Source organism: Pseudoxanthomonas sp. PXM04 (assembly GCF_014851695.1).
Classification (GTDB): domain Bacteria; phylum Pseudomonadota; class Gammaproteobacteria; order Xanthomonadales; family Xanthomonadaceae; genus Pseudoxanthomonas_A; species Pseudoxanthomonas_A beigongshangi.
On the sequence record NZ_JACVAG010000003.1, the window covers coordinates 1 to 57350 of the forward strand.

Below are 57350 nucleotides of genomic sequence, written 5' to 3' on the forward strand. Positions count from 1 at the left end.
ACCGATACCCCGGCGCCGGCCAATGCGCCCGCGCCGGTCGCGCCGTCCGGTCCCGCGCCGGTCGCCGGCGTCGACTACGAGCTGATTCCGAACGGCCAGCCCTACGCGCCGCTCAACGGCAAGATCGAAGTGGTGGAAGTGTTCGGCTATGTCTGCCCGGCCTGCGCCAGCTTCCAGACCCAGATCATGCCGTGGCGCAAGACGCTGCCGGCCGACGTCCGCCTGACCTACGTCCCGGTCGCCTTCGGTCCGGAATGGCTGCCGTACGCGCAGGCCTACTACGCCGCCGAGAGCAAGGGCCTGGTCGAACGCACCCATGACACGGTGTTCGCCAAGATCCACGCCGAGCGCAGCCTGCCGGGCGAGGGCAGGAAGCCGGACCCGGCCAAGGTCGCCGAGTTCTATGCCGGTTACGGCGTCAACGCCAAGGAATTCCTGGGCCTGATGAACAGCTTCGGCATCAATGCCAAGGTCAACCGCGCCAAGCAGTTCGCGATCCAGTCCGGCGTCAACAGCACGCCCAGCCTGGTCGTCAACGGCAAGTACAAGGTGAAGGGTCGCAGCTTCGAGGACATGCTGCGCATCACCGATCACTTGATCGCGCAGGAACGCGCCGCCAAGTAAGCCGCACCCCAGGTTCCCCCGCCCCCACCATGACGACGATGCCCGGCAAGCGCCGGTTGCGGGTGCTCAGCGCCAACATCCAGGCCGGCTCCAGCACCCGCCGCTACAGCGACTATGTGACCCGCAGCTGGTCACACGCGCTGCCTGCTGGCAACAAGCGGGGCAGCCTGGACGCCATCGCGCAGCTCGCCGGCGAACACGACATCGTCGGCCTGCAGGAGGCGGATCCGGGGAGCCTGCGTTCGGGATTCACCAACCAGACCCACTATCTGGCCGAGCGCGCGGGCTTCGACTACTGGACCCACCAGCCCAACCGCAACGTCGGGCGGGTGGCATCCAGCGCCAACGGCCTGTTGAGCCGGCTGGAACCGGTGGAGGTCAGCGACCATGCGCTGCCCGGCCGCATCAGCGGCCGCGGCGTGCTGGTGGCGCGGTTCGGCGATGGCGACGAAGGCCTCACCGTCGCCGTCGCGCACCTGTCGCTGGGCGCCAACTCGCGACGCGCGCAGTTGTCGTTCATCGCCGAACTGCTGTCGGATCATCCGCACGCCGTGCTGATGGGCGACTTCAACTGCATGCCCGACACACCGGAAATGGACGTGCTGTACCGGAACACCCGGCTGCGTCCGCCGCAGCACCGGATTCCGACCTTTCCCAGCTGGCGCCCGCAGCGCGCCATCGATCACATCCTGATCAGCGAAGCGCTGGTCGCCGACGGCGCGCGCGCGATGCCCGCCGCCAACTCGGATCATCTCGCCCTGGCGATGAGCATCGACGTGCCCGCCGAAGCCCTGCGCTGAGCAACGGATTCCCGGCCGCGGTCAGCCCGCGACCAGGATGCTGATCCCCATCACCACCATGAAGATCGCGAACACCCGCTTCAGCGCGGTGCCGCCGATGGCGTGCGCGAGCCGGGTGCCCCACGGCGCGGCCAGTACCGACGCCACCGCCACGCCGATTGCCGCCGGCAGGTAGACATAGCCCACCGCGTGTGCCGGCAGGGCGCCGGGAGGGGCATGCAATGCATAGCCCAGCGCGCTGCCAATCGCGATCGCCACGCCGCAGGCGCTCGACGTGCCCACCGCGCGGACCGGCGCGATACCGTGCCAGACCAGCACCGGCACGGTCATGCTGCCGCCACCGATACCGACCACCGCCGACACCGCGCCGATGCCGGTGCCGACCGCGGTCATCGGCCAACCGCGCGGCGGTGGCGCGGGCCCCGCCGCGCCGGCACCGTTGCGTGTTTTCCCGAACGCCATCTGCGCACCGGCGATCAGGCAGTAGATCGCCACCACCCAGCGCAGCACGTTGTCGTCCAGATACACCGCCAGCCCGCTGCCGAGCCAGCCACCCAGCAGCAGTCCCGGCACCATCCAGGCCACCGTCGGCCACATCACGCTGCCGCGCCGGTGATGCGCGTACGCGGAGGAGGTCGCGGTCAGCACGATGCTCGCCAGCGAACTGGCCAGCGCCGCGTGCATGGCCGCTTCCTTCGGGATGCCGAACAGCGGCAGCACCCATACCAGTGCGGCCACCAACACCAGCCCGCCGCCGATGCCGAGCAGGCCGGCCAGCACCCCGGCAACCACGCCCAGCAACGGGAAAATCCAGAAATGCTCCAAACGCAATCTCCTTCCATCAAGCACGCACGCGACCGTTCAGCCGGCTCCGGTATATTCCGGCCATGAACCGTCCCACCCCACTCATCGTACTCGCTGCGGCGCTCGCGCTCCTGCCCCTGGCCGCCGTCCACGCGCAGAACCTGGATGCGCAACGGCCACAATTGCGCGCGGCGCTGGAAGCCGCCGAGCGTGGGCAGTTCAACGCCGCGCAGTATGCAAGCCTGGCCTCGCACCCGATCTATGGCTGGGTCGAACTGGCCTCGCTGCGCCGCGACGTCGACAACCTGCCCACGTCGCAGGCGCAGGGTTTCCTCAAGCGCTACGAAGGCCAGGCGGTGGCGGAGAACTTCCGCGCCCTGTGGCTGGCGTCGCTGGCCCGCCGGCAGGACTGGCCGACGTTCCTCGGCGCATGGAAGCCCACCGAAAACACCACACTGCGCTGCGCCGAGCTGGATGCGCGCCAGGCCACCGGCCGCGCCGACGCGCAGTGGGTCAAGGACGCGCAGGCGTTGTGGCGCGGCGCGGCCAAATCGCTGCCGGACGGTTGCGATCCGGTGTTCGCGATCCTCGCCAACAAGGGCGGCCTGCCGCCCGCGCTGCGCTGGGAGCGCATCGACGCGGCCGCCGCCGAGAGCCAGACCGCGGTGATGCGCACCGCCGCGCGCGGCCTGCCGGGAGACGAAGCCGTGCTGGCCAACGACTACGCCGCCTTCATCGACGCCGTGCACGCGCGCGCCTTGAACTGGCCGAAGACCGATCGCAGCCGGCGCATGGCCAGCTATGGCCTGGCGCGGCTGGCCAGCCGCGACCCCGGCGCCGCCGAGACCCAACTGCCCCAATACGCCAGTGCGCTGGGCATGACTGAAGCCGATCGCGGCCGCGTGCTCTACCAGATCGCCCTGTGGACGGTGGCGTCCTACGAGCCGGATTCGGCGCGCCGCCTCAATGCCGTTCCCGAGTCGGCCTACGACGAACGCCTGCACGAATGGCGCGTACGCGAGGCGATGGCGCGTGGCGACTGGCGCGCCGCGCTGGTCGCGTTGCGCAAGATGCCGGCCAAGCAGCGCGAGGACTCGCGCTGGCGCTATTTCGAGGCACGCATGGCCGAGAAGACCGGTGACGCCGCCGCCGCGCAGCCCTTGCTGCGCGAGGCCGCGCGCACGCCGACCTTCCACGGCTTCCTCGCCGCGGACCGGCTCAAGCAGCCCTACGCGCTGTGCCCATGGATTCCCAACGATGGCAAGGCGGCCAAGGACGCAATCGCCCGCGATCCCGCCATCGTCCGCGCGATGGAACTGTGGAAGCTGGAGCGTTCCGGCTGGGCGGTCGCCGAATGGAACAGCGCGCTGTCGCGTTTCGACGACACCCAGCGCCGCATCGCGGTGGAAGTGGCGCAGGACAACGGCTGGTTCGATCGCGCCGTGTTCTCGCTGGGCAAGCGTCCGGACGAACAGCGCCTGTACCAGTTGCGCTTCCCGCTGCACCACGGCGAGACCATCCGTCGCGAATCCGCCCGCCATGCGCTGGACCCGGCCTGGGTGGCCGCCGAGATCCGCGCCGAGAGCGTGTTCAATCCGCGCGCCCGTTCCGGCGCCAACGCGATGGGCCTGATGCAGGTCGTGCCCGCCACGGGCGCGGCCACCGCCAAGCGCCTGGGCCTGCCCTGGGGCGGCGCCGCCAGCCTGTACGATTCGGACACCAACATCGCGCTGGGCACCGCCTACCTGCGCGAAATGGAAAACAAGTACGGCGTTCCCTATGTCGCCATCGCCGCCTACAACGCCGGTCCCACCCCGACCGCGCGCTGGCAGTCGCAGCGACCCGGCTACGATCCGGATATCTGGATCGAGACCATCAGCTACAAGGAAACCCGCGAATACGTCGCCCGTATCCTCGCCTTCAGCGTGATCTACGACTGGCGCCTCAACGGCAATGCCCTGCCGGTCAGCGACCGCATGCTCGGCAAGCTCGACGGCAAGCGCCGCGAGTTCGCCTGCCCGGATGCGCGCATGCCGAAGAGCTGATCCTCCCGCCACTATCCGGCATCATGCGCGCATGAAGACCTATCTCGTCGGCGGCGCGGTGCGTGATCGGTTGCTGGGCCTCGAGGCCGGCGACCGCGACCATGTGGTGGTCGGCGCCACGCCCGCGCAGATGCTGGCGCTGGGCTACAAGCAGGTGGGCCAGGATTTCCCGGTGTTCCTGCATCCGGACAGTGGCGAGGAATACGCGCTGGCGCGGACCGAGCGCAAGCGCGGACGCGGGTATCGGGGGTTCGAGGTCGATGCCGATCCCTCGGTCACCCTGGAAGAGGATCTGCAGCGGCGCGATTTCACCATCAACGCGATTGCCGAGGATGAGGACGGCCGCATCGTCGATCCCTGCGGTGGCGCGAAGGATCTGGACGCACGCCTGCTGCGGCATGTGGGCCCGGCCTTCGTCGAGGATCCCCTGCGGGTACTGCGCGCGGCCCGCTTCATGGCCCGGCTGGCGCCACTGGGCTTCACGATCGCGCCGGAAACGATGGCGCTGATGCGGGAGATGGCGGCCAGTGGCGAGCTCGACACACTGGTACCGGAACGGGTCTGGCAGGAACTGCGCCGCGCATTGGCCTGCGCGCGTCCCTCCGCCTTCCTGCGCACCCTGCACGAAGCCGGCGCGCTGGCCAGCGTGTTGCCCGAGGTGGACGCACTGTACGGCGTGCCGCAGCGCGCCGAATACCATCCCGAAATCGATACCGGTGTGCACCAGCAGATGGTCAGCGACATGGCCGCGAGACTGGCGCCGGGTGACGATCTGGTCGGCTTCGCCGCGCTCTGCCACGACCTGGGCAAGGCGCTCACGCCGGAGCAAGAGCTGCCGCGCCACGTCATGCACGAACAACGCGGGGTCGCGCCGGTGCTGGCATTGTGCGAACGGTTGAAGGTGCCGCTGGAACACCGCGACCTGGCAGTGATTGCCTGCCGCGAGCATCTCAACGTGCATCGCCTGGACGAACTGCGCGACGCCACCGTCTTCGAACTTCTGTCGCGCTGCGATGCGTTCCGCCGGCCCGAACGCATCGCGAGGCTGGCGCTGGTTTGCGAGGCCGACAAGCGCGGCCGGCTCGGCAACGAGGACACGGACTATCCACAGGGGCCGGCGCTGGTGCGCCTGCTCGCGGCCGCGATGGCGGTGAATGCCCGCGAGTTCGCCGCCGCGGGTCTCAGCGGACCCCGGATCGGCGAGGAACTGAGACGCGCCCGTATCCACGCGATTGCCGCCGCACGCCAGTCCATCGCGCCCGCCGGGACCTGATCCCCCCGGGGGCTGCGACGCAGCGTTCCATGAGATGCTTGCAATTAAATAGCGCGCTATGTAAATTGCACGGCCATGAGCAAGCCGACCGCCGCCGCCAAAGCGTCTCCCGCCAATCCGTTGGCGCTGGACAACCAGCTGTGCTTCGCGCTCTATTCGGCGCAGTTGGCGCTCAACAAGGTGTACCGGCAGTTGCTGGGCAAGTTGGGCCTGACCTACCCGCAATACCTGGTGATGCTGGTCCTGTGGGAAGGCGACGCGCTGACCGTCTCGCAGATCGGCGAGCACCTGTTCCTGGATTCGGCGACCCTGACTCCCCTGCTCAAGCGGCTGGAGGCTGGTGGCCTGATCGTCCGGGAGCGCGCACGCGAGGACGAGCGCCAGGTCATCATCAGCCTCACCGCGCAGGGCCGCACGTTGAAACAGAAGGCTCGAAGTATTCCGGAGGCGCTGCTATGCGCATCCGGCTGCAATCCCCGCGAAGTCACGGGGCTGAAGTCCCAGTTGGAAGCCCTGCGTGACAATCTGGGAGCAAATGCATGAGTCGCTTTTTCTTTCCCATTTAAATAGTACGCTATTAAATAGCAAACAAATTACCGGTCGTGGCGCCCGGCTCCGCCGCCACTTTCCTCCACGGAGACTCCCATGTCGATCGAGAAAGTCCTCTATACCGCCCACGCCACCGCCACCGGCGGCCGCGACGGCCGCGCCGTGTCCTCGGACAACGTGCTGGACGTGAAGCTCACCACGCCGCGCGAACTCGGTGGCGCGGGTGGTGACGGCACCAATCCGGAACAGCTGTTCGCCGCCGGCTACTCAGCCTGCTTCCTCGGCGCGCTGAAGTTCGTCGCCGGTCAGGCCAAGGCCAAGCTGCCGGCCGAGACCCGCATCGACGGCAGCGTCGGCATCGGCCAGATCCCCGGCGGCTTCGGCATCGAGGCCGAACTGCGCATCCACCTGCCGGGCTTGCCGCGCGAAGAGGCCGAGGCGCTGGTGCAGCAGGCGCACCAGGTGTGCCCGTACTCCAACGCCACCCGCGGCAACATCGACGTACGTCTGGTGGTCGTCGACTGATTTGCCTTGAGGCGCGTCCGCCGGTGTTGGCCGGCGGACGTCAGCCGCGATTGGGCGTGAGCTTCAGCAGGCGCGCATCCGCTCCGTCTTCCAGCAACCAGATCGCGCCGTCGGGCCCCTGTTCGACTTCGCGGATGCGACGTCCCATCGGATAGCGCTTCACTTCGCGCGGAGTGTCACCGAACTCCACCTGGATCAACGCCTGCGACGCGAGACCGCCGATGAAACCACGCCCACGGAAGTACGGAAACAGATCCGCCTGGTAGATGATGAACCCGGCCGGCGCGATCACCGGCGTCCATGAAATCTCCGGCGCGTTGAATTCGGGTCGGGTCGGATGATCCGGAATCGGGCTGCCATCGTAATTGTCGCCGTTGGAAACGATCGGCCAGCCATAGTTGGAGCCGCGCTCGATCAGGTTCAGTTCGTCGCCGCCAGCCGGTCCCATTTCGTGCGCCCACAGCCTGCCCGACGGATCGAACGCCAATCCCAGTACGTTGCGGTGTCCAAGTGACCAGACCTGCGCCGCTACCCCGCCCTGGTTGGAGAAGGGATTGTCGGGCGGCACGCTGCCATCGTCATTGAGCCGGATGATCTTGCCGAGATTGCTCTGCATGTCCTGCGCGGGCGAAGCCTTCTGGCGCTCGCCGGAACTGATCCACAGTTTGCCCCGCGCATCGAACAGCATGCGGTGGCTGTAGTGGGCGTCGCCGGTGACCTTGGGTACCTGCCGCCAGATCACCTGCAATCCTTCCAGCCGTCCGGTGTTGGCGCCGGCATCGATCACCAGCCGCGCCCGCGCCACCGCCGCGCCGCGCGTGCTGTTGGTGCCGGGCTCGGCAAAGCTCACGTAGATCATCCCGTTGTCGGCGAACCGCGGGTGCGGGATCACATCGCCAAAGCCACCCTGGCCGCCATAGGCCACGGTGGGCACCCCGCTGATCTCGCCACTTTGCCCGGTGGCGGGATTCAACAGGCGCAGGCGGCCGGGCTTCTCGGTCACCAGCAGGCGCCCATCCGGCAGGAAGGTCATCGCCCACGGCTGGTCGAAGCGCGCGACCTCGGTGCTGACGAAGGGCGGATCGGGAATCCGCAATGCGGGCTGCGTCCCGCCGGTCACCTGCGGTGCCGGCGCGGCCTGGGCGGCGGCCGCGATCGGCGGGGACGGCACATGGCCCGCGAGCACGAGTGGTGTCGACGCGGGTTCGTTCCGGTCATCGTCGGGCGCGGTCACCGCGACCGCATTGCCATCGCAGGCGATCAACGACAGGGTCAGGCAGGTGACGCTCCAGGCGGACAGGTTCATGGCCGGATTCCGGTCGGGGATGCCCCCTTTTACTCCGGTCAGGCGAAGGAAGTCGTGATCCGATGCGCGTCCCGCGTCGTGGCCTCAGACCTTCAGGTACCAGCGCCGGTGATCCATCAGCCGGACGATCGCCCACCAGACCAGGACGAACGCCACGGCGAAGGCCAGCGAAGGCAGGTACGGGCCGAACCGGGGTGTCATCCAGTCGGCGAAACCGTGCCGGTAGATCGCCTGCATCCAGCCCAGCGCGGAGAACGCATAGACCATGATCGCGGAGCCGGCATAGGCGGCGATCGCATTGACGCCGAAACTGCGTCCCCAGGGGCGCAGGCCCTTCCGATCGATCAGCACGTGCGCGACCCAGAGCGCCAGCAGCGCCCAGCCCGCCGTCCACACCACGTAGGAGGACGTCCACAGGTTCTTGTTCAACGGCAGCCACAGCGACCACAGTCCGCCGATCGCCAGCGCCAGCGCGGCCGCCGGCAGCAGCCGCCCGACCCGCTGGTGCCGCAGCCAGTCGCCGGCGCGCACGCCCAGCAGGGTCGTGGCGATGGCTGGCAACGTGCTGAGCAGTCCTTCGGGATCGTGGCCTCGCCCGGTAGCCGGATCGAACTGGTACAACAGGTGTCCGAACAACGCGGTGTCGACACGGCTGGCCAGATTGTCCAGCGGCGCGTAGGAGCCGCCGATCACCAGCAAGGCCCAGTACCCCAGCAACAGGACGACCGCCATCAGCCACTGGCTGCGCGGACGCAGGTACAGCGCCATCGCGCCGGCGGCGATGAAGCACAGGCCGATCCGCTGCAACACGCCCCAGGGCCGGAACCACGGCTTGTCGAGCCACCAGAACGCCAGTAGGTGCAGCAGCAGGCCGATGGCGATGATCTTGGTGCCGCGCCAGAGCACCGCGCGCAGCAAGGCACCGCGATCGCCGCCGGCTTCCAGCCGCGGCGAGACACCCAGCGAAATCGACACGCCGACGATGAACAGGAAGAACGGGAAGATCAGATCGGTCGGCGTGCAGCCATGCCACTCGGCGTGCATCAGCGGCGCATACACATGCCCCCAGTCGCCCGGATCATTGACCAGCAGCATCGCCGCGACGGTGAGGCCACGCAATGCATCCACCGAAGAGAAGCGCTGCGGCGCCTTCGTGCTCATCTCCACTGCGCTCCGTCGGCGACCGCGATATCAGCCCGCGTGCGCGGCGTGCTGGCCGTCAATCCAGGTCGCCGCCACCTGCAACCGATCGTCCAGCGCGACCAGGTTCGCGCGGAAGCCGGTGGCGATACGGCCGTGGGTGGCGGACAGTCCGAGGAACTCGGCCGGATAGGTCGAGGCCATGCGCGCGGCTTCGGCCAACGGCAGTCCCAGCAGGTTCACCGCGTTGCGCACCGCCATCGCCATGTCCAGCGCGGAACCGGCAAGCGAACCGGCCGCGTTGCGGACCACGCCGTCCACGGCGGTGATGGTCTCGCCATACAGTTCGTAGCTGGGATCGTCGGAACCCACCGGCGGCATCGCGTCGGTCACCAGGAACACCTTGCCGCGCGGCTTGGCCGCCAGCGCGACCCGCAGGCTGCCCGGATGCACGTGGTGGCCGTCGGCGATGATGCCGACCCAGCTGTCGGGATCCTCCAGCGCGGCGCCGACCGCGCCGGGCTCGCGTCCCTGCAGCGGCGACATCGCGTTGTACAGATGGGTGAAACCGCGGATGCCCGCGGCCAGGCCGGCGCGGATTTCCTCGTAGCTGCCGGCGGTATGGCCGGCGGCGACGACCGCGCCGCGCGCCACCAGCGCATGGATGGTTTCGGTCGGCAGGCGTTCGGGCGCGAGCGTGATCAGGGTGACGCCATTGTCCAGCGACGAGGCGAGCTCGATCTCCGCCGCGTCCGGCACGCGGAACTTGCCCGCATCGTGGGTGCCCTTGCGCGCCGGGGCCAGGTACGGCCCTTCCAGGTGGATGCCGAGCACCCCGGGCACACCCTCGGCGATCGCCTGGCGGGTCGCGGCGACGGCTTCGCGCATCACTTCGAGATCATCGCTGATCAGGGTCGGCAGGAAACCGGTGGTACCGAACCGGCGGTGCGCTTCGCCAATGCGGCGGATCGCCTCCACCGTCGGCGTATTGTTGAACAGCACGCCACCGCCGCCGTTGACCTGGGCATCGATGAAGCCCGGCACCAGCCATGCACCGCGCAGATCGTGGCGCGGCAAATCGGCGGGCAAATCCGCTTCCGGCAGTATCGAAACGATATCGCCGCCGTCGATGACCACCGCCACGCCCTCGGCGAAGCCCTGCGCGGTCAGCACGCGGCCCTGGACAAGCGCGGTGCTCATACGGTTTCGGTGACCTTGTTCAGATGCGGCGGCACGTCGGGGTTGTAGCCGCGACGCAGCGCCAGCGCGTTGATTGCACGGTAGTAGCTCTGGATGGTCAGCAGCGGAGAGCAGGCCGGATGCGGTGCGCGCACCAGCGGCAGCGACTCGCCGGGACCGGCGGTCGGATCGGCTTCCTCCGAAGCCACCCACACCTGCGCGCCGCGGCCGCGGAACTCGCGCGCCAGCGCCAGGGTTCCGGCGCCGGTTTCATCCGGCTGGGCGAAGCACAGCACCGGGAAGCCCGGACCGACCAGTGCCATCGGACCGTGCTTCACTTCGGCCGAGCTGTAGGCTTCGGCGTGCAGGCCGCAGGTTTCCTTGAACTTGAGCGCGGCTTCCTGCGCGGCGGCCAGGCCCAGGCCACGGCCAAGCACGAACAGGTTGTGCGCATCCACCAGGCCGTCGGTGACCGGCGACCAGTCCGCCGCCCACGCCTGCCGCAGCGCGTCCGGCAGCAGCGGCAGCGCATCGCGCAGGGTCGCCTCGTCCTTCCAGTACGCGCCCAGTTGCAGGATCGCCGCCAGCGAACTCAGGTAGCTCTTGGTCGCCGCGACGCTGCGCTCCGGACCCGCGTGCAGCGGGATCACCGTGTCGGCCAGTCCCGCCAAAGGCGAATCCTCGACGTTGACGATTGCCACCACCCGCGCACCGGCCTCGGCGGCGGCGCGCGCGTTGTGCAGCAGATCCGGACTCTTGCCCGACTGCGAGATGACGATGTACAGCGCGTCCCTGAGCTTCTGCTTCGCTTCGTACACCGAGCCCACCGAGGGCGAGGCCGACGCGGTGACGAAACCCAGCTGGGTTTCGAACAGGTACTTGGCGTAGGTCGCGGCGTGATCGGAACTGCCGCGTGCGCAGGTCACCACGAACGGCGGCGGATTGGCGCGCAGATCCGCGGCCAGCGCGCGGATCGTGGCCTCGTTGCGCTGGTACTGCGCGGCGACCACGTCGGCGGTCTGCTGCGCCTCCTGGAACATCAGCGTATCGGCGGGAGCGGGAAGTGGGGAAACGTCGGTCATGTCGTGGGGTCGGGGCGTTCGGCGCGCAGGCGGACCGGCGCGGTGGATCCGCGCACCACCAGTTGCGGCACGAAGCCCTGGTTGTGCACGGGAGTGGGGTTGTCGTCGTAGGCGTCCTGCCGCAGCGTGGCGATCAACAGGCGCGCGGCCTGCTTGGCGATGTCCTCGGTGGCCTGCTTGGCGGTGGTCAGCGGCGGCCAGGACTGGCGCGAGAACGGACTATCCTCGAAACCGGCGATGGACAGGTCGTAGGGCACGTTCATGCCCGCCGACTTGGCCGCCGCCAGCACGCCGGCGGCGATTTCGTCGTTGGAGCCGAAGATCGCCGTCGGCGGTTCGCGCAAGGCCAGCAGCCGGCGCGCACCGCGGAATCCGTCATCGAAGGTGTAGTCGCCGGGCACCACCAGGTGCTTGTCCAGCGGGATGCCGTAATCCTTCAACGCCTTCTCGTAGCCGTTGTAGCGCTCGATCGAGGAACGGTGCGCAAGCCCGCCCCAGAGGAAACCGATGCGCTGGTGGCCCAACTGGATCAGGTGCTCGGTGATCTCGTAGGCGGCGTCGTGATCGTCCACGTACACGCAGGGCTGTCCGTCCTGCGGATCCTCGGTGGCGGCGATGATCCGCACCATCTTGACGCCGCGCGCGGCCAGCGCGTTCACCAGTTCCATCCGTTCGGACATCGGCGCGGTCAGCACCAGTCCGGCCAGGCGCGAGCGCTGCACGAACTCGGCCAGTTCCTCGGCCAGCAGCGGTGAAGTCGAGTCGCAGGGATGAATCTGCAGGCCGAAACCGGTTTCCCGGCACGCCGCCAACACGCCGTTCTGCACGCCGATGATGTGGTACGGGTTGGGGTTGTCGTAGACCAGCCCGATCACGAACGGCGTGCCGCTGCGCAGGTTGCGCGCGGATTGATCCGGTTCGTAGTCCAGTTCGGCGATGGCGTGCAGGACGCGCGCGCGCGTGCCCTGCATCACCGACGGCTCGTTGTTGATGACCCGCGAGACCGTCTTCAGCGAAACCTTGGCCCGCTCGGCGACATCCTTGATGGTGGGCCTGCGCATGCCGTTCTCAGCCATGGGAAATCTCCACGCGGTCCATGGCCGCTCAACCCGCCTTCACGCGGCCGACATTATGGCCGCGCAGGGCGAAGAACAGGATGTACAGGTAGCAGGGCACCGCCAGCGCGGTGAACACCAGCTGGAAATCGTGGCTCTGCTTGAACACCGCGAACAGCTGCGGAATCACCGCGCCGCCGGCGATGCCCATGATCAGCAGCGCCGATCCGGTTTCGGTGAAGCGGCCCAGGCCCTGGATCGCCAGCGGGAAGATCGCCGGCCACATCATCGCGTTGGCGAAGCCGAGCGCGGCAACGAAGCCGACCGACACATAGCCATGGGTCAGGAACGCGCCGATCGCGAACACGATGCCCAGCACGGCCGACACGCTGAGGTAGCGCTCCTGCGAGATGAAGCGCGGGATGGCGACCAGGCCGAACAGGTAGCCCAGTAGCATCGCGAACAGGGTGTAAAGCGTGAATATCTTGGTCTCGTCCAGCGGCAAGCCGAAACCTTCTCCATAGGTACCGATGGCATCGCCGGCAAGCACTTCCACACCGACATAAACGAACAGGCAGATCACGCCCAGCAGCAGGTGTGGAAACTGGAACACACTGCGGCGAGTCGTCTCTTCACCACCAGCTCCGTTGGCATTAGCTTCGGCGGTGTTCACTTCCGGCAACGGCGAGAACAGGATGCCGACCGCCAACAATACCAGCAGGCCGGCCATCACCATGTAGGGGCCGTAGACGCGGGCGGCGAACTCGTTGAGCAGGAGTTCCTTCGCCTCCGGGGCGGCAGCTTCGACCTGCGCGGCGAGGTCGCCCATGCCGTGCATCACGAAAGCCGCCAGCGCGATGGGCGCGAGCATGCCGGCGACCTTGTTGCAGATGCCCATCACCGCGATGCGCTGCGCCGCGCCCTCGATCGGGCCAAGGATGCTGATGTAGGGATTGGCCGCGGTCTGCAGGATCGCCAGGCCGGCGCCGATGGTGAACACGCCACCGAGCGCGCCGGGATACCAGCGATGGGTGGTGAACTGGCCGAACACCAGCGCACCGATCGCCATCACGAACAGCCCCAGCGCCATGCCCTTCTTCATGCCGGTCTTGCGCAGGATCACCGAGGACGGCAACGCCAGGCAGAAATAGGAAATGTAGAACGCGCTGGGAATCAGGAAGGCGTAGGTCTCGCTGACATTGAACGCCAGCTTGGCGAAGGTGATCAGCGGCCCGTTGAGCCAGGTGACAAAACCGAAGATGAAAAACAGCAGGCCGATGATGGCAATGGACACGTATTGTCGCGAGCCTTGTACCGCAGTCATGTCTGGCGAACTCCCCTCTCTCTGATTGTGATGGCCGATCCGCGACCGGCGTCCACGCCCTGCCGCTGCGTGGCTCCCTCTGGAAACAACGTTGTCACAGAATCGTCCGCGAAGCCACCCGCGACCGGTTTCTCCTTGCACGCGTACAGCACGCTGGGGTTTCCGGATTTGTGGCACCGCAACAACGGGCACGGCCCGAAGGACGCCTCAAACCCTTAAATCTGAATGTATTTCTTCAGTTTTGAAACTGAACAGGAGAGTCTGCATCGGATCACACGCAAATTTGATCCGAGCACCACCCGCCCTGCCTGTATTTGATGACAGAGTGTTGACAACGTTGTCAAACCCCTCCCACACTCCGGCGCCATCGGGGCTGTTCGTTTTCGCCCTTTCGCGGACATGTGGGGAGACGTGTGGTCGCAATCGCCAATCCATTGCCGGTGGATCCCATGAGCCGGGCAGGCGACGCCTTCATTGCCGCGGATGTCGGCGGCACCCACGTCCGTGTCGGACTGGTACGCGGCGGCAACGATCCGGCCGTGCCCATCAGCGTGCTGGAATACCGCAAATACGCCTGCGCCGACTACCCGGGGCTGGCCGACATCCTGCAGGACTTCCTGGCCGGCCTGGGTGGCCTGCCTGTGAATCGTGGCGTGATCGCCAGCGCCGGCTACGCGCTGGAAGACGGTACCGTCATCACCAACAACCTGCCCTGGCGCCTGTCGCTGGCCGAACTCCGCGCGCGCCTGGGTTTCGATGACTTCCAACTGGTCAACGATTTCGAAGCGGTCGCGCACGCCGCCGCGCAGGTCGACGCCAGCCAGGTGCTGCAGCTCGCCGGCCCGGTCGGCGCGCCGCCGCGCGGCCCCATCCTGATCCTGGGTCCGGGCACCGGTCTGGGCGCGGCGGTGTGGATTCCGTCGGGCAAGCGCTCGGTGGTGCTGGCGACCGAAGCCGGCCAGGCCGCGCTCACCGCCGGCAACGCGCTGGAAATGGCGGTGCTGACGGAAATGCTGAAGACGCGTCCGCACGTGCCGATCGAACAGGCGTTGTCCGGCCCCGGACTGATGAACCTCTATACCGCCCTGTGCGCCGTGCGCGGTGGCGTGACGCCCGCCCATTCGCGTCCCGGCGATATCACCGCCGCCGCCCTCGCGGGCGAAGACGCGCAGGCCCGCGAGACACTCGACGTGTTCTGCGGCCTGCTCGGCAGCGTGGTCGGCGACATGGCGCTGCTGTACGGCGTGCAGGGCGGTGTCTACCTGGCCGGCGGCATCCTGCCGAACATCCGCGAATTCCTTCTCCAGAGCAGCTTCGTACCGCGTTTCCTCAACAAGGGAACGATGCGCGAGGCGCTCGAACGCATTCCCGTGAAGCTGGTCGAGCACGGGCAACTGGGCGTCATCGGCGCCGCCAGCTGGTACCTCGATCAAACCGAAAACAACTGAAGAAAAAAGAAAAGAAACGAAGGCGTCGGCACAGGCGCCCGCAAAAAGAAACGGGTCGGAGCGGTCAGCCGATTCCCTGGCAGCAAAGGCAGCAATACGGCTCCGGATCACGCCCCGGCCGACAACCAAAAATCATGATGGGAGAGACACCATGAATCACCGTAAATCGCTACTCGCCGTCGCCGTCGCGACGGGCCTCGCGGTCTCCATGCACGCCCAGGCGCAGGATGCTGCCACCCAGCAACAGGCCCAGCCGGCCGCGCAGCAGCAGGCCACCGATCTGGACACCGTGGTCGTCACCGGTATCCGCGGCTCGATGGAGAAGTCGCTGGATACCAAGCGCGAAGCCAATTCCCGCGTGGAAGTGGTCACGGCCGAAGACGTCGGCAAGCTGCCGGCCCATAACGTGGCCGACACCCTGCAGCGCCTGCCGGGCGTGAACATCAGTTCGTCGTCTTCCGATGAAGGCGGCTTCGACGAAGCCGACCGCGTCAGCCTGCGCGGCACCAGCCCCAGCCTGACCCAGACCCTGATCAACGGCCACACGGTCGGCTCGGCCGACTGGTTCGTGCTCAGCCAGGGCAACAACGTCGGTCGCAGCGTCAGCTACACCCTGCTGCCCTCCGAACTGGTCAGCTCGGTGGAAGTGCACAAGTCCTCGCAGGCCAAGCTGCCCGACGGCGGCACCACCGGCTCGGTCAACATCATCACCCGCAAGCCGCTGCAGTTCGCCGACAAGATCACCGCCGAAGCCTCGCTGGGCGTGGTCAACGCGGAACAGGCTGATTCCACCGACCCGCAGATCTCGGGCCTGTTCAACTACAAGAACGACGCCGGCACCTTCGGCGTGATGGTCCAGGCATTCAGCCAGAAGCGCGAACTGCGCCGTGAAGCGCAGGAGGTTCCGGGCGGCTTCTTCCAGATCTCGGCCACCGATCCGGCCGGCATCAGCAATCCGGATCTGGTTGGCGTCTGGGCCCCCGGCCTGCTCGGCTCGACCCTGTTCGAACAGACCCGCGAGCGCAAGGGCGGCCTGATCGAACTGCAGTTCAAGCCCAACGACGACCTGACCCTGGGCCTGAGCGGCTTCCGTTCGGACATGGACGCCAACAACTACAACCGCAACTTCATGATGTGGGGTGGCAATTTCGCCCGCGCATGGGCTCCGGATCCCGGCTACGTGGTCAAGGACGGCGTGCTGACCAACGCCACCTACACCGGCCAGGCCGGGCAGAACTACGCGGTGTACGACATGATCTACCGCGAGGCGTCGGCCAAGAGCGAATACGTCACCTTCGACGTCGACTGGCAGATCAACGACAACCTGAGCTCCAAGTTCCAGGTCGGCACCACCAGCGGCGAAGGTTCCACCCCGCGCCAGTTCATCGCCGAACTGAACATGGCCAATGGTGGCGGCGCCAGCTGGACCAGTCATGGCGCCGGCTCGCCGGTGGACTGGAACGTGGGCGGCGATCTGAGTCCCGCCAGCGCCACCTGGGGCGGCACCTGGGGTAACCAAGAGGTCACGGCGAAGGACGACGAGGACTGGTTCACCGCCGACTTCACCCACTACTTCAACAGCGGCGTGCTGTCATCGCTCGACTTCGGTGCGCGTTACGCCGACCACACCCGCGAAGCGCTGTCGCCGGAAGGCGCCAGCCCCGGGGCTGGCATCTGGGACGCACTGCAGAATGGCGCCACCGCGCCGTATCCGGGCGGCTTCGCCAGCAGCATCGGCGGCAGCTTCCCGCGCGATCTGTGGTACTTCACGCCGGGCGCGCTGAAGGACGCGATCATCAACAACTCGACGTGGCTGTACAACAACGATGGTCCGACCGGTCGCCACAACTACGGCGCCGAGTGGAAGGTGGAGGAGAAGAACCTCGCCGCCTACATCCAGGCCAACTTCGTCGGCGACAACTGGAGCGGCAACATCGGTCTGCGCTACGTCAACGTCGACCAGGACATCAGCTCCTACCAGGCCGTCGCCAACGCGGCCAATGCCGATGTCTCCAGCCTGTTCGGCCAGTGGATCCGCAAGTTCACCAACAACAAGCACAGCCGTGTCCTGCCCAGCGCGAACATCAAGTTCGACATGGGCGAGAACCTGGTGTTCCGCTTCGCCGCCTCGCAGACGCAGACCCTGCCCGACTTCTCCGCGCTGGGCGCTTCGTCCTGGGGCTCGGATCTGAACCGCACCGGTGGTGGCGGCAATCCGAACCTGGATCCGGTGGTCTCCACCAACTTCGATGCCAACATCGAGTGGTACTTCATGCCGCGCGGCCTGCTGTCCGTCGGCGCCTATTCGATGAACATGAAGGACTACGTCGCCTTCGGTACGGAAAAGCAGATGCTGTTCAGCGAGTTGACCAACCAGCTCGAGGAATACCTGGTGTCCGTGCCGGTCAACTCCGACGGCAAGGTCACCGGCGTGGAATTGGCCTACGAGCAGCCGATCGGTGACAACTTCGGCGTGGTCGCCAACTACACCTACGCCAACGGCAGCACCTCGCACACCTGGGCCGACGGCAGCGACAATCTGCTGGGCACCTCGAAGAACACCTACAACGTGGGCGCCTACTTCGAGAACGACACCTTCGGTGCGCGCGTGAGCTACACCCGCCGCTCCTCGTTCCTGATCGGCCTGTCCGGCGCCAACCCGTACTACCAGGATGACTTCGGCACCCTGTCGGCGGCGCTGAGCTACAAGTTCAACGACCATCTTAGCTTCTCGCTGGATGCGCTGAACCTCAACGATCCGACCATCAAGTACTACCAGAGCGCGGCGATCCCGACCTCGTTCTACAGCAATGGTCGCCAGTACTACTTCAATGTCCGCCTGAAGTTCTGATCGCGGCAATCTGACAGAGCGCTCCCTCTGCAGGGCCTGGACTTGTCCAGGCCCTTTTTTTTGCTCGCCATTCCGGACTACAGGCGACGGAAAGCCGGCCGGGCCTCGATTGCCCGGGCACACACGGTTCGAGATCGCCTGCGGAACCACTGAAGACGCGACCTGCGATGTGCCTATCGCGCTCCCAATCCGCGGGCATGGCAGCATCCCGCGCCGATGAGTGACGACGACCGCGCGGACTGAAGACCACGGCACCGTGGTCCATCCAGCCGATGCGAATACACCCGTCGTGTTCGTCGCCGGATAGCCGCGCAGCCGCCGCGCGTTCGCGCTGGACGCGAAGCACCAGTCCGGCGCACGTCGAGCGTACTGGCGATTCGCGTGGACAAAGGCGCTTCCATCGGGCCGGCGGGAATGCGCTGTTGATGGACCCGACGACCTTGAAAGACGTACCCGACCTTCCCTGTCGCATGCCGGCACCTGGCGTGGTTTCAACAGCCGCACCTCGTGCCAAATCGCACCGGTCAACCTGCGGTACGGGGACATGCCGACCGATGCCATCGATTCACCGGCGGCACCGCGCCCGACGACGCCTTGTCTTCAACGAGCCACGTGGAAGGACGCGACTTCCGAGTGGCTCACAGAGGATTTCGTGCCAGATAATTTTTTACAAGCAACAGCACGAAAACGACAATTCCCGGATATCCATAGGGGCATTTCCGGACACTCCAGCGCCAGAACCAACAAAAACCCAGTCAAATCAACCATCTTATTGATGCGGCGCAGCACGTCTTTTATGAAAATTTTTTGCAATTTGCTTGACAACGTTGTCAGCACTCTCCCACACTCGGCTTCGAAGGGGGCCTGAGGGGGCTCCCGTCTGCGGGACATGTGGGGAGACGTGTGGCTGCCATCACCAATCCAGCGCCCAGGGTGGAATCGCGACTGCGGGAACAGTCCCTGTCCGCCGCCGCCATGACCTGCTCGCCCGTCCGCTCGGGCTCGATGCGCGCCGCCGATGCCTCCGTTCGACCGGTCATCGCCATCACCGACCTGGTCGCCGCCCGCGGAATACCGCAGGGCAACCCGCTCGAATGCATTCCCGCGAGGCTGGCCATGGATGGGCAACGGGACGTCGCCGACGCCCCCCGTTGGCAGCCCGGCCGGATCGCACCTCGGTAAGACAGCGGCGAGTTGCCCGCCGTGGGAGTCAGGCAACCGCACGACCCGCCAGCAAGGCGGGCCGACCACAAAAATCATGATGGGAGAGACAGCATGAGCAACCGCAAGACCGCACTATCCGCCGCAATCGTGATGTGCCTGAGCATCACCGCTCACGCCCAGGACGCCGCGCCAGCGCAGGCCGCCGCCGACACGGGCGAAGCCGTCGAACTGGACAAGGTCGTCGTCACCGGCATCCGCGCCAGCCTGCAGCAGTCGCTCGACACCAAGCGCAACGCCGACGCCATCGTCGACGTGATCACCGCCGAGGACGTCGGCAAGTTCCCCGCCACCAACGTGGCCGAGGCGATGACGATCATTCCCGGCGTGGCGATCGACCGCGCATTCGGCCAGGGCGAGAAAGTCAGCATCCTGGGCACCGATCCTTCGCTCAACCGCACGCTGCTCAACGGCCAGTCCATCGCCTCCGGCGACTGGAACATGTCCGAATTCCCGACCCGCACCTTCAACTATTCCCTGCTGGCGCCACAGCTGGTGGGCAAGGTGGAGGTGTTCAAGTCGCCGGAAGCGCGCATCGACGAGGGCTCGATCGGCGGCACCGTGATCATCAGCACCCGCAAGCCGCTGGACATGGCCAAGGACATCACCATCGCCGGCCAGATCAACTATGTTCGCAATGACCGCGTCGAGGACACCGACCCACAGGCTTCCGCCCTGTTCGGTTGGAAGAACGACGCCGGCACTTTCGGCTTCATCGTGTCCGCGCAGAAGGCCAAGGAACAAATCCGCCGCGACGGCATCGAGTCCTATGGCACTGTCACCGCCGCCCAGTTCCGCGACGGTTCCGGCGGCGCGCCGGGCTCGGTCGGTTCCGGCAACTGCACCGGCACCTGCGAACAGACGCTGACAAACAACATGACCGCGGTCGGCCCCAACTCGATGAGCGCGCATTTCTTCGAGCAGGAACGTGATCGCCGTACGTATTCGGCCTCGTTGCAGTTCAAGCCGGTCGAACAGCTGGATATCGAACTCAATGCGCTGAAGATCGACTCCAGCTACGATCACTCCACGCAGTCGATGTTCGCGATGCAAGGCAACACCTGGAACAGCCTGAGCAGGCTGACCGACGTCACCGTCCAGAACGGCCTGATGACGCGCGGCACCATGAACGACGGCCTGGTCATCTTCGACCTGCAGCATCGCGAAGCCTCCGTCGAGTCCGAAACCTATGATCTGAAGGCCACCTGGAACGACGAGCGCTGGTTCGCCTCGACCCAGTTGGGCTCGACCAAGGCCGATGGCGGCCCGCGCCAGGTGTTCGGCGAATTCCTTGCCCGCGCCGACTACACCTGGGACATCAGCAATGCGCCCAAGCATCCGGGCAGCCTGACCTTCCACGGCGCCAATCCGTTCCTGGATCCGGCGTCCTTCCAGATGGATGCGGGCTGGGGTGGCAACGTGGTGGAGAAGCCGACCCTGGACAAGGAGAAGTACGGCCAGGTCGATTTCGGCCTCAAGCTCGACTCGCCGGTCTATCTGCTCCGTTTCGGCTACAAGAAGCGTGATCACGAGACCAGCCAGATCCAGCGCGGCGTGATTCTTTCCGGCGTCACCACCGCCGCATCCCGGTTCAGCCCGCGCTGGCTGCCGGGCAACTACCTGGACGGCTTCAGCGGCTACGGCGATCTCGGCCGGCGCTTCACCATCGACGGTTCCCAGTTGGCCGACTATATCCTCGGCGGTGAATGGCTGCCGCCCGGCCAGAGCATGACGCCGATCTCCACCTTCAACTCGGCCGAGTTTGTCCGCAACACCTGGTCGATCAATGAAGACATCCAGGCTGCGTACGTCCAGGCCGATTTCAGCTTCGGCAAGCTGCGCGGCAACGTCGGCGTCCGCCATGTACGGACGGAATCGGAGAACGGCAGCTGGAAGTGCTCGGTCAACGTCGCCAACTGCGCGGTCAGCCAGTACGTGCCGCAGGTGCTGAAGAAGAAGTACAACAACACCCTGCCCAACGTGAATCTTGTCTACGACGTCAACGACGAGTTCGTGCTGCGCTTCTCCGCGGCGCAGGTGATGGCGCGTCCCAACTACGCGGACATGTCCAGCTACCTGTGGCTGGCGGACGCCACCCTCAAGGGCGGTGGCGGCAATCCGGACCTCAAGCCTTACCGCTCGACCAATCTGGACCTGTCAGCCGAATGGTACTTCTCGCCGAACTCCATCCTGGCCGGCTCGATTTTCTACAAGGACATCTCCGACTACGTGCTGATGACCTCGGGCAAGGAAGATCACTGGAACATCAACCAGAACCAGGTCAGCACCTACGACGTGGATCGCCCGCGCAATGCCGGTGACGCCAAGGTCAAGGGAGCGGCGATCGCCTACCAGCAGGACATCGGCGCGGGCTTCGGCGTCCTGGCCAACTACACGTTCTCCGATGCCCAGGCCAACAGCGGCCGCGACCTGCCGTTCAATTCCCGCCACCAGTTCAACATCAGTCCCTACTTCGAAAGCGGCAACTGGACGGCCCGGATCACCTATGGATGGCGGGACAAGTACTTCACCCAGGTCAGCGGCGGGCGCGAAATCTGGGTCAAGGACTACGCATCGCTGGATGCCAGCGTCGGCTACCGCGTCAACGACTTCCTGAGCGTCAGCCTGGACGGCATGAACCTGCTCGACGAGGAGTACCACAGCTATTCGGGCGTGGAGCAGCTGACCCGAGGCGTGTATCGCACCGGCCGCCGCTTCATGACCTCGCTGCGCGTGCAGTTCTGATGCCATCGCTTTGCCTTTGACATTATTGTCTCTCCACGGGTCCAGGACTTCTGGGCCCGTTTTTTTTGGAACAGGGAATCCAGGAAAACCATGACATCCCCAAACCATCACTTTCCGCGCCGTTTCGCCCTGCACCTGGGCCTGCTGACCGCGTTGGTCGCGGCGCCAGCCCTGGCTGGAGATGCCGCAACGTCTCCGGCGTTCGCGCTGATCCCCGCTCCCGCCAGCCTGCAGCCGAACGAAGGCGCTTTCATGCTGGATGCCGGCACCACCTTGCATGCCGAGGGTGAAGTCGCGCGCAGGGTCGCCGGCCAGTTCGCGGAATTTCTAGCGACAACGCGCGGCACGCGTCTTGTGCTTTCCGGTCCGGGAGAAGGCGGCGTTGTCTTCGCACTCGACCCGACGGCGTCGACTTCCTCGCGGGAAGGTTATCGCCTGGAAGTGACGCCTGAGCGGGTCCGCGTCACCGCCGCCGACGAACGTGGGTTGTTCTATGGCGCGGTCACCCTCTGGCAACTGGCGACGCAGTCTTCCGCGCTGCCGGCGCGGATACCGGCAGCTAGCATCCAGGACGCCCCCCGCTTCCCCTGGCGCGGCTTCATGCTCGACTCCGCGCGGCATTTCCAGTCGCTCGACGAGATCAAGCAGATTCTCGATGCGATGGCGCTGCACAAGCTCAATACCTTCCATTGGCACCTGACCGACGACCAGGGCTGGCGCATCGAGATAAAGAAGTATCCGAAGCTGACCGAAGTGGGTGGCTGCCGGGTCGCCGCGGGCGAGGCCGGCGTCGGCGCCGATGGCCAACCGAAGCCCTATTGCGGTTTCTACACCCAGGACCAGATCCGCGAGATCGTGAAGTACGCGGCCGATCGCCACATCACCGTGCTGCCGGAAATCGATGTGCCGGGCCACGCGCAGGCGGCCATCGCCGCGTATCCGGAACTCGGCGTGCTGGGCAGTACACCACCGGTATCCAACCAGTGGGGCGTGCACAGCTACCTGTTCAATACCGAGGAAAGCACGATCACATTCCTGGAGGATGTGTTGACCGAGGTGATCGCGCTGTTCCCCGGACGCTACGTGCATGTCGGCGCGGACGAGGCGGTCAAGATCCAGTGGGAAAACTCCGCGCGCGCGCAGGCGCGCATCCGCGAACTCGGCCTGAAGAACGAGTTCGAGATGCAGAGCCACATCATCAAGCGGCTGGAGAAGTTCCTGGAAGCGCACGATCGCCGCCTGATCGGCTGGGACGAAATCCTTGAAGGCGGCCTGCCGCCCGAGGCCACTGTGATGTCATGGCGCGGTACCGAAGGCGGACTGGAAGCGGCCACGCAGGGCCACGACGTGGTGATGACACCCAAGTCGCACCTGTATCTTGACTATCACCAGACCACCTCGCCGAACGAGCCGCCGGGCCGGCCGACCCAGGTACCGCTGGAGAAGGTCTACGGTTTCGAACCGGTGCCGGAAGCGCTCGCGCCTTCGCTTCGCCATCACATCCTCGGCCTGCAGGCCAACGTGTGGACCGAACACACACGCCACTATGCGCGCCTGCAGCATCATCTGTATCCGCGCCTGGCCGCATTGGCCGAAGTGGGCTGGACGCCGATGGCGCGCAAGGACTACGGCGACTTCCTCAAGCGCCTGCCTGCGCAGTTGCAGCGCTATCGGTCACTCGGCATCGCCTACGCGAAAACACCGTTCGAAGTGGTTGTCACCGCGCAGGACCTGCGCGAGTCCGGAAAGGCGCAGGTCACGCTGGCCAACCCGCTGGGCTACGAGATCCGCTACACCCTCGATGGCAGCGTGCCCGCCGCCACCTCGCTGCGCTACGCGCAACCCTTCACGGTGACGCCGCCGGCGCAGGTGCGCGCCGCCGCCTTCTTCGACGGCAAGCCGCTGGCGGATGTCACCGGGCAGCTCGTGGATCGCGAATGGCTGCTGCGCCGGACCAGCGACGCGCTGGCGAGCTGTCCGGAAGGTGGCCGCCTGCTGCTGCGGCTGGAGGACGACGGCCCGCGCGAGAGCGCGCGCGCGATGTTCAACGTCACCATCTTCAATCCATGCTGGCAGTGGCCACAGGCGGATCTGGCGGGCATTGCGAAGTTGCAGGTGCGCGCCGGGCGCATTCCGTACTACTTCCAGCTGGCGCACGACGAGGTCAACCGCAAGTTCGAGCCGGCCCGCTCGGCGCACGGCGAGTTGCTGGTCCGCGCCGGCAACTGCAAGGCCGAACCGTTCGCCACGGTGCCGCTGCCCGCCAGCCCCGACGCCGACGGATTCGTCACCCTCGATGCGAACCTGCCGACAGGACTCTCCGGCAGACAGGACTTGTGCCTGGTGTTCACCGGCGATACGCGCCCGGAGATGTGGGTGCTGGACGAGGTGCGGCTGGTACCGCGCTGACGCACCGCGCATCGCCGTGACCTGGCGCGGGGATCCTGCACTCCTCGCTCCGCCCCTCGTCCACGCGCGGACGGGGGGCGTTATTTGTCTGTGCCGCAAGCCTGCCTACACCGGCCTGCGGACCTTGCCCTCAAGCCGCAGAAGCAGGTCCCGCAACGGCGTCAGCGCCGTGGACAGGCCCAGCAGCACGCCGACGGTGTTGGCGATGGCGTCGAAGGGATCGCGCATGCGGTCGGTGGTGTAGGCGCCCTGGGCGAATTCCACGCCGATGCCCACGATCACCAGCGCAAGCCCGACGGTCATCCAGCCGCCGCGGCTACGGAACAACTGCACCGCCCCGGCCGCCAGCAGGAAGTAGGCCAGGCCATGCTCCAGCTTGTCGGTGCCCGAGGGCATGTCCGGGAACGGCGGCGGCGGTCCCAGCGACAGCGCGACCACGGTCGCGATGGCCAGCAGCCACAGGCACAGCCACAGCCGGGGATGGCGGAACGGTTTCAGCAGGGTCATCTCACAGGCGCCAGGTCAGATCGTTGGCAAGGAAGGCCGGACCGAACTCGACGTCGCGCGCGAATCCCATCACCTGGAACCGCTCGCCCATCTCGCTGGGCAGGGTCAATTTCTTCGCCTCGTTGCGAAAACGCAGTTTGGCGGTCTCGTCGGCCCTTTCCTCGATGTCCTGCAGGCGCTCAGGCAAGCCGTTGCCCAGCAGGAAGCTGGCCTGATCGCTGTAACCGGCCAGTTCGAAGCCAGCCTGGGTGCCGGCCTCGGCCAGCGCGGTGAAATCCACCGACGCGGTCAGATCCTGCAGGCCCGGCCACAGGTAGGGATCGGCATGCACGTGCTGGCGGTAGAACGCGCGCAGCGTGCCCTCGTCGCGATCCGGCAGGTAGTACTCGCGGCGCGGATAACCGTAGTCGACGAACAGCATCGCGCCGGCGCGCAGTCCACCCATGACCGCCTGGATCCAGTACGGCAGTTGCGGCAGCAGTTCGGAGCGGTAGCCGTCGGGGAAAGGCTGTTCGAGATAACGTTCGACGTGGCGGACCGCCGCCGCCAGCAACGCGTCGGCCGGACGATCGGTGCGGACGAAGTGTCCTTCGTCATCCAGTGCCACGTGTTCCTCGAACACCTCGCCATCGCGCAGGGTGAAGCGCGGCGTGGGCAGCGCGTCGATCACCTCGTTGGCGAACAGCACGCCATTCCAGGCTTCGCCCGGCGGTCCGTCCAGCCATTCGACCAGCGCGAACACCGGTGGAATCAGCCGCTGTGACAGGCGCTCGCGCTGGCGTTCTCGCAGGTCGGCGCTGGGTTCGAGGATGGCGTAGCGCGCCGGCAGCGCATCCAGCTCCAGCAGTCGCTTGAGCATCACTTCGGCGAAGGCGCCGCTGCCCCCGCCCAATTCGAGAAACTCGGCGTCCGGTCCGAGTTCCTGCAGCACCGGCGCGACCGCGCTGGCGACGCAGGCGGCGAACAGTGGACCGAGCTCGGGCGCGGTGACGAAGTCGCCGGCATCGCCGAATTTGGCGCTGCCGGCGCTGTAGTAGCCCAGGCCGGGCGCATAGAGACAGCGCTCCATGAAACGCGAGAACGGCAGGAAGCCGCCGCTGGCGCGGATTTCCTCGCGCAGCAGGGCCGCCAGCCACTCGCTGTGGGCGAGCGCGTCGGCATCGGGAAGGGGTAACTGGGCCGGCATGGGGCCACTCGATGTCTGCGGATCCGGGACGTATTGTACGTGCCCGCGGTTCAGCCTAGCCAAGCGGCGAGGCCGCGCCTAGAATCATGATGCACGGCAACAACGGAACCGCCATGACCTATTGCGTCGGCATCGAGGTGGACGAAGGCCTGGTCTTCGCGTCGGATACCCGCACCAGCGCCTCGTTCGATGATGTGCGCGTGTACCGCAAGATGCATAGCTTCGAATACCCCGGAGAGAGGGTGTTCGTCATCCTGTCGGCAGGCAACCTTGCCACCACCCAATTGACCATCTCGCGTTTGCAGCGCGACGCCGGAGATGCCGCGGCCTCCCGCAGCCTGCGTAGCTTCGCCCACCTGTATGAAGTGGCCGAATACGTCGGCGACGTACTCGTGGCCAGCCAGGCCAAGGTCAGTGACGAAGCGCAGCAAAGCGGCGTAAGCGTGCAGGCCACGCTGATCCTGGGCGGCCAGATCGCCGGCGAGCGGCCGGGGCTGTACATGATCTACCCGCTCGGCAATTGCATTGCCGCATCGCCGGAAACCCCCTACCTGCAGATCGGGGAGTCCAAGTACGGCAAGCCCATCCTGGACCGGATCCTGCGCCCGCAGACCACGCTGGAGGACGCCGCCCGCTGCGCGCTTGTATCGCTGGATTCGACCATCCGCTCCAACCTTTCGGTCGGCATGCCGATCGATCTGACATTGCTGCGCGCGGGTGATCTCAGGCTGACCCAGACGCTCCGGCTGGAAAGCGACACGCCCTTGTATTCGGAAATCCACGAGACCTGGTCGCGCAAGCTGGAGGCGGCGGTGCACGGCCTGCCGCGTTTTCCGTGGGAACCCCCGCGCGAGGTCGAGGAACCGGCTTCCACAGTGCCGGCAATGCCGCCACGGCGCTTGCCGTCGCGACAGGATCCGGGCGACATGCAGGGCCAGCAGTAAACGCTCCGCATCCGTGGAAGCTGGCGCCGACAATGTCGGCTCAACCGTGAAAGTAGCCTTCGGCGATGGCGTCGTGCAGTCGTCCCAGGTTGACCTGGATCTCATCCATGAACGCCGCCGGATTGCGTTGCGCCAGCGATACCGGATCGGCGTTGCGGGTCAGCCCGATCACCCGGTTGAGATGGCGATCCACTCCCGGCCGCGGCGGCATGGTCGGCAACACGTTCTGCACGCGTGACAGACAGAACTGCACACTGCGCGGAAACTCGCCGTTCTGCAGCAGGAAACGCAGCGCCAGCTCGGCGCTGACCCGTTGGCGCACATGGCGACGGAACATCTGGTAGGCCGCCAATGAACGCAGCACGCTCATCCACTGCATGTTGCGGAAAGTCTCGCGATCCTCGTCATTGCGTGGCCTGACCAGGCCCGAGGCGCCTGCGTCGATGATGCGGGTGGTCATGTCTGCCTGTTCCAGCGCGGTGCCCAGACGCAGGAACTGGAAGCCGATGTCACGGCTGACGTTGGCACTGAGCAGACCGGACACCTTGAGGCAGCCATCGACGATGCGGTTCAGGAAATCGACGCGGTAACGGCGGCTCAGGCCACGCTCGCCGGTGGTCTCGATCTGCTGGTGCAGATCGTTGATGGCTTCCCAGACCTCCTGCGGAAGGCTGTCGCGGACGCTGCGCAGGAGTTCGCGCGCGGCATCCACCGAACTGCGCAACGACGAGGGGTTGCGGGATTCCAGCAACAGGAAGCGCACCACGTCCGCGTCGCCCACGTCGTCACCGGACTGGGGAAATTGCTGGGCGAAAAACTCGCCGGCGCCTACCGTATCGATCATCGGCCGCCAGGTAAAATGCACCGAACGCGGCAGATCCAGCTGCAGTTGGCTGCCGACGCCCACGAGCCGCGCGGTGTTCTCCGCGCGCCGCACATAGCGACTGAACCAGTACAGGTTGTCGGCCACGCGCGACAGCATCAGGCCTCCTCCTCGTCGACATCGACAACCCAGGTGTCCTTGGCGCCGCCTCCCTGCGAGGAGTTGACCACCAATGACCCCTTGGTCATCGCCACCCGGGTCAATCCACCGGTGGTGACATGGATGTCCTGCCGCGACAGCACGAAAGGACGCAGATCCAGGTGCCGGGGTGAGGGTCCCTGCTTGGAGACGATGGGGGCGGTGGACAACGACAGCGTCGGTTGCGCCATGTAGTTCCGCGGATTGGCTTCGATCAGCTGGCGAAACCTGTCGCGCTGGCGCTTGGTGGAGCGTGGACCGATCAGCATGCCGTAGCCGCCGGATTCATTGGCCGGTTTTACCACCAGATTTTCCAGGTGATCCAGCACGTACCTGCGTTCCTTGGGGTTGTGGCACAGGTAGCTGGGTACATTGGGCAGGATTGGTTCCTGGTCCAGGTAGTACTTGATCATCTTCGGCACGTAGGCGAACACCACCTTGTCATCGGCGACGCCGGCGCCGGGGGCGTTCGCCAGCGCCACCTTGCCGGCGCGCCAGCTGCGGATCAGGCCGGGAACACCCAGCACGGAATCCGGATGGAATACTTCCGGATCGATGAACAGATCGTCCACCCGCCGATAGATGACGTCCACGCGCTGCGGCCCGTACACCGTCCGCATGTAGGTGCAGTCATCATCGGCAACGAACAGGTCGCTGCCTTCCACCAGTTCGATGCCCATCGCCTGCGCCAGATAGGCGTGCTCGAAATAGGCGCTGTTGAACACGCCCGGCGTGAGCAGGACGATGCTGGGCGTGTCCCCCGGCCGCGGCGACAAAGCCGCCAAGGTGTCGTACAGCTGCGAAGGATATTCATCGACCGGCAGGATGGCGCTGGTTTCGAACAGTTCCGGAAACACGCGCTTGGCAACCATGCGGTTTTCCAGCATGTAGGACACGCCGCTGGGAATGCGCAGGTTGTCTTCCAGCGCATACAGGGTGCCGTCGCCGTCACGGACCAGATCGGAACCGCAGATATGCGCCCATACCCCCAGTGGGGGCGAAATGCCAACGCAGTGCGCCCGGAAGTTGACCGAATCCTTCAGCAGCATCGCCGGGAATACTTTGTCGCGGACGATGCGCTGCTCGCCGTAGATGTCGCCGATGAACAGGTTCAGCGCCTGCATGCGCTGCTTCAGGCCGGCTTCGGTGCGCTGCCATTCGCGGCGATCGATGACCCGCGGAATCAAGTCGAACGGGAGCGTGCGGTCGACGTTGCGGCCATCGGAATAGACGGTGAAGGTGATGCCGTGGGCACGGGCGACCACGTCGGCGGCAAGCTGGCGCTGGGCGAGTTCGCGGCTGCCCAGACCGGAGAGGTAGTCGACCAGACGGCGCGCGGCGGGACGCGGGCTGCCGTCAGGCTGGATCAGCTCGTCAAAGGTGGTGGTACGGTACTTGGCCCAGTCCATCCGCTCTTTCCGCGCCGCCACCGGCGACATGCCGGCGGGGTTACTGCATTGCAACATGCGCGAAACCCCGCGAGGCGTCAAGCGGCATGCCTCCCTGGGGCCGACCGGCGACAATGGGGCTCGTTTTCCAGGAGGTTCCACATGCCCGAGTCGTCCCCCGTCGCCCTCGTCACCGGCAGCGCCAAACGGGTGGGTGCGGCCATCGCCCGCGGCTTGCACGCCGATGGTTACGATCTGGCCCTGCACTATCGCCATTCCGGCGAGGCGATGCAGGCGCTGGCCAGCGAGTTGGAGGCCGCGCGCCCGCACAGCGTGCTCACCCTGCACGCGGACCTGGCCGAATTCGATCGACTGCCGGAACTGATCGCGCGCACCGTCGGCCACTACGGCCGGCTCGACGCCCTGGTCAACAACGCCTCGGCCTACTACGCCACGCCGATTGGCCAGGCCACGCCACAGCAGTGGGACGAATTGTTCGCCTCCAACGCGCGCGCGCCGTTCTTCCTTGCGCAGGCCGCCGCACCCCACCTGAAGGCCAGCCACGGCGCCATCGTCAGCATCGCCGACATCTACGCCGAGCGCCCGCTGGGCGGACATACGGTCTACTGCATGGCCAAGGCCGCGCTGGTGATGATGACCAAGTCGCTGGCACGCGAACTCGGGCCGGAAGTGCGGGTGAACGCGGTCGCGCCGGGCAACGTGCTGTGGTCCGAGAATCCGGTCAAGGCGGAAACCCTGGAACTGGTGCATGCGCGCACCGCGCTCAAGCGCCAGGGCGCGCCGGACGACATCGTCTCGGCGGTGCGCTGGCTGCTGGGCGGCAACGGTTACATCACCGGGCAGGTGATCGCCATCGACGGCGGGCGCTCGCTGTTCATCTGACCGGGGCAACCTGCGCCGCGAGGTCCACGAATACCGGGTGCCCGAGCTTGGCCGGGTTTTCCCAGCGCAATTCGCCGTCCGGGGCATACTCGCGGGCCAGATCCAGATCGATGGCGCAAGCCGCATCACCGGGATGCCGGCCGAGTTCGACCTCCAACGCCTTCAGGCGTGCGTTGAATGCGGTTCTTTCCAGCGCGGTTTCGAACAGCAGCGCCTGGTTGGCGTAGCGATGCGGATCGCCCGCCACCACGCTGCCACCGCTGATCATCGGCGACAGCGCCAGGATCCTGCCCTCGCCGGCCAGCGCGGCGCGCGCACGGGCCAGTTGCGCCTCGCCATCCGTGCCGCTGCCCAGGATCAGCAGGTAGCGGTGCGCGCTCATGCCGGAGGCGAGGTCCGCTGGTCCGCCTGTTTCAATGCGGCGGTCGCCATCAGCGCGGCGGTGACGCCCGCGTCGGAGGATTCCTGGAACACCCGCAGCCCAAACTCCGGCAGGATCGCCAGCAGGTGGTCGAAGATGTCCGACTGGATGTTCTCGTAGACGCCCCAGCGGATGTCGCGGGTAAAGCAGTAGATTTCCAGCGGCAGGCCGGTGGATTCCGGCTGCTGCTGGCGCACCAGCAGGGTCATGTCCTGGTGGATGCCCGGATGCTGGCGCAGGTAGTTCTCCACGTAGGCACGGAACGTGCCGAGGTTGGTCACCCGGCGCGCGTTCACCGGATGGATGCCGCGCTGTTCCAGATCGCTGTTCCAGGCGGAGATCTCCCTGCCCTTGTCGTTCAGATAACGGTCCAGCACGGTGAAGCCGTGCATGCGCCGCAGTTCCTCGTCGGTAAGAAAGCGCACGCTGTGCTGGTCCAGGTACAGCGCGCGCTTGATCCGGCGTCCACCCGCGTCGCTCATGCCACGCCAGTTCTTGAACGAATCGTTGATCAGCTTCTTGGTCGGGACGGTGGTGATGGTCTTGTCCCAGTTCTGCACCTTCACCGTGTGCAGGGCGATATCGATCACTTCGCCGTCGGCGTTGAGCTGGGGCATCTCGATCCAGTCGCCCACCCGCACCATGTCGTTGGAACTGATCTGCAGACTGGCCACCAGCGACAGGATGGTGTCCTGGAACACCAGGATCAGCACCGCCATCATCGCGCCCAGCCCCGACAGCAGGATCAGCGGCGAGCGGTCGATCAGGGTCGCCACCATCAGCACCGCCGCGATGGTGAACACCACGATCTTCAGCAGTTGCAGGTAGCCCTTGATCGGCCTGTTGTGGGCATCCGGACGGCGCTGGTAGATCTGGTTGACCAGATCCATCGCGCCGGAGAAGGCCAGCGCCAGGGTCAGGATGATGAAGGCGGTGCAGACGTTGCGCACCACCGTGACCAGGTGTTCCGGCAGATCCGGCACCGCCACCACGCCGGCCGAGAGCACGATTGCCGGGATGACGTTGGCCAGGCGTGGAATCACCCGCAGGCGGATCTCGTGCGGTTCGCCCAGAGGCAGCGAGTTGATCATCCGCCGCAGTCCCCGCAGCAGCACGCGCTTGGTCACCCAGTTGGCCAGCCAGGCGGCCAGCACCAGCGCGCAGATGGTCAGCGTGGTGTAGGCCCAGGGATAGGGTTCCAGCCAGGCGCGCAGTTGTTCCAGCCGCTGGTTCATGCCGGCTGCACCGAACCGCGTTCGATGATCACGCCCACGCCCGCGGCATTGGCCACCGCGCCGGGCTTGGTCAGCCGCAGGCGCAGCCAGGCCACTCCGAATTCGTCGATCACCAGCGCGGCGCAGCGCTCGGCCAGGGTTTCGACCAGACCGAATTCGGATGCCTGGATGAAGGCGGTGAGGCGGCGGCTGATCGCGTCGTAGTCGAGCGTGTCGGCGACGTCGTCGCTGGCGGCGGGCTTGCGGTTGTCGAACCCGAGTTCGAGATCCAGGCGCAGGGTCTGGCGGATGCGCCGCTCCCAGTCGTAGATGCCGATCACCGCGTCGGCCTGCAGGCCGTCGATGAAAACCTTGTCCATGTGCAGCGGAAATCGAGAATGCGGAACCGGCATGGTACCCGCCCGTGGCCGAACCTTCCCTGTGCCGCGCCTGCGTCGTGCCTGTTACCCGCCTGCTCTCGCCTGTTACCGGGTGATTTCCGCCGGTTCCAGCGCCACCACCGGCGACAGTGTCGCCATGTCCCAGCGCGGCGTCACCTTCACTTCCGCGCTCTCGTGCTGGCCGGCTTCCAATCGCAACGCGCCGGCGAAGGCGATCATGGCGCCATTGTCGGTGCACAGATCCAGTCGCGGGAAACACACCCGCCCACCCGCGCGCCGCGCGGTCATCTCCTGCAAGCGCGCGCGCAGGCGCTTGTTGGCGCCCACGCCGCCAGCGACGATCAATGTGCCGCAACCGGCCTCATCGAGCGCGCGCCCGCACTTGATCGCCAGCGTGTCGACCACCGCATCCTCGAAACCACGTGCGATGTCGGCCTTGGTCTGCGGCTGCTGGTCGCTGTCGCGCCAGGCCAGCAGCACCTGGGTCTTCAGGCCCGAGAAACTGAAATCCAGCCCGGGCCGGTCGGTCATCGGGCGGGCGAACCGGAACCGTCCGGGCGTGCCGGATTCGGCCAGTTTGGCCAGTTGCGGGCCGCCCGGATACGGCAAGCCCATCAGCTTGGCGGTCTTGTCGAAGGCCTCGCCGGCCGCGTCGTCCAGGGTCTCGCCCAGCAGCCGGTAGCGGCCGATGGCGTCCACCGCCACCAGTTGGGTATGCCCACCGGAGACCAGCAGGGCCACGAACGGCGGTTCCGGCGGGTCATGCTCGATCAACGGGGCCAGCAGGTGGCCTTCCATGTGGTGCACCGCCACCGCCGGCAGGTCCAGTGCCCAGGCCAGCGCCCGCGCCACGCCGGCGCCCACCAGCAGGGCGCCGACCAGGCCGGGGCCGGCGGTATAGGCGACCCCGTCCAGATCGCGGGTGTCCAGGCCGGCCTCGGCCAGGGTCTGGCGGATCAGGGGCAGCAGCTTGCGGACGTGATCGCGGCTGGCCAGCTCGGGCACCACCCCGCCATACTCGGCGTGCAGGGCGATCTGGCTGTAGACCGCATGGGCCAGCAGGCCGTCCGCCCCGGCCCGGCCGGTGTCGTAGACCGCCACGCCGGTCTCGTCGCAGCTGGTTTCGATGCCTAGGACCTTCATGGGCGCTATGTTGCACTTTTCCGAGGGCCGCCGCTATAATGCGCGGCTCACCCGGTATGTCCGGGTCGTTTCCATCAACGAGATTACGTATGCCCAGCGTCAAAGTCCGCGAAAACGAGCCGTTTGAGTTTGCGCTCCGTCGCTTCAAGCGCACCTGCGAAAAGGCCGGCGTGCTGGCTGAAACCCGCAAGCGCGAGTTCTACGAGAAGCCGACCCAGGAACGCAAGCGCAAGGCCGCTGCCGCGGTGAAGCGCCAGCTGCGTCGCTCCTCGCGCGACGTCACCAAGCGCCAGCGCCTGTACTGAGCGACGGCGGTTCGCCAGAAGCCGGCACGCGCGAGCGTGGCCGGCTTTTTGCGTTTCTGGATCCCGTACATTCCCCATCCCTTTCCTGCCCCCCGGCAGGCCCCCGGAGAACCCCCATGCCCCTGAAGCAGCAGCTCACCGACGACATGAAGGCCGCCATGAAGGCGGGCGACAAGGACACCCTGGGCGTCATCCGCCTGGTCAACGCCGCCATCAAGCAGCGTGAAGTGGACGAGCGGGTGGAGCTGGACGACGCCGCGGTACTGGCCGTGCTGGAGAAGATGGTCAAGCAGCGCAAGGATTCGGTGAACCAGTACGAGGCCGCCGGCCGCGAGGACCTGGCCGCGGTCGAGCGCGCGGAAATCGTGGTGATCGAGCGCTACCTGCCGGCCAAGCTGGGCGAAGCCGAGATCCTGGCCGCCATCGACACGGCCATCGCAGAGACCGGTGCCAGCGGCCCGGCCGACATGGGCAAGCTGATGGGCGTGCTCAAGCCGCGCCTGGCCGGCCAGGCCGACATGGGCCAGGTTTCGGCGCTGGTAAAGAAGAAGTTCGCGGGCTGAGCCCGCCTGGCCGGCGGGATGGCGGCGCGGCGCCGGCCGCTCCGCCTTCGCCGGTATGCTTGGGCCTCCCTCCACACCCGGCGGAGCAAGCTCCGCTCCACGATGTCCCCGACGATCCTCCTGCGGGCGGCGACCCGCGCCGACCTGCCGCACATCCTCGCCTTCATCCGCGAACTGGCCGAATACGAGCGGCTGGCCCATGAAGCGGTCGCCACCGAGGCGCTACTGGACCAGCATCTGTTCGGCCCGCGTCCGGCCGCCGAAGTGGTGATCGCCGAGGTCGATGGCGAACCCGCCGGCTTCGCCCTGTTCTTCACCAGCTTCTCCACCTTCCTCGGGCTTCCGGGCCTGTACCTGGAAGATCTGTTCGTGCGGCCGTCGTTCCGCGGGCTCGGCGTGGGCAAGCGCCTGATGATCGATCTGGCGCGGCGCGCGGTGGAACGCGGCTATGGCCGCTTCGAATGGTCGGTGCTGGACTGGAACGAACCGGCCATCCGCTTCTACCGCGGCCTCGGCGCGCTCGGCCAGGACGAATGGACGGTACAGCGCGTCACCGGCGACGCCCTGCACCGGCTGGCGGCAACCCCGGCGGACTGATCGCGCCGCACCCCGCGCTCACGGCGCGACGACAGGCGCCTGTCATGCTGGCAGCGTGTCTGGACCGATGCCGAATCCGATGCGGGGCCTGCGCGATCAGTTGCTGCGATGGCTGAAACGGTTCCACGGCAGCCTGCCGGTCGCGCTGGCGCGACGGTTCATCGAAATCGACGTGATGGCGCAGGCGGCGTCGCTGGCGTTCTACGCGTTGCTGTCGCTGGCGCCGCTGCTGGTGCTGCTGTTGTGGCTGACCACCGCGCTGTATCCCAGCGCGCAGGAGGCGCTGCTGCGGCAGATCGGCGATCTGGCCGGACGGGATGCCGCCGACATCGCCACCACCGTCCTGCGCAACGCGCGCAACCGTCCCAGCGTCGGCTCGCTGGCCGGTGGCTGGAGCACGGTGCTGCTGTTCATCGGCGCCACCGCCGTGTTCGGCCAGTTGCAGCAGGCGCTGAACCTGATCTTCCGCACCGACGCCCAGCGCCTGGAAGGTCCGTGGGCATGGTTGCGCAAGCGGATCTTCTCGTTCGGCGTGGTGCTCGGGCTGGGTTTCCTGCTGTTGGTGTCGATGACCCTCAACACCCTGCTGCAGGTGCTGTTCGCGCGGGTGCCGTCGCTGTTGCCCGCGCTGGGCGACCTGGCCTCGCTGGCGCTGTACGTGTTCGCCTTCGCGTTGCTCTACCACTACCTGCCGGATCGGCGGGTGGCGTGGAGACGCGCCTTTCTCGGCGGCGCGCTGACCTCGGTGCTGTTCATCGCCGGCCGCTGGGCGATTGGTCTGTACCTCGCGCAGGCGGCGCCCGGCAGCGCCTATGGCTCGATGGGCACGCTGGTCATCCTGCTGGTCTGGATGTACTACGCCACGGTGGTGTTCCTGGTGGGCGCCCTGCTGACCGCGCTGATCGACGAACGGCTGGCCCGGCGCCGGCAGGCGGGCGCCCACCGGGCGTCCTGACGTCACCGGCCGGGCGTGGAATACTACGCAGTCCATGGCCCGCATCCCCGACGCCTTCATCGACGAACTGCTCGCCCGGACGGATATCGTCGAGGTGATCAGCACGCGCGTGCCGCTGAAGCGGCAGGGCAAGGAGTACTCGGCCTGCTGCCCGTTCCACGACGAGCGCTCGCCCTCGTTCACGGTTTCGCCGACCAAACAGTTCTATCACTGCTTCGGCTGCGGCGCGCACGGCACCGCGCTGTCGTTCCTGATGAATTACGACCGCCTGGAGTTCCTCGACGCGGTCGAGGAACTGGCCCGGCGCAACGGCATGGAAGTGCCGCGCGAGACCCAGCAGCGCAACCAGGACAACGACACCCGCGATCTGTTCGGCGCGCTGGAAGCGGCCGCGCGCTTCTTCCAGCGCCAGCTGGAAGGCAGCGACAAGGCACGCGCCTACCTGGACGGACGCGGCGTGGACGCGGCCACCCGGGCGCAGTTCGCCATCGGTTACGCGCCGGATGGTTTCTCCGCACTGAAGGACGCGCTCGGCACCGACGAGCGGCGGATGAAGCTGCTGGATCGCGCCGGCCTGTTCTCCAAGAACGATCGCGGCCACACCTACGACAAGTTCCGGGATCGGGTGATGTTCCCGATCTACGACCGTCGCGGACGGGTGATCGCCTTCGGCGGCCGCGTGCTGCAGAAGGACGACGGCCCGAAGTACCTCAATTCGCCGGAGACCGCGCTGTTCCACAAGGGCCGCGAACTGTACGGTCTGTGGCAGGTGCGCCAGGCCAACCAGAAGATCGCGCGGCTGATCGTGGTCGAGGGCTACATGGACGTGGTCTCGCTGTTCCAGTTCGGGGTGAAGCAAGCGGTCGCTACGCTCGGCACCGCGACCACGCCCGACCACGCCGAACTGCTGTTCCGCAACGCGCCGGACGTGTACTTCTGTTTCGACGGCGATGCCGCCGGCCAGCGCGCCGCGTGGCGCGCGCTGGAATCGGTGCTGCCGCGCATGAAGGATGGCCGCCAGGCGTTCTTCCTGTTCCTGCCCGACGGCGAGGATCCGGACACCATCGTGCGCCAGGAAGGCGCCGCCGCGTTCGACGCACGCTTGCAGCAGGCGATGCCGCTGTCGGAGTTCTTCTTCCAGGAACTGGGCAAGGACATCCGCCTGTCCACCCTGGACGGCAAGGCGCGCCTGGCCGAGCGCGCGCGCCCGCTGCTCGCGCAGATTCCGGACGGCGCTTTCGGCGATCTGATGCGGCAGCGGTTGGGCGAGATCACCGGTGTCGGCGCCGCGTCCGCGCCCCCTCCCGCCCGGCCCGCTTCGCGCGCTCCCGCGCATCGCTCCGCCAACAACAAGCCCAGCCTGGTGCGCAGCGCGATCGTGTACCTGCTGCACAAGCCGTCGCTGGCGCTGGCGCTGCAACCGCCGCATGCGTTCGCCGGCCTGCGCCTGCCCGGCATCGAACTGCTGGTGGAATTGCTGGATATCGTGCACACGCGGCCGGACATCACCACCGGCGTGCTGCTGGAACACTTCGCCGAACGCGAGGAGCTGCCCCACTTGCAGAAACTGGCGATGCAGGAACTGCCCGGCGACGAGAACATCTGGCAGGCCGAACTGCTGGACGCCGCGCACCAGATGGAAAAACAGCTGTTGCAGCAGCGTATCGACGAACTTCAGGTGAAACAGCGCAACATCGGCCTGGACGAAGCCGACAAATACGAATTGCGCGCCCTGCTGCAGGCGCGCGTGGCCCGCTGAACGAGGAGATTCCCATGAACCGTGGATCCCGCCGCACCGTTGCATCGTTCCGTCACCTGCTGGGAGGCGCCGTGCTGCTGTTCGCCCTGCAGGTCCAGGCCGGTGATTTCACCCAACCGCGCCCCGGCCTGCATACCGGCGGCCAGCCCACCGCGGATCAGCTCGCCGATTTCTCCAGGCAGGGCGTGCGCACCGTCATCGATCTGCGCGCCCCGGGCGAGGATCGCGGTTTCGACGAAGCCGCGGCCGCCGAACAGAACGGCATGCGCTACGAGCGCCTGCCCATCGCCGGCGCCGACGACCTCACCGCCGCCAACGCCGCGGCACTGAAGAAACTGTTGCAGGAAGGTGGCGACAACGTGCTGTTGCACTGCGCATCCGGCAACCGGGTCGGTGCATTGCTGGCGCTGATGGCCAAACAGGAAGAAGGCGCCAGCAACGAGAAGGCACTGGAACTGGGACACCAGGCAGGCCTGAAATCACTCGCGCCGGTGGTCGAGCAGAAGCTGCAGGCACCGTAAGCATTCACGGGACGACCGGACGCGCTCCGGTCGTTCCCGCATCGCGGCCAACCTCCGACACTGGCCGGGAATGACGGAACGTGGTTAACCTCGGGCTCTTTCATCCCGGGGAGAACCTTCGCATGACCCTTCCTTCCGGCAGATGCCTGCCGTTGCTGCTCTCCGTGCTCGCGCTTCCGGCGCTGGCCCAGAGCACCGCGACGCCCTCCCAGGCGCAGGCACGCGAACAAGTCGGCAATCGCACCACCGAATACGTGCCGGCGATTCCCGCCGAACTGACCGAGCGCCTCAATCGCTACCAGAACACGCGCGGCGCCGGCTTCGCCGGCTGGACCCGCGAGGGCTGCGTGCTGATCACCACCCGCTTCGCCGAGACGAACCAGGCCCATCGTGTCTGCCAGCCGATGGGCATGCGCGAGCAGCTGACCTTCTACCGCGAGCCCATCAACAGCGTCGGCACCGCGCCGGCGAAGTCCGATCGGGATGGCTTCGTGTTCGGCAAGGACGTGGGCGGCAACGAGTTCTGGCAGTTGCACTGGTTCGACCTGGCAACCCGCGAAACCACCCTGCTCACCGACGGCAAGGCGCGCAACCAGGGGCCGTTGTTCTCGCATGACGGCAAACAACTCGCCTGGAGCAGCACCGCCCGCAACGGCAAGGACACCGACGTCTGGGTGATGGATCTGGCCACCCGCAAGGCGCGCACGGTGGTCACCGAAGGCGGCCAGTGGAGCGCGATGGATTTCTCGCCGGATGGCAGGACGCTGCTGGTCAACCAATATGTATCGGTCAATGAAACGCATCCGGGCAAGGTGGATCTGGCCAGCGGCAAGCTCACCCTTTTCCCGGTCGAGGGTGGCAAGGCGGCGTCCGGCGGATTCCGCTACGCGGGCGATGGCCGCGGGGTGTTCTACGTCTCCGACGAGAACCTCGACGGCAAGCCGCAGGAGTTCAGCACCCTGCGCTACCACAATCCCGCCACGGGCGAATTCAAGGTGGTCAGCGCGGACATTCCCTGGGACGTGGATCAGCTGGACGTTTCCGACGACGGTCGCCATGTCGCCTACGTGAGCAACGAGGACGGCATCGATCGCCTGCATGTGTTCGCCTGGCCGTCGTTCCAGCCGGTCGCATTGCCGGAACTGCCCATCGGCATCATCGGACGCATGGGCTTCTCGCCCGACGGCGGCAAACTGGCGCTGACCCTCAACACCGCCACTTCGCCCAGCGATGTCTATGTGATCGATCTGGCGGCGGCGAAGCTGGCCCGCTGGACGCGCAGTGAAGTCGGCGGACTGGATGCCGGCGGCTTCGTCGCGCCCACGCTGGTGCGCTATCCGACCTTCGACCAGGTGGACGGCAAGCCGCGTACCATCCCGGCGTTCTACTACAAGCCGGCCAAGCCGGCGAAGAATGGTCGCCATCCGGTGCTGATCGACATCCATGGTGGCCCGGAAGGCCAGTCGCTGCCCGCCTTCAATGCCGGCATCCAGTACCTGGTCAACGAGATGGGCATCGCCGTGCTGGTGCCCAACGTGCGCGGATCCTCCGGCTACGGCAAGACCTACGTGCAACTGGACAACGGCTTCAAGCGCGAGGACTCGGTCAAGGACATCGGCGCGCTGCTGGACTGGATTGGCCAGCAGCCGGAACTGGATGCCAGGCGCGTGGGCGTCTACGGCGGCAGCTATGGCGGCTACATGGTGCTGGCGTCGCTGATGCACTACAGCGACCGCATCCGCGCCGGCATTGACGTGGTCGGCATTTCCCACTTCGGCACGTTCCTGAAGAACACGGAAAGCTACCGCCGCGATCTGCGCCGGGCCGAATACGGCGACGAACGCGATCCGGCGATGGCCGAGCACTTCGAGAAGATCTCCCCGCTCAACCACGCCAACCGGATCACCTCGCCGCTGTTCGTCGCCCAGGGACGCAATGACCCTCGCGTGCCCTATACCGAGGCAGAGCAGATCGTGAAGGCGGTACGCGGCAATGGCCAGCCGGTCTGGTACCTGGAATTCTCGGACGAAGGCCACGGCTTCCAGAAGAAATCCAACAGCGACTACTTCAGTGCCGCCTCGATGCTGTTCTGGCAGCGCCACCTGCTGGAGTGACGCACCCGCCACGCGTCCGGAAAACGGAAAGGCCCGCTCGCGCGGGCCTTTCTTCATTGCGGTAGGTTCATCCCGCGACTACAGCCAGTGATCCACCAGCAGGAACGCGAACAGCGCCATCAGGTAGACGATGGAGTAGTTGAACATCCGCATCGCGAAGAACTCGTCCGGCGGATCCAGCAGGCGCCAGGCGTACCACAGGAACACCAGCCCCAGCACCAGCGCGCCGCCCAGGTAGAACAGGCCGCTCATGCCGAACACCACCGGCAACACGGTCACCTCCACCAGCAGCACCGTGTAGAACAAGATCTGCCAGCGTGTGTAGGTGACGCCATGGGTGACCGGCAGCATCGGCACCAGCGCGCGCGCGTAGTCCTCGCGGCGGAAGATGGCCAGCGCCCAGAAATGCGGCGGCGTCCACACGAAGATGATCAGCACCAGCAGCAGCGCGTGCGCCCAGTCCCACTCGCCGCGCATGCCCGTCATGGTGGCCCAACCCAGCAGCGGCGGCGCGGCGCCGGCGATGCCGCCGATGACGATGTTCTGCGGCGTCGCCCGTTTCAGGAACACGGTGTAGACCACCGCGTAGCCGATCAGCGAGGCGAAGGTCAGGATCGCGGTGATGACGTTGACCCATAGCACCAGGATCGCCATCGACAGCGCCGCCAGGCACAGCGCGAACACCAGCGCCTGCCACGGCTTGACCTGCCCCACCACCAGCGGACGCCAGGACGTGCGCGCCATCTTGGCATCGATGCGGGTGTCCAGCAGCTGGTTGATCGCCGCCGCGCTGGAGGCGGCCAGCCAGATGCCGAGGAAGCCCAGCGCGCCGCGGCGCAGCTGATCCAGGTCCGGCAAGCCATCGATGGCCAGGAACATGCCGACGATCGCGGTGAACACGATCAGCGCGACCACGCGCGGCTTGGTCAGGTCCCAGTACTGGCGCAGTGCGATGCTCATTCGGGCTTGCGCAGGCGCGCGATCAGCGAGACCAGGGTGAACAGCAACAGCACCGCGCCGGCATTGTGCGCGACCGCGACATGCAGCGGCAGGTTTAACTTCACGTTGAGGATGCCGAGGGTGAACTGGGCAATGATCAGCAGCACCAGCAGGGTGGCCCAGCCACGCATGCCCGGCGTGCGGAACAACCGCACGCCCAGGCCCAGCACGTACAGCGCGACGATGACCGCCATGATCCGGTGGGTCATCTGGATGGCGATGCGTGACGCGCCGTCCAGCACGCCGCCTTCGTAATCCACGCCGATGCCGCGCCACAGGACGAAGCCTTGGCTGAAGTCGGCCGGCGGCCACCAGCGTCCCACGCACTTGGGGAAATCCAGGCCGCATGCGACCGCGGCGTAGTTGGCGCTCACCCAGCCGCCCAGCGCGATCTGGATGCCCAGCAGCACCAGCCCGCCAATCACCCAGCGGCGCAGCGACACCGCATCGGCCAGCTTGATGGGCTGATCGGTGGCGCGCCAGGCCATCCATACCAGCAGCGCGAACGTGGTCAGGCCACCGAGCAGATGCCCCATCACCACGATTGGCTTGAGCAGCCAGGTCACCGTCCACATGCCCAGCAGCGCCTGGAAGATGATCACCGCCAGGGTCAGCGCACTGACCCGCGCCAGATCCAGGTTGGACCAGCGCAGCGCGGCGAACAGCAGGATCGCCTCGCCGATGATCGCCAGCACCGATGCGGCGACATGTTCGCCATGCATGTACAGCGGGATCGCGGTAGCGACGAACGCCGATGCCAGCAGGATGGTGGCGATGCCGAAGCGGCGCCGGCGCGCGGCCAGCAGCGACAGGATCAGCACCAGCATGCCCAGGGTGGCGGCGATGTGGCGGTGCACCTGCTCGCGCCAGGCCTTGTGCGTCTCGAACGGACGGATCGCGCTGGCGGCGTGTTCCACGACTTCATGCGTGCTCTGCGGCCAGGTGGCGCGGCCATAGCAGGTCGGCCAGTCCGGGCAGCTCAGGCCCGCGTTGGACAGGCGAACGAAGGCGCCGAAGATGATCACGCACAGCGCCAGGCCGACGGCGAGCCAGGCGATGCGATGGAAATGGCGATACAGCACGGGCCGGGCGACGGCATTCATCTCGGGCGCACCCTCAAATCAGTTTCAGCAGCTTCGCGACGTCCTTGTACAGGCCGCCGGCGTCGAAGCCGGGCGGATAGCGCAGGATCACGAAACCATGGGGATCGATGACATAGACGGGCACGCCCTTGGGATCCTGCAGGCGCGGCAATGCCGCCAGCAGTTCCGGCGAAGCCTGCAACTGGCGGCGTGCCTCGGTCGCCGGCGCTCCCGCCGGCAGCGGGCCGATCCAGAGAATCTCCACCTTGTCGGCGTTGTGCCCGAACAGACGCCAGACCTTGTCCAGGTCCTGCGCCAGCTTCAGGCAGTCGGCGGCGCAATCGGCTGGCGGCGCCACCACGATGCGCCAGATCCGTTCGCCCGGCTGCCAGGCGTAGGGCTGGCCATCGACCAGGCGGGGCACGATCTGGCGGGCGTCGGACGGCGGTTGCAACATTTCGCCGTTGTTCTTGTGGCCAGCAGGCTGCCAGCCGGCGAAGCGCAGGACGCCGGCACCGAACACGGTGCCGAAGAACAGGGCGAACAGCGCGACCAGCATCCAGCGTCCGCGGGCGCGGCCGGCATCGGGGGGCATCGAAGTCATCCGGCTATTTTCTCATGCACGGCGGCTCAGCGCTCCTGCTGTCGGCGACGGCCACGACGACTCACCACCAGCGCGGTGATCAGCACCGCCAGCGCCAGCCCGAACCACTGCACCGCATAGCCGAGGTGGCGTTCGGGCGGCAGCGTGTTGGGCAGGATGTCGAGATCGCGCGCATAGCCCAGCGGCAGCGCGGGATTGGGCCGGAACACGCGCGGCGCGAGCGCCGGCAGTTCCAGGTCGCGCGCCAGTGCGGCCATGTCCAGTCCAGTGACCAACCGGTCCCCGCTGGACTGGGTCGCGCTGACTGCCTTGACCAATCCCTCGGCGGGCGGAGGCGCGAGCAGGCCGCTCAGGGTGTACGCGCCCTCGGGCACCGGAATCGCCGGCAGGCGCCGATCGCCGGGCAGCGGCAACCAGCCCAGCTCCACCAGCAGCGGCGGCGCGCCTTCGGGCTGGAACACCCGGTAGGCGCGGATGCCCGCGCGCCCCTCGCGGTTCTGGTTGTCCAGCAGCACCGCCGGCCCCGGCAGGAACCGGCCATGACCGGAGGCCCAGGCGTAGTCGCCACGCGATCCCGGCCGCGCGGCGTCGGCCAGCGGGACCGCCCGGCGCTCACTCAGGATCTTCTGCGAGGCCGCAAGCATGGCCTCCTTCTGCTTGGCGCGTCCCAGCTGCCAGGTGCCCAGGCCGCAGAACAGCGCGATCACGGCCAGGGCCAGCGCCCAGCCGACCGCCAGCGGCATCCGCCGGCGGCTCACGCGCGATTTCCCGTCGGCTGCAATAATGTGTTCATGCCCGCTGCACGCCCTTCGAGGCACCCATGAATGATTCGTTGAAAACCCTGCTGATCATCGCGTTCCTGATCCTCATCATCTGGAACCTCGGCGCCGGGCTGTATTACCTGCTGGTGGACAAGGGCCAGAGCAAACGCACCGTCAACGCCCTGACCCGCCGCATCGGCCTGTCCGTGGCCCTCATCCTGCTGGTCATCCTCGCCATCTACATGGGCTGGATCAAGCCGCATGGGGTGGGAGCCTGATGGCGCTTTGCGCCGGGATTCGGGATTTGTGATTCGGGATTCGAAAGCGGCCTTCGAATCCTCCAGATGAAAAAAGGCGACGGGCTGACCGTCGCCTTTTCTGCATCGGGGACCGGAAACGAATCCCGAATCCCCAATCTCCAATCCCGTCCTTACAGCACGTACACGAACAGGAACAGGCCCAGCCACACCACGTCGACGAAGTGCCAGTACCAGGCCACGGCTTCGAAGCCGAAGTGGTCGTCCTTGGTGAAGTGGCCGCGCGCGCAGCGCAGCCAGATGATCGCCAGCATGATCGTTCCCAGCGTCACGTGCGCGCCGTGGAAGCCGGTCAGCATGAAGAAGGTCGAACCGTAGATGCCCGAACCCAGGGTCAGGTTCAGCTCCTTGTAGGCGTGGATGTACTCCTCCGCCTGGAAGAACAGGAACACGCAACCCAGCAGGACGGTCAGGCCCAGGAACACCAGCAACTGCTTGCGGTGGCCCGCCTTCAGCGCGTGGTGGGCGATGGTGATGGTCACGCCCGAGGTCAGCAGGATCAGGGTGTTGAGCAGCGGCAGGCCCCAGGCCGGGATGGTCTGGAACTGGCCACCGACCTGGCCGGGGCCGGCGCTTGGCCAGGCCGAGGAGAAGCCGTCCCACAGCAGCGCGTTGGTCATCACGCCGTCGCCTTCGCCGCCCAGCCACGGCAGCGCGAACTGGCGGGCGTAGAACAGCGCGCCGAAGAACGCGGCGAAGAACATCACTTCGGAGAAGATGAACCAGACCATGCCCATGCGGAAGGACACGTCCACCTGCTTGTTGTAGTTGCCGCTGACCGACTCCCGGATCACGTCGCCGAACCACATGAACAGGGTCGCGCAGAGCAGGAACACGCCGGCGAAGAAGGTCCACTTGCCCCAGGCGGCGTCGTTGAGCCAGCTGGCCACGCCGACCATGGTGACGAACATGGAGATGGAGCCCACGAACGGCCACTTGCTGCTGTGTGGCACGAAGTAGATGTTGGCGTCTGGCGAATGAGCTTGTGCCATGGCGTGTCTTCCGGTTCCTAAGGCTCGATCAGGGTGCCGCGTGCGGCGAATTGGACGCGTTGCCCGCGCCCAGTTGCGCGGTCATGGCATCGTTCTTGTAGAAGGTATACGACAGGGTGATGGTCTTCACGTCGGCCGGCAGATTGGGATCGACGATGAAGCGCACCGGCATGTCGCGCACTTCACCGGCCTGCAGGGTCTGGGCGGTGAAGCAGAAGCATTCGGTCTTGGTGAAGTAGCCCGAGGCGCGCGCCGGGGCCACCGACGGCACCGCGCTGCCCACGATCGGCCGCTGGCCGTCGTTGCGCGCGAAGTACTTGGCCTCGTACAGCTCGCCCGGCACCACCTGCATGGTCAACTGCTCGGGATGGAACGCCCACGGCAGCTTGGAGTTCACGCCACCGTCGAACTGCACGGTGACGACGCGCTTGGCCTTGACCTCGGCGACCTGGGCCTGGCCCGGTCCCTTTTCCAGGCGCACGCCGAACACCTTCTCGCAGGCGATCCGGTACAGCGGCACCAGCGAGAACGTCAGCACGAACACGCCCAGCGCCACGCCCACCAGCTTGAGCAGGCCCGCCGAATTGGACGCCTTGCCGCTCATGCGCTGAGCACCGCGCGCAGGATGAACAGCACGAAGATGGCGAAGGCCAGCCCGCCCACGATCCACGCCGTGCGCAGCACCGCCTTGCGGCGGCGCGCGGTTTCTTCCGGCGAGAGCATCGGAGCGTTCATGGACTCAGCCACCCGTCACCCGGCTCAGTGGGTCACGTCGCCGTGCGCCAGGTCGCCATCCTTGATGACCGGCGGGGTGCTGAAGGTGTGGTGCGGCGCCGGCGACGGCACGGTCCACTCCAGGCCACGGGCGTTTTCCCAGGCGCGCGCATCGGCCTTGGCACCGTTGCGCAGCGAGCTCCACAGGATGAAGGCCATCATGAAGGGCGTCAGGAACATGCCGAACGCGCCGATCGAGCTGACCAGGTTCCAGTCCGCGAACACCGGGTTGTAGTCCGGGATACGGCGCGGCATGCCGGCCAGGCCCAGGAAGTGCTGCGGGAAGAACAGCAGGTTGACGAAGATCACCGTCCACCAGAAATGGAACTTGCCGGCGGTCTCGTTGTACATGCGGCCGGTCCACTTCGGCCACCAGTAGTAGGTGGCGGCGATGATGGAGAACAGCGCGCCGGTCACCAGCACGTAGTGGAAGTGCGCGACCACGAAGTAGGTGTCGTGGTACTGGAAGTCCGCCGGCACGATGGCCAGCATCAGGCCGGAGAAGCCACCGATGGTGAACAGGATGACGAAGCCCACCGCCCACAGCATCGGGGTTTCGAAGCTCAGCGAGCCCTTCCACATCGTGCTGACCCAGTTGAACACCTTCACGCCGGTCGGGATGGCGATCAGCATGGTGGCGAACATGAAGTAGATCTCGCCGCCCAGGGGCATGCCCACCGTGAACATGTGGTGCGCCCACACGATGAACGACAGGAACGCGATCGAGGCGGTCGCGTACACCATGGCCTGGTAGCCGAACAGCGGCTTGCGGCTGAAGGTCGGGATGATTTCCGACACCACGCCGAACGCCGGCAGGATCATGATGTAGACCTCGGGGTGGCCGAAGAACCAGAAGATGTGCTGGTACATCACCGGGTCGCCGCCGCCGGCGGCGTTGAAGAAGCTGGTGCCGAAGAACTTGTCGGTCAGCAGCATGGTGACCGCGCCGGCCAGCACCGGCATCACGGCGATCAGCAGGAACGCGGTGATCAGCCAGGTCCAGCAGAAGATCGGCATCTTCAGCAGGTCGATGCCCGGGGCGCGCATGTTGAGCACGGTCGCGATGATGTTGATCGCGCCCATGATCGAGCTCACGCCCATCATGTGGATGGCGAAGATGCTGAAGGCCACGTTGGCGCCGCCTTGCAGCGACAGCGGCGGATACAGGGTCCAGCCACCGGCCGGCGCGCCGCCCGGCAGGAACAGGGTCATCAGCAGCAGGGTGAAGGCGAACGGCATGATCCAGAAGGACCAGTTGTTCATGCGCGGCAGTGCCATGTCCGGCGCGCCGATCTGCAGCGGAATCATCCAGTTGGCGAGGCCGACGAAGGCCGGCATCACGCCACCGAAGATCATGACCAGCGCGTGCACGGTGGTCATCTGGTTGAAGAACTCGGGCTTGACGAACTGCAGGCCCGGGGTCATCAGCTCGGCACGGATGATCACCGACATGCCCGCGCCGATGATGAACATGATGAAGCTGAAAATCAGGTAGAGCGTACCGATGTCTTTGTGGTTGGTCGAAAAGAACCAACGCTCGATGAAGCTCTGCTGGTGACCGTGGTGATCGTCGTGGTGATCGACGGCGGTGTGGGCCATGTTCGTGATCTCTTGCAGCTGAAGCGGACGATTAAGCCTGCGCCTGGGGCGCGGCCGGCTCGCTGGTGGGGGCGGCGTCGGTGGCCGGGGCCGGAACGGCCTGGCCATCGGCGGGCACGGCTTCCGCCGGCGCGGCGGGAGCAGCCGGGGCCGCCGGGGCCGGCTTCCTCTCTGCCAGCCACTTCTGGAATTCTTCCTTCGGCACCGCGCGCACGACAATCGGCATGAAGCCGTGGTCCTTGCCGCACAGCTCGGCGCACTGGCCGCGGTACACGCCCGGTTCCTTGATGTCGGTCCAGGCCTCGTTGACGATGCCCGGGATAGCGTCCTGCTTCCAGCCCAGCGCCGGCACCCACCAGGCGTGGATGACGTCGTCGGCGGTGATCACGAAGCGGATCTTGGTGTTGACCGGCAGGACGAGCTCGTTGTCCACGTCCAGCAGGTAGTGCGGGTTCTTGGCCAGGTCCGGCTTCTCGCCGCTCTGGCGGATGCGGTCGGACTCGCGGTCCAGGCGGCTGGTGAAGGACACGTCCTCGCCCAGGTATTCGTACTTCCACATCCACTGGTAACCGGTGACCTTGACGGTCATCTCGGAGTCGCGGGTGTCGTACATGGCGATCAGCTTGGCGGTCGCCGGCCAGGCCATGACCACCAGGATCAGCACCGGGATGACGGTCCAGATGATTTCCGCGGTGGTGTTGTGGCTGAACTGCGCGGCCACCGCACCCTTGGACTTGCGGAACTTGAACATCGCGTAGCCCATCGCGCCGAACACGATGATGCCGATCACGATGCACACGATCAGCGCCACCATGTGCGCGTCGTAGGCGTGCTGGGACGAGGCGGTGACGCCCTTGCCCATGTTCAGCTGCCACGGCTTCGGGTCCGCCGACTGCGCCCACGCCAGCGCCGGCGAAGCCAGCAGCGCGCAGGCCGTCATCAAACGCTTCCAATACCCATTCACTTGCGTCATTGCCTAGACCCCAAATGCGTCATCGGTTGCGACCGCTCGCGGCCGCCAGTAAATCCTGCAACTTGTCCGCCAGCTGCCGGCGCTCGCCCGGACCGAGGAAATTGCCCACCTCGACCCGGCGACCACTGGAAGCCAGCGAAATCCTTTCGCCATCCGCCTCGATACGGAGCCGCACCCAATAAGGATGCGCCCGGAACACCGGTCCGGCCTCGGGGGTGCGGCTGACTTCCACGACCTCCGGACCGATGGTGATGTCCTCACCCCGCTCGCCGCTGCGCCATAGCCAACGCAGCGCCGCGCCCACGAATGCGCTGTGCAGCAGGGCGAAGGCCGGTGCGAAGGCGTTGCCGGCCAGCCAGCCCAGCAGGGCCACCAGCCACATCGCCCCGGCCAGCGCGGCGAACAAGGCCACGAACTGGCGGGCCGTCAAAGCCCGGGGCGGTCGCAGCCGGAGCCGCGCGCCGTGGATACCCGGCAATGACGGAAGCACTTCGATCATGCTGCCAACCGCGCAACGAGGCCGCGGAAAACCCCTAAATGTTAGCCTCACCCCCCTGTTGCGGCAAGTTGCAATGATCTCGGTCAATCGGCCGGACCCCGCGCGCGCCGTTTCCGGCGGCCCCGGATGGCGTGAAACCCGCGCCATCCGGTTCCATCCATTCGCGAACGGTGGTCCGGCTCACTACACTATCGGGCTCCATCGCCCGCTTCCGATCACGTTCATGAGCTCCCAGCCCCAGTCCGGCACCGAGGCGGCCCCGCCGCCGGCGACCGCCGGCATCGTTTCCCCCGAACTCCCTGCCCCGCCGTCGGCCCTGCGGGCCGCCATCACCGCGGCCTGGCTGCGCGACGAAGCCGAACACGTGCGCGAACTGCTCGCCCAGGCCCGGCTGCCGGCCGACGAGCAGGCCCGCGCGCAGGCGCTGGCCGCCGATCTGGTCGCGCGGGTCCGCGCCCGCGCCCAGGATCAGGGCGCCATCGAGGCCTTCATGCGCCAGTACGACCTGGGCAGCGAGGAAGGCGTGCTGCTGATGTGCGTGGCCGAGGCGCTGCTGCGCATTCCGGACCAGGAAACCGCCGACAAGCTGATCCGCGACAAGCTGGGCGACGCCGACTGGGAAAAGCACCTGGGCCAGAGCGATTCGGTGCTGGTCAACGCCTCCACCTGGGGCCTGATGCTGACCGGCCGGCTGGTCAATCTCAACGATCTGACCCGCCACGACGTGCCCGGCGCCTTCAAGCGCCTGATCGGCCGCGTCGGCGAGCCGGTCATCCGGCTGGCGGTGCGCCAGGCCATGCGCATCATGGGCCACCAGTTCGTGATGGGCCGGACCATCGAGGAAGCGCTGGGCCGTTCGCGCAAGGGCGACAACGCCAACTACCGCTACTCGTTCGACATGCTGGGCGAGGGCGCGCTGACCTCGAAGGACGCCGCGCGCTATCTGGAGGCCTATCGGAAGGCCATCCATTCAATCGGCAAGACGGGCCCCTTCCCCGACGTCTTCGCCGCTCCCAGCATCTCCATCAAGCTCTCGGCCCTGCACCCACGCTACGAGCACGCCAAGCGCGCGCGGGTCATGCGGGAACTGGCGCCGGGCATCCTGGAACTGGCGCAGCTGGCCAAGTCGTACGGCATCGGCTTCACCATCGACGCCGAGGAAGCCGACCGGCTTGAACTGTCGCTGGATCTGATCGAGGCCACCTTCTCCGACCAGTCGCTGGACGGCTGGGAAGGCTACGGCCTGGCCGTGCAGGCGTACCAGAAGCGCACGCCCTACGTGATCGACTTCCTCGCCGATCTGGCCCGCCGGGTCGGCCGGCGCATGCCGGTGCGGCTGGTCAAGGGCGCCTACTGGGACGCCGAGGTCAAGCGCGCGCAGATCGACGGCCATCCGGGCTATCCGGTGTTCACCCGCAAGCCGAACACCGACGTGTCCTACCTGGCCAACGCGCGACGCATGTTCGAGCACGGCGACGCGCTGTATCCGATGTTCGCCACCCACAACGCACAGACCATCGCCGCGATCCGCTCGATTGCCCGGGGCCGCCCGTACGAGCACCAGAAGCTGCATGGCATGGGCGACGACCTGTACGCCGAAGTGATTCCCGCCGACCGCCTGGGCGTGCCCTGCCGCGTCTACGCGCCGGTCGGCTCGCACGAGGATCTGCTGCCGTACCTGGTCCGCCGCCTGCTGGAGAACGGCGCCAATTCCAGCTTCGTCAACCGCATCACCGACGAGAACGTGGCCATCGAGGACCTGATCCGCGACCCGGTGGAAACCGTGTCCGCGTTCGATTCCATCCCGCATCCACGCATCCCGCTGCCGCGCGATCTCTTCCGCAACCAGGCAGCCCCCATCCCGACTTCTGACAGGAACAACTCCATGGGCGCCAACCTCGCCAACGACAACGACCTGCGCGTGCTGGCCGAGCGCGTCAATGCCGCGGTCAAGCCGTGGCGCGCGGCGCCGCTGGTGCCGGGCGCGGTGGTCGCGGGCGCGGCGCTGCCGGTGACCAACCCGGCCGATCGCCGCCAGACCGTGGGTGAATGGCAACCGGCCGACGGCGCGGCGGTGGAAAAAGCGCTGCAGAACGCCGTGGCCGCACAGCCGGCCTGGGATCGCACCCCGGCCGCCAGCCGCGCCGCGATCCTGGAGCACGCCGCCGACCTGCTGGAACAGCGCATGCCCGAGTACATCGCGCTGTGCGTGAAGGAAGCCGGCAAGACCCTGCCCGACAGCGTCGCCGAAGTGCGCGAGGCGGTGGATTTCCTGCGCTACTACGGCGCCCAGGCGCGCGCGCAGTTCGGCGCCGCCGAACGCCTGCCCGGCCCGACCGGCGAATCCAACGAACTGCAGCTGCACGGCCGTGGCGTGTTCGTCTGCATCAGTCCGTGGAACTTCCCGCTGGCGATCTTCCTGGGCCAGGTCAGTGCCGCGCTCGCCGCCGGCAACAGTGTCATCGCCAAGCCCGCCGAACAGACCAACCTGATCGGCCACGCGGCGGTGAAACTGCTGCACGAAGCCGGCATCCCGGAAAGCGTGCTGCAGTTCCTGCCCGGCGACGGCGCCACCGTCGGCGCCGCGCTCACCAAGGATCCGCGCGTGGCCGGCGTGGCTTTCACCGGTTCCACCGAGACCGCTCGCGCGATCAACCGCTCGCTGGCCGCGCGCGATGCCGCCATCGGCGTGCTGATCGCCGAGACCGGCGGCCAGAACGCGTTCATCGCCGACTCCTCGGCGCTGCCGGAACAACTGGTCAAGGACGCCATCGGTTCGGCCTTCACCTCCGCCGGCCAGCGCTGCTCGGCCGCGCGCGTGCTGTTCGTGCAGGACGACATCGCCGACAAGGTGATGACCATGCTGGCCGGCGCGATGGAGGAACTGAAGGTCGGGGATCCCGGCTTGCTGTCCACCGACGTCGGCCCGGTGATCGACGCCGACGCGCTGAAGATCCTGGAGGACCACGCCGCGCGCATGGCCACCGAAGCCCGCCTGATCAAGCAGGCCAACCTGGGCGAGGACGCCGCCCACGGCACCTTCTTCGCGCCACGTGCGTGGGAGCTGAAGTCGCTGGACCAGCTGCATCGCGAGATCTTCGGACCCGCCCTGCACGTGGTGCGCTGGAAGGCCGATCAGCTCGACCAGGTGATTGACGCCATCAACGCCACCGGTTTCGGCCTGACCCTGGGCGTGCACTCGCGCATCGACGAGACGGTCGATCGCATCGCCGCGCGGGTCAAGGTCGGCAACGTCTACGTCAACCGCAACCAGATCGGCGCGGTGGTGGGCGTGCAGCCGTTCGGCGGCCAGGGCCTGTCCGGCACCGGCCCCAAGGCCGGCGGTCCGCACTACCTGCCGCGCTTCGCCACCGAAAAGACCGTGACCGTCAACACCACGGCCGCCGGCGGCAATGCCTCGCTGCTGACCTTGGGCGACTGAGTTCCGGCAGAGGCCGCCAGGCCGTCGTTCCCCCTCAGGGCCGCCTCGCGCGGCCCTGTTGTTTTGTGACGTAGTGCCGATAACATGCCCATGGGGATCCAGGGGCTGGCAGGCGGATGAGTTGGGCGGTTTTGCTGACGCTATTGAGCGACTGCCTGCTGGCGGTCGTGCTGTTCGTCCTGTTCTGGTACGTGGCGCGGGTGTCGCGCAACATCCAGGGCGTGTTCACCTGGGGCGCCGCGCACGTGGTCTACACGATCGGGGCGACCCTGTTCGACGCCGGCACGGCCACTTTCGCCGACACCGGCCTGGCAACCGCAGCCGCGCTGTCCACCCATCTGGGTTCGGCCGTCCTGTGCGGCGGGATGGCGGCGCTGGGCTGGGCGGTCGTGCAGTTCGCCCGGCGGCGCGCACTGCACCGGCTGGAAATCGCGGTCGTGCCCATGGCCGTCGCGCCGCCGCTGCTGGTCTGGGGCCTGGGCGGTGGCTGGGAGGCGCAGAGCGTCGTCCTCAATTGCGTGGAATTGCTGGTCCTGTTGTGGATGATCTGGCACCTGCATGTCCTGCGCGAGGATCCCTACCGGCTGCCGGCGCGGATGATGATGCTGGGGTGTGGACTGCTGGCGGTGCTGTACGGCAGCGTGGTGCCCGGGTGGTCGCTCAGCCATTTCGGTTTCGACGAGATCTGGGTCAGCGTGGACCTGTCGATCTGGTTCATGCTCAATTTCTGCATGCTGATGCTATGCAGCTTCCGCGCCGCCGAATCGCTCAAGCTCAGCGCCATGTTCGATCCGCTGACCGGTGCGCTGAACCGGCGCGGCCTGCACGGCGAACTCAGCAGTTGGCCGGATCGCGACCAGCCCGGACTCAGCGTCATCGCCATCGATCTGGATCATTTCAAGGCGATCAATGATCGCCATGGCCACGACACCGGCGATCGGGTCCTGCAACGCTTCAGCGAAACCGTGCGCAGCGGCCTGCGCAGCGATCAACTGTTCGCCCGCATGGGCGGCGAGGAATTCGCGGTGGTCATGCCGGGAACCGATCGCGAAACCGCGCGGCACCTGTCCGAGCGCCTGCGCAACCAGATGATGCGGCTGGAGTTCAGTCCTCCCGAGGGGCGCCCGTTCCGGGTGACGATCAGCCTGGGCATCGCTTTCGGGGGAAGCGACGGAGAGCCGTTCGTGGAGCTGATGCGACGCGCGGACGACGCGTTGTACGCGGCCAAGCGCAAGGGCCGCAACCGGGTCGAGATGCAACCCTGAATGCGGCCGTGGCGCTCCGCCGCGCCGCCTTCCCGCCGATAGCCGGAATTGGCCGCGTTCTGCGTTGGTACGGGGAACAGGACGTTGCACCGCGCCAAAGGCAAGACCGGCTTGATGACCACCGATTTCTACCATCTGCTGATTAGCGACTGCGCGCTGGCGGCGGTGCTGCTGGGACTTTTCTTCTACGTGTCGCGGGTATCGCGCGGCGTGCGCGGCATCACCGCCTGGGGCGTGGCCCATTTCGTCTACTCGCTGGGCGCGGCCCTGCTCGACGGCACCTCGCAGGTGGCTTCGCGTTCCGGCGCGCAGGATCTGGCGCATGCCATCGCCGGGCTGGGTGGGCTGCTGGCCTGTGCCGGCCTGATCGGCCTGGCGTGGTCGGTGATCCAGTTCGTGCACCAGCGCGCGCTCCTTCCCGGTGAACGCGCGCTCATGCCGCTGGCCCTGGCGTTGCCGCTGGGCGGCTGGCTGCTCTACGGCCATGGGGATATCCAGGACGCACAAGGCGCGGCGATGAGCGCGGTGGAGGTGTTCGCGCTGGCGGTGGTGATCTGGCAGCTGCGCCTGTTGCGGGCCGGCCCGGACCACGTGCCCGCCCGGCTGATGATGACCGCGTGCGTGGCGCTCCTGTACCTCTATGGCCGCGATCTCGCACATGCGCTGACCGGGCGTTATGGCCCGAATCCGTCATGGGTGAACGCGGATCTGTCGATCTGGTTCATGCTCAATTTCTGCATGCTGATGCTGGCCAGCTTCCGCGCCGCGGAAGCGCTGCGCCAGAGCGCGCTGCTGGATCCGCTCACTGGCGCATTGAACCGCCGGGGCCTGGACAGCGAACTGCGTTCCAGCGCCCGCTTCGTCACCCTGGAAGGCGGGCTCGCGGTGATCGCGCTGGACCTGGATCACTTCAAGGCGGTCAACGATCACCACGGCCACGAAACCGGCGATCAGGTTCTGCAGCGGTTTTCAGACGTGGTGCGCGGATGCATCCGCAGCAACGATCTGTTCGTGCGCCTGGGCGGGGAGGAATTCATGCTGGTGCTGCGCGAGACCTCGCCGGAAGTCGCGCATCGGCTGGCCGAACGCATCCGCACGCAGGTGATGTCGCTGGAATTCCCCGCGCCCGCTTTCCGGGTCACCGTCAGCCTGGGCATCGCCCACACCCGCTATCGCCACACCGGATTCAACGATCTGGTGCGGCTGGCGGACGAGGCCCTCTACGCGGCCAAGCGCAATGGACGCAATCGCGTCGAACTGCGGATGCATCCCGCGCCTGTGCTCTAGCTCGGGCAACACGCCCGCATTCAATGGCGCGATCACGGAAAAGAAAAACCCCGCCGAAGCGGGGTTTTCCGGTGTCGCGTCGGCAATGCCGGGATTCGATCAGAACTTGTAGTTGATCGAAGCCGCCAGCACATCGCCCGCCACGTCGTAGGAACCGGACAGCGTGCTGCCGGTCGCCGAGACCTGATCGACGGTCGGGTCCTTGGTGAACAGGTGGGTGTAGCCGAAGCTGTACTCCGCCTTTTCCGACGGCGCCCAGGTCAGGCCGAGCGACAGCCACTTGCGGCTGGTGTCCGGCACGCGCACGTCGCGGTGCTCGGCGGTGGTCGGGGTCTGGTCGTAGGCCACGCCGCCGCGCAGGGTCAGCGTGTCGCTCAGGCGGTAGTCCGCACCGATCGAGCTGAAGGTCGTGTCGCGGTAGTGGAACGGCAGCACGTTGTTCGGCTGGTTCGACTGGAAATCGACGGTGACCGCGTCGAACGAGGGCGCCCAGAAGGTGCGCGTCACGTCGGCCATGATGGTCAGCTTGTCGTTGACCTGGCGGGTGAAGCTCAGGGTCGCCGAGGCCGGCAGTTCGATGGTCGCGCGGCCACCGGTGTTCACGAACAGGCCGCGCGCGGCCAGCACCGCCTGGCCCTGGGTGGCCCGGGCATTGGTCGCCGTGAAGGTGGCCTTGCCGTTGGTGATCTCGTGCTTGACCTTGGAGCGGTAGCTCAGGCCGATGTGGGTCTGGTCGTTGACGCTGAACAGGCCGCCGACGGTGAAGCCCCAGTCATTGCTGCTGCCTTCGAGCTGGCTGTACAGGTCGGCGTTGCCCGGCAGGAAGCCAAGCGCGCCGCCGCCCTGCGAGAACATCACCGCGCCCAGATCGACGGCGTTGCTCAGATCCACTTCCAGGCGCTCGACGAACACCGACGCGCCGAAGGACACGTACGGGTTCACGTCATAGGAAATCGCCAGGCCGAGGTCGGCGGTCTTCAGGTCGGTCTTGACGCCATGGTAGCGGCCGACCCAGTTGCGGTCGTATTCGGTCTTGAAGCCGAACGGCACGGTCAGCGACGCGCCCAGGTGGGCCTTTTCGCCGATCATGGTGTGGAAGTACGCGGCCGGAACCGCTGCGATGGTGCCGGCGTCGCCGCCGTTGCCGCCGGAGATCGGCATGCCGGTGCCCGCACCGGTCGGACCGGCGAGGCGTCCGCCGCCCTCGAAATCAGCCGAGAAGCTGATGGCGCTGACGTCGGCCTGGAATTGGGTTTCCTTCATGTGGCGCATCGCGGCCGGATTGGTCGCGATCACCGAGGCGTCGCCCGGGGCGCTGCCCGAACCGGCGAACGCGCGGCCGAGACCCTTGGCACTGTTTTCCTTCAGCTGGAACGCGGCGCCGTGCGCCTGACCGAAAGCCAGAACGCCGGCAATGCCGAAGGCCAGCGCGGAAATACGGGCAAAACTGTTGACGGAATGCATGGTGTCTCTCTCCGGAGGACGTGGGTTACGGTCAATGCGCCGCTGGAAGCGACCGGCGTTATGCCCGCCGGTTCGTCCGCCGGAAGCCCCTCCCGACATACGACGCCGTATGCAGTATACCCATGTCTTCTAACCGAAAGCTAACAAACTCTTGGCACGGTCCGAGGGGTTTTCCTGAACAGGGAAACGACACGGGTGACAGGCACTGCGAGTTAAAGTGAGGCGGCATGTTCGTCTCCTTGCCCTCCCGCCGGAAGCCTTCGCTGCGCTGGGCCACGCCCGCGTTGCTGGGCCTGTTGTGGCTGGCGTTCCTGTGGGCGGCGATGCAACCGGATCGTGCGTTGCTGCTGCAGGAATGGGGCGCGTTGTCCGGCGGCCTGACCTCGTTGCCGGCCTGGCTGGCCGATCTCCAAGACGGCAGCGTGCTGCGCCTGTTCACCGCCTTGTTCCTGCATGCGGACTGGGCCCACCTGCTGGGCAATCTGGTGTTCCTGCTGATCTTCGGGATGCCGGCCGAGCGGACCATGGGGCCGTGGCGGTTCCTGATCCTGTTCCTGTTGGGCGGCGCGGTCGCCAACCTGGCCGCGGTCCTCACCATCGGTGCGCCCGACCGGGTGGTGATCGGCGCCAGCGGCGCGGTCTCGGCGGTGATCGGCGCCTACCTGGCGCTGTTCCCGACCGCCAAGCTCGGCGTGGTGCTGCCGCTCGGGCTGTTCCTGGAATTCGTCAAGGCGCCGGCCTCGCTGCTGATCGGCATCTGGGCGCTGCTGCAGGTGGTGTTCGCCTACACCGGCCCGGCCTTCGGCGCGGTGGCCTGGTCGGCGCACATCGCCGGATTCCTGTTCGGGGTGGTGTTCGCCCTGTTCGTCCGCGCCGCCATCGCCCGGCGCCTGCGCAAGCGGCAGGGCTATTGAAGCGGCGGCGGGGCGGCCTCACTTTCCCCCCATCGCATCGGTTTCCCCACTCCCCG

Annotated in this window: 51 protein-coding genes; 25 read left to right on the forward strand and 26 right to left on the reverse strand. The window is 66.8% G+C overall.

Translation table 11 applies throughout. From position 1 onward, the window contains the following. Together IB228_RS08490 and IB228_RS08495 are read left to right on the forward strand one after the other, a co-directional pair. The coding region (locus tag IB228_RS08490) for a thiol:disulfide interchange protein DsbA/DsbL (RefSeq protein ID WP_192198106.1) at positions 1 to 624 on the forward strand (624 nt) is incomplete at its 5' end. A gap of 38 nt (positions 625 to 662) precedes the next feature. Beyond that, entirely contained in the window at positions 663 to 1424 is a 762-nt protein-coding gene (locus IB228_RS08495) for an endonuclease/exonuclease/phosphatase family protein (protein WP_141454629.1), read from the forward strand. A gap of 21 nt (positions 1425 to 1445) precedes the next feature. Here the strand turns inward: IB228_RS08495 and IB228_RS08500 are convergent, their stop codons facing one another. Beyond that, positions 1446 to 2249 (reverse strand): sulfite exporter TauE/SafE family protein, encoded by an 804-nt coding sequence (locus IB228_RS08500; RefSeq protein WP_221188935.1) that lies wholly within the window; start codon positions 2247 to 2249, stop codon positions 1446 to 1448. A 62-nt stretch (positions 2250 to 2311) separates the two neighbouring features. Between IB228_RS08500 and IB228_RS08505 the strand changes: the two genes are divergently transcribed. The 4 genes from IB228_RS08505 (at position 2312) to IB228_RS08520 (ending at position 6620) form a co-directional block, all read left to right on the forward strand. Further along, complete coding sequence (locus IB228_RS08505; RefSeq protein WP_192198107.1) at positions 2312 to 4273, forward strand: transglycosylase SLT domain-containing protein; 1962 nt, start codon at positions 2312 to 2314, stop codon at positions 4271 to 4273. Between the two features lie 31 nt (positions 4274 to 4304). Further along, positions 4305 to 5546 carry a multifunctional CCA addition/repair protein gene (locus IB228_RS08510; protein WP_192198108.1) on the forward strand — a complete coding sequence of 414 codons (1242 nt, stop codon included), beginning with the start codon at positions 4305 to 4307 and terminating at the stop codon, positions 5544 to 5546. Between the two features lie 75 nt (positions 5547 to 5621). Then, positions 5622 to 6089: a MarR family transcriptional regulator gene (locus IB228_RS08515; RefSeq protein WP_192198109.1), complete on the forward strand. Its 468-nt coding sequence runs from the start codon at positions 5622 to 5624 to the stop codon at positions 6087 to 6089. 102 nt (positions 6090 to 6191) lie between these two features. Next, positions 6192 to 6620: an organic hydroperoxide resistance protein gene (locus tag IB228_RS08520; RefSeq protein ID WP_141454480.1), complete on the forward strand. Its 429-nt coding sequence runs from the start codon at positions 6192 to 6194 to the stop codon at positions 6618 to 6620. A gap of 40 nt (positions 6621 to 6660) precedes the next feature. Here IB228_RS08520 and IB228_RS08525 read toward each other — a convergent pair whose 3' ends face one another. The 6 genes from IB228_RS08525 to IB228_RS08550 form a co-directional block, all read right to left on the reverse strand. Then, entirely contained in the window at positions 6661 to 7926 is a 1266-nt protein-coding gene (locus IB228_RS08525; RefSeq protein WP_192198110.1) for a PQQ-dependent sugar dehydrogenase, read from the reverse strand. An 84-nt stretch (positions 7927 to 8010) separates the two neighbouring features. Further along, positions 8011 to 9087 carry a heparan-alpha-glucosaminide N-acetyltransferase domain-containing protein gene (locus IB228_RS08530; RefSeq protein ID WP_192198111.1) on the reverse strand — a complete coding sequence of 359 codons (1077 nt, stop codon included), beginning with the start codon at positions 9085 to 9087 and terminating at the stop codon, positions 8011 to 8013. Between the two features lie 30 nt (positions 9088 to 9117). After that, the gene (nagA, locus tag IB228_RS08535; RefSeq protein ID WP_192198112.1) at positions 9118 to 10266 is read right to left on the reverse strand and encodes an N-acetylglucosamine-6-phosphate deacetylase; all 1149 of its coding nucleotides are present in this window, start codon (positions 10264 to 10266) and stop codon (positions 9118 to 9120) included. Beyond that, positions 10263 to 11327 (reverse strand): SIS domain-containing protein, encoded by a 1065-nt coding sequence (locus IB228_RS08540; RefSeq protein ID WP_192198113.1) that lies wholly within the window; start codon positions 11325 to 11327, stop codon positions 10263 to 10265. Before IB228_RS08540 ends, nagA begins: the two co-directional genes overlap by 4 nt. After that, positions 11324 to 12388: a LacI family DNA-binding transcriptional regulator gene (locus tag IB228_RS08545; protein WP_141454635.1), complete on the reverse strand. Its 1065-nt coding sequence runs from the start codon at positions 12386 to 12388 to the stop codon at positions 11324 to 11326. The genes IB228_RS08540 and IB228_RS08545 overlap by 4 nt, the downstream gene beginning before the upstream one ends. 43 nt (positions 12389 to 12431) lie before the next feature. Then, on the reverse strand, positions 12432 to 13706 hold the full coding sequence (locus IB228_RS08550; RefSeq protein WP_192198114.1) for a sugar MFS transporter: 1275 nt from the start codon (positions 13704 to 13706) through the stop codon (positions 12432 to 12434). A gap of 449 nt (positions 13707 to 14155) precedes the next feature. On the opposite strand from IB228_RS08550, the gene IB228_RS08555 reads away from it, so the two are divergent. From IB228_RS08555 to IB228_RS08575, 5 genes are all read left to right on the forward strand, one after another. Next, a complete protein-coding gene (locus IB228_RS08555) occupies positions 14156 to 15154 on the forward strand; it encodes a glucokinase family protein (RefSeq protein ID WP_192198115.1) in 999 nt (332 codons plus the stop codon). 151 nt (positions 15155 to 15305) lie between these two features. Beyond that, the gene (locus IB228_RS08560; protein ID WP_192198116.1) at positions 15306 to 18005 is read left to right on the forward strand and encodes a TonB-dependent receptor; all 2700 of its coding nucleotides are present in this window, start codon (positions 15306 to 15308) and stop codon (positions 18003 to 18005) included. A 903-nt stretch (positions 18006 to 18908) separates the two neighbouring features. Next, positions 18909 to 19187 carry a hypothetical protein gene (locus tag IB228_RS08565; protein WP_192198117.1) on the forward strand — a complete coding sequence of 93 codons (279 nt, stop codon included), beginning with the start codon at positions 18909 to 18911 and terminating at the stop codon, positions 19185 to 19187. Between the two features lie 93 nt (positions 19188 to 19280). After that, positions 19281 to 21971: a TonB-dependent receptor gene (locus tag IB228_RS08570; RefSeq protein ID WP_192198118.1), complete on the forward strand. Its 2691-nt coding sequence runs from the start codon at positions 19281 to 19283 to the stop codon at positions 21969 to 21971. A gap of 90 nt (positions 21972 to 22061) precedes the next feature. Further along, on the forward strand, positions 22062 to 24380 hold the full coding sequence (locus tag IB228_RS08575; RefSeq protein ID WP_192198119.1) for a family 20 glycosylhydrolase: 2319 nt from the start codon (positions 22062 to 22064) through the stop codon (positions 24378 to 24380). Positions 24381 to 24485: 105 nt separating this feature from the next. Here IB228_RS08575 and IB228_RS08580 read toward each other — a convergent pair whose 3' ends face one another. Continuing rightward, positions 24486 to 24887, reverse strand: coding sequence for a VanZ family protein (locus tag IB228_RS08580; protein WP_192198120.1), 402 nt, complete (start codon positions 24885 to 24887; stop codon positions 24486 to 24488). 1 nt (position 24888) lies between these two features. Continuing rightward, positions 24889 to 26073, reverse strand: a complete 1185-nt coding sequence (locus IB228_RS08585; RefSeq protein ID WP_192198121.1) for a class I SAM-dependent methyltransferase — start codon at positions 26071 to 26073, stop codon at positions 24889 to 24891. Between the two features lie 113 nt (positions 26074 to 26186). On the opposite strand from IB228_RS08585, the gene IB228_RS08590 reads away from it, so the two are divergent. Further along, a complete protein-coding gene (locus IB228_RS08590) occupies positions 26187 to 27017 on the forward strand; it encodes a 20S proteasome subunit A/B (protein ID WP_183640443.1) in 831 nt (276 codons plus the stop codon). Between the two features lie 40 nt (positions 27018 to 27057). Here the strand turns inward: IB228_RS08590 and IB228_RS08595 are convergent, their stop codons facing one another. Both IB228_RS08595 and IB228_RS08600 read right to left on the reverse strand, forming a co-directional pair. Beyond that, positions 27058 to 27999, reverse strand: coding sequence for an alpha-E domain-containing protein (locus IB228_RS08595; protein WP_183640441.1), 942 nt, complete (start codon positions 27997 to 27999; stop codon positions 27058 to 27060). Further along, positions 27999 to 29447: a circularly permuted type 2 ATP-grasp protein gene (locus tag IB228_RS08600; RefSeq protein ID WP_183641374.1), complete on the reverse strand. Its 1449-nt coding sequence runs from the start codon at positions 29445 to 29447 to the stop codon at positions 27999 to 28001. The genes IB228_RS08595 and IB228_RS08600 overlap by 1 nt, the downstream gene beginning before the upstream one ends. Before the next feature lie 141 nt (positions 29448 to 29588). Between IB228_RS08600 and IB228_RS08605 the strand changes: the two genes are divergently transcribed. After that, entirely contained in the window at positions 29589 to 30329 is a 741-nt protein-coding gene (locus tag IB228_RS08605) for a pteridine reductase (protein WP_183640438.1), read from the forward strand. On the opposite strand, the gene IB228_RS08610 is transcribed toward IB228_RS08605, so the two are convergent. The 4 genes from IB228_RS08610 to tsaD form a co-directional block, all read right to left on the reverse strand. Continuing rightward, a complete protein-coding gene (locus IB228_RS08610; protein ID WP_183640435.1) occupies positions 30322 to 30711 on the reverse strand; it encodes a 2-amino-4-hydroxy-6-hydroxymethyldihydropteridine diphosphokinase in 390 nt (129 codons plus the stop codon). The two genes, IB228_RS08605 and IB228_RS08610, sit on opposite strands and share 8 nt — an antisense overlap. Next, the gene (locus tag IB228_RS08615; protein WP_183640432.1) at positions 30708 to 31985 is read right to left on the reverse strand and encodes a mechanosensitive ion channel domain-containing protein; all 1278 of its coding nucleotides are present in this window, start codon (positions 31983 to 31985) and stop codon (positions 30708 to 30710) included. Before IB228_RS08615 ends, IB228_RS08610 begins: the two co-directional genes overlap by 4 nt. Further along, positions 31982 to 32344, reverse strand: coding sequence for a dihydroneopterin aldolase (folB, locus tag IB228_RS08620; RefSeq protein ID WP_183640429.1), 363 nt, complete (start codon positions 32342 to 32344; stop codon positions 31982 to 31984). Before folB ends, IB228_RS08615 begins: the two co-directional genes overlap by 4 nt. 105 nt (positions 32345 to 32449) lie before the next feature. After that, complete coding sequence (gene tsaD, locus IB228_RS08625; protein WP_192198122.1) at positions 32450 to 33508, reverse strand: tRNA (adenosine(37)-N6)-threonylcarbamoyltransferase complex transferase subunit TsaD; 1059 nt, start codon at positions 33506 to 33508, stop codon at positions 32450 to 32452. 89 nt (positions 33509 to 33597) lie between these two features. On the opposite strand from tsaD, the gene rpsU reads away from it, so the two are divergent. The 7 genes from rpsU (at position 33598) to IB228_RS08660 (ending at position 40322) form a co-directional block, all read left to right on the forward strand. Then, the gene (gene rpsU, locus IB228_RS08630) at positions 33598 to 33813 is read left to right on the forward strand and encodes a 30S ribosomal protein S21 (RefSeq protein WP_002808376.1); all 216 of its coding nucleotides are present in this window, start codon (positions 33598 to 33600) and stop codon (positions 33811 to 33813) included. A 116-nt stretch (positions 33814 to 33929) separates the two neighbouring features. After that, entirely contained in the window at positions 33930 to 34376 is a 447-nt protein-coding gene (locus IB228_RS08635; protein ID WP_192198123.1) for a GatB/YqeY domain-containing protein, read from the forward strand. Positions 34377 to 34394: 18 nt separating this feature from the next. After that, the gene (locus tag IB228_RS08640) at positions 34395 to 34973 is read left to right on the forward strand and encodes a GNAT family N-acetyltransferase (RefSeq protein WP_192198124.1); all 579 of its coding nucleotides are present in this window, start codon (positions 34395 to 34397) and stop codon (positions 34971 to 34973) included. A 79-nt stretch (positions 34974 to 35052) separates the two neighbouring features. Further along, positions 35053 to 35928: a YihY/virulence factor BrkB family protein gene (locus IB228_RS08645; protein ID WP_183640420.1), complete on the forward strand. Its 876-nt coding sequence runs from the start codon at positions 35053 to 35055 to the stop codon at positions 35926 to 35928. A gap of 34 nt (positions 35929 to 35962) precedes the next feature. Then, on the forward strand, positions 35963 to 37687 hold the full coding sequence (dnaG, locus tag IB228_RS08650) for a DNA primase (protein ID WP_192198125.1): 1725 nt from the start codon (positions 35963 to 35965) through the stop codon (positions 37685 to 37687). Between the two features lie 14 nt (positions 37688 to 37701). Beyond that, positions 37702 to 38208, forward strand: coding sequence for a sulfur transferase domain-containing protein (locus IB228_RS08655; protein ID WP_192198126.1), 507 nt, complete (start codon positions 37702 to 37704; stop codon positions 38206 to 38208). A gap of 122 nt (positions 38209 to 38330) precedes the next feature. Continuing rightward, positions 38331 to 40322, forward strand: a complete 1992-nt coding sequence (locus IB228_RS08660; RefSeq protein ID WP_192198127.1) for a prolyl oligopeptidase family serine peptidase — start codon at positions 38331 to 38333, stop codon at positions 40320 to 40322. Positions 40323 to 40400: 78 nt separating this feature from the next. Here the strand turns inward: IB228_RS08660 and cyoE are convergent, their stop codons facing one another. The 4 genes from cyoE to IB228_RS08680 are packed head-to-tail and all read right to left on the reverse strand — an operon-like array spanning position 40401 to position 43750. Next, positions 40401 to 41282 (reverse strand): heme o synthase, encoded by an 882-nt coding sequence (gene cyoE / locus IB228_RS08665; protein ID WP_183640409.1) that lies wholly within the window; start codon positions 41280 to 41282, stop codon positions 40401 to 40403. After that, complete coding sequence (locus IB228_RS08670; protein ID WP_192198128.1) at positions 41279 to 42424, reverse strand: COX15/CtaA family protein; 1146 nt, start codon at positions 42422 to 42424, stop codon at positions 41279 to 41281. The genes cyoE and IB228_RS08670 overlap by 4 nt, the downstream gene beginning before the upstream one ends. Positions 42425 to 42437: 13 nt before the next feature. Beyond that, positions 42438 to 43007, reverse strand: a complete 570-nt coding sequence (locus IB228_RS08675) for a hypothetical protein (protein WP_192198129.1) — start codon at positions 43005 to 43007, stop codon at positions 42438 to 42440. A 26-nt stretch (positions 43008 to 43033) separates the two neighbouring features. After that, positions 43034 to 43750 (reverse strand): SURF1 family protein, encoded by a 717-nt coding sequence (locus tag IB228_RS08680; RefSeq protein ID WP_192198373.1) that lies wholly within the window; start codon positions 43748 to 43750, stop codon positions 43034 to 43036. Between the two features lie 77 nt (positions 43751 to 43827). Between IB228_RS08680 and IB228_RS08685 the strand changes: the two genes are divergently transcribed. Continuing rightward, positions 43828 to 44046 carry a twin transmembrane helix small protein gene (locus tag IB228_RS08685; protein ID WP_183640400.1) on the forward strand — a complete coding sequence of 73 codons (219 nt, stop codon included), beginning with the start codon at positions 43828 to 43830 and terminating at the stop codon, positions 44044 to 44046. 152 nt (positions 44047 to 44198) lie between these two features. On the opposite strand, the gene IB228_RS08690 is transcribed toward IB228_RS08685, so the two are convergent. Genes IB228_RS08690 through IB228_RS08710 form a run of 6 tightly spaced genes read right to left on the reverse strand, consistent with a single transcriptional unit; the run spans position 44199 to position 48922 of the window. Continuing rightward, positions 44199 to 45077 carry a cytochrome c oxidase subunit 3 gene (locus tag IB228_RS08690; RefSeq protein ID WP_183640398.1) on the reverse strand — a complete coding sequence of 293 codons (879 nt, stop codon included), beginning with the start codon at positions 45075 to 45077 and terminating at the stop codon, positions 44199 to 44201. A 28-nt stretch (positions 45078 to 45105) separates the two neighbouring features. Then, on the reverse strand, positions 45106 to 45681 hold the full coding sequence (locus tag IB228_RS08695; protein WP_141454509.1) for a cytochrome c oxidase assembly protein: 576 nt from the start codon (positions 45679 to 45681) through the stop codon (positions 45106 to 45108). Further along, positions 45678 to 45812 (reverse strand): hypothetical protein, encoded by a 135-nt coding sequence (locus tag IB228_RS19930; RefSeq protein WP_255431422.1) that lies wholly within the window; start codon positions 45810 to 45812, stop codon positions 45678 to 45680. Before IB228_RS19930 ends, IB228_RS08695 begins: the two co-directional genes overlap by 4 nt. 24 nt (positions 45813 to 45836) lie before the next feature. Beyond that, positions 45837 to 47450, reverse strand: coding sequence for a cytochrome c oxidase subunit I (gene ctaD, locus IB228_RS08700; RefSeq protein ID WP_183640395.1), 1614 nt, complete (start codon positions 47448 to 47450; stop codon positions 45837 to 45839). Between the two features lie 31 nt (positions 47451 to 47481). Further along, positions 47482 to 48390, reverse strand: coding sequence for a cytochrome c oxidase subunit II (coxB, locus tag IB228_RS08705; RefSeq protein WP_225562361.1), 909 nt, complete (start codon positions 48388 to 48390; stop codon positions 47482 to 47484). 52 nt (positions 48391 to 48442) lie between these two features. After that, positions 48443 to 48922 carry a DUF2244 domain-containing protein gene (locus IB228_RS08710; RefSeq protein WP_141454512.1) on the reverse strand — a complete coding sequence of 160 codons (480 nt, stop codon included), beginning with the start codon at positions 48920 to 48922 and terminating at the stop codon, positions 48443 to 48445. Positions 48923 to 49145: 223 nt separating this feature from the next. Here IB228_RS08710 and putA point away from each other — a divergent pair, with 223 nt between their 5' ends. The 3 genes from putA to IB228_RS08725 all read left to right on the forward strand — a co-directional run bounded on the left by putA (position 49146) and on the right by IB228_RS08725 (position 54916). Continuing rightward, entirely contained in the window at positions 49146 to 52364 is a 3219-nt protein-coding gene (putA, locus tag IB228_RS08715; protein WP_192198131.1) for a bifunctional proline dehydrogenase/L-glutamate gamma-semialdehyde dehydrogenase PutA, read from the forward strand. A 131-nt stretch (positions 52365 to 52495) separates the two neighbouring features. Further along, complete coding sequence (locus IB228_RS08720; RefSeq protein WP_192198132.1) at positions 52496 to 53629, forward strand: GGDEF domain-containing protein; 1134 nt, start codon at positions 52496 to 52498, stop codon at positions 53627 to 53629. Between the two features lie 84 nt (positions 53630 to 53713). Beyond that, positions 53714 to 54916 carry a GGDEF domain-containing protein gene (locus tag IB228_RS08725; protein ID WP_192198133.1) on the forward strand — a complete coding sequence of 401 codons (1203 nt, stop codon included), beginning with the start codon at positions 53714 to 53716 and terminating at the stop codon, positions 54914 to 54916. A gap of 99 nt (positions 54917 to 55015) precedes the next feature. Here the strand turns inward: IB228_RS08725 and IB228_RS08730 are convergent, their stop codons facing one another. Next, positions 55016 to 56380: an outer membrane protein transport protein gene (locus tag IB228_RS08730; protein WP_183640383.1), complete on the reverse strand. Its 1365-nt coding sequence runs from the start codon at positions 56378 to 56380 to the stop codon at positions 55016 to 55018. 227 nt (positions 56381 to 56607) lie between these two features. Between IB228_RS08730 and IB228_RS08735 the strand changes: the two genes are divergently transcribed. Continuing rightward, a complete protein-coding gene (locus tag IB228_RS08735; RefSeq protein ID WP_141454517.1) occupies positions 56608 to 57294 on the forward strand; it encodes a rhomboid family intramembrane serine protease in 687 nt (228 codons plus the stop codon). Positions 57295 to 57350 lie beyond the last annotated feature (56 nt).

Coding starts and splice junctions, on each gene's coding strand:
- IB228_RS08495 (WP_141454629.1), top strand. CDS start 663: ATGCCCGGCAAGCGCCGGTTGCGGGTGCTCAGCGCCAACATCCAGGCC.
- IB228_RS08505 (WP_192198107.1), top strand. CDS start 2,312: ATGAACCGTCCCACCCCACTCATCGTACTCGCTGCGGCGCTCGCGCTC.
- IB228_RS08510 (WP_192198108.1), top strand. CDS start 4,305: ATGAAGACCTATCTCGTCGGCGGCGCGGTGCGTGATCGGTTGCTGGGC.
- IB228_RS08515 (WP_192198109.1), top strand. CDS start 5,622: ATGAGCAAGCCGACCGCCGCCGCCAAAGCGTCTCCCGCCAATCCGTTG.
- IB228_RS08520 (WP_141454480.1), top strand. CDS start 6,192: ATGTCGATCGAGAAAGTCCTCTATACCGCCCACGCCACCGCCACCGGC.
- IB228_RS08525 (WP_192198110.1), bottom strand. CDS start 7,926: ATGAACCTGTCCGCCTGGAGCGTCACCTGCCTGACCCTGTCGTTGATC.
- IB228_RS08530 (WP_192198111.1), bottom strand. CDS start 9,087: ATGAGCACGAAGGCGCCGCAGCGCTTCTCTTCGGTGGATGCATTGCGT.
- nagA (WP_192198112.1), bottom strand. CDS start 10,266: ATGAGCACCGCGCTTGTCCAGGGCCGCGTGCTGACCGCGCAGGGCTTC.
- IB228_RS08540 (WP_192198113.1), bottom strand. CDS start 11,327: ATGACCGACGTTTCCCCACTTCCCGCTCCCGCCGATACGCTGATGTTC.
- IB228_RS08545 (WP_141454635.1), bottom strand. CDS start 12,388: ATGCGCAGGCCCACCATCAAGGATGTCGCCGAGCGGGCCAAGGTTTCG.
- IB228_RS08550 (WP_192198114.1), bottom strand. CDS start 13,706: ATGACTGCGGTACAAGGCTCGCGACAATACGTGTCCATTGCCATCATC.
- IB228_RS08555 (WP_192198115.1), top strand. CDS start 14,156: ATGAGCCGGGCAGGCGACGCCTTCATTGCCGCGGATGTCGGCGGCACC.
- IB228_RS08560 (WP_192198116.1), top strand. CDS start 15,306: ATGAATCACCGTAAATCGCTACTCGCCGTCGCCGTCGCGACGGGCCTC.
- IB228_RS08570 (WP_192198118.1), top strand. CDS start 19,281: ATGAGCAACCGCAAGACCGCACTATCCGCCGCAATCGTGATGTGCCTG.
- IB228_RS08575 (WP_192198119.1), top strand. CDS start 22,062: ATGACATCCCCAAACCATCACTTTCCGCGCCGTTTCGCCCTGCACCTG.
- IB228_RS08580 (WP_192198120.1), bottom strand. CDS start 24,887: ATGACCCTGCTGAAACCGTTCCGCCATCCCCGGCTGTGGCTGTGCCTG.
- IB228_RS08585 (WP_192198121.1), bottom strand. CDS start 26,073: ATGCCGGCCCAGTTACCCCTTCCCGATGCCGACGCGCTCGCCCACAGC.
- IB228_RS08590 (WP_183640443.1), top strand. CDS start 26,187: ATGACCTATTGCGTCGGCATCGAGGTGGACGAAGGCCTGGTCTTCGCG.
- IB228_RS08595 (WP_183640441.1), bottom strand. CDS start 27,999: ATGCTGTCGCGCGTGGCCGACAACCTGTACTGGTTCAGTCGCTATGTG.
- IB228_RS08600 (WP_183641374.1), bottom strand. CDS start 29,447: ATGGACTGGGCCAAGTACCGTACCACCACCTTTGACGAGCTGATCCAG.
- IB228_RS08605 (WP_183640438.1), top strand. CDS start 29,589: ATGCCCGAGTCGTCCCCCGTCGCCCTCGTCACCGGCAGCGCCAAACGG.
- IB228_RS08610 (WP_183640435.1), bottom strand. CDS start 30,711: ATGAGCGCGCACCGCTACCTGCTGATCCTGGGCAGCGGCACGGATGGC.
- IB228_RS08615 (WP_183640432.1), bottom strand. CDS start 31,985: ATGAACCAGCGGCTGGAACAACTGCGCGCCTGGCTGGAACCCTATCCC.
- folB (WP_183640429.1), bottom strand. CDS start 32,344: ATGGACAAGGTTTTCATCGACGGCCTGCAGGCCGACGCGGTGATCGGC.
- tsaD (WP_192198122.1), bottom strand. CDS start 33,508: ATGAAGGTCCTAGGCATCGAAACCAGCTGCGACGAGACCGGCGTGGCG.
- rpsU (WP_002808376.1), top strand. CDS start 33,598: ATGCCCAGCGTCAAAGTCCGCGAAAACGAGCCGTTTGAGTTTGCGCTC.
- IB228_RS08635 (WP_192198123.1), top strand. CDS start 33,930: ATGCCCCTGAAGCAGCAGCTCACCGACGACATGAAGGCCGCCATGAAG.
- IB228_RS08640 (WP_192198124.1), top strand. CDS start 34,395: ATGGCGGCGCGGCGCCGGCCGCTCCGCCTTCGCCGGTATGCTTGGGCC.
- IB228_RS08645 (WP_183640420.1), top strand. CDS start 35,053: ATGCGGGGCCTGCGCGATCAGTTGCTGCGATGGCTGAAACGGTTCCAC.
- dnaG (WP_192198125.1), top strand. CDS start 35,963: ATGGCCCGCATCCCCGACGCCTTCATCGACGAACTGCTCGCCCGGACG.
- IB228_RS08655 (WP_192198126.1), top strand. CDS start 37,702: ATGAACCGTGGATCCCGCCGCACCGTTGCATCGTTCCGTCACCTGCTG.
- IB228_RS08660 (WP_192198127.1), top strand. CDS start 38,331: ATGACCCTTCCTTCCGGCAGATGCCTGCCGTTGCTGCTCTCCGTGCTC.
- cyoE (WP_183640409.1), bottom strand. CDS start 41,282: ATGAGCATCGCACTGCGCCAGTACTGGGACCTGACCAAGCCGCGCGTG.
- IB228_RS08670 (WP_192198128.1), bottom strand. CDS start 42,424: ATGAATGCCGTCGCCCGGCCCGTGCTGTATCGCCATTTCCATCGCATC.
- IB228_RS08675 (WP_192198129.1), bottom strand. CDS start 43,007: ATGACTTCGATGCCCCCCGATGCCGGCCGCGCCCGCGGACGCTGGATG.
- IB228_RS08680 (WP_192198373.1), bottom strand. CDS start 43,750: ATGCCGCTGGCGGTCGGCTGGGCGCTGGCCCTGGCCGTGATCGCGCTG.
- IB228_RS08685 (WP_183640400.1), top strand. CDS start 43,828: ATGAATGATTCGTTGAAAACCCTGCTGATCATCGCGTTCCTGATCCTC.
- IB228_RS08690 (WP_183640398.1), bottom strand. CDS start 45,077: ATGGCACAAGCTCATTCGCCAGACGCCAACATCTACTTCGTGCCACAC.
- IB228_RS08695 (WP_141454509.1), bottom strand. CDS start 45,681: ATGAGCGGCAAGGCGTCCAATTCGGCGGGCCTGCTCAAGCTGGTGGGC.
- IB228_RS19930 (WP_255431422.1), bottom strand. CDS start 45,812: ATGAACGCTCCGATGCTCTCGCCGGAAGAAACCGCGCGCCGCCGCAAG.
- ctaD (WP_183640395.1), bottom strand. CDS start 47,450: ATGGCCCACACCGCCGTCGATCACCACGACGATCACCACGGTCACCAG.
- coxB (WP_225562361.1), bottom strand. CDS start 48,390: ATGACGGCCTGCGCGCTGCTGGCTTCGCCGGCGCTGGCGTGGGCGCAG.
- IB228_RS08710 (WP_141454512.1), bottom strand. CDS start 48,922: ATGATCGAAGTGCTTCCGTCATTGCCGGGTATCCACGGCGCGCGGCTC.
- putA (WP_192198131.1), top strand. CDS start 49,146: ATGAGCTCCCAGCCCCAGTCCGGCACCGAGGCGGCCCCGCCGCCGGCG.
- IB228_RS08730 (WP_183640383.1), bottom strand. CDS start 56,380: ATGCATTCCGTCAACAGTTTTGCCCGTATTTCCGCGCTGGCCTTCGGC.
- IB228_RS08735 (WP_141454517.1), top strand. CDS start 56,608: ATGTTCGTCTCCTTGCCCTCCCGCCGGAAGCCTTCGCTGCGCTGGGCC.